This is a genomic window from Arthrobacter sp. Edens01 (genome assembly GCF_001307035.1).
GTDB lineage: Bacteria > Actinomycetota > Actinomycetes > Actinomycetales > Micrococcaceae > Arthrobacter_B.
The window spans coordinates 968,831-1,025,659 of sequence record NZ_LKIU01000005.1 but is presented as its reverse complement, the minus strand read 5'-3'; the positions used below and the strand labels follow the sequence as shown (position 1 = coordinate 1,025,659).

Genomic DNA, 56,829 nt, shown 5'->3' with positions numbered 1-56,829 from the left:
TCGACCATCTGCAGGTATGGATGGATCTCGTCCCAGATCCGGACGAAGGTCTCGTCCGCCACCGGTTCACCGTCGATGCTGATGCGCTCGGTGACCTTGGTCAGGTGCGGGCTGGTGTAGCGGCCGGTGCGCAGCCCGTAGGCGCGCAGGCCGCCCTCGATCAGCCGCGCCGTCGAGGTCTTGCCGTTGGTCCCCGTGATGTGGATGATCGGGAACGCCTTGTTCGGCGCGCCCAGGATTTCCATGGCCCGGAAAAGCGGAGCCATGCGCGGCTCCATCTTGTTTTCCGGGGCGCGGCTGAGCAGCTCAGCGTAGACGCTTTCCACGGAGAAACCGTCAATGGAGCCTGACGGGGTGTCTTCAGTGCTCATCAGATCTTCTCCACGGTCACGATGTACTTGTCGGTGTCCTTGTCGTTGTCCTTGACCGCCAGGTCGCCGACAACAATCAGCTCCGCCGTAAGCGTCTCGGCCTTGATGAGGCTGACGTTGGCTTCCAGCGCGGCCGCGTCGGCCTCCGTTGTGGAGATGGTAGTGCGGATCCGGTCGCTGATGTGCAGGTCTGCGTCGCGGCGGGCCTGCTGGATGGCGCGGATGGCATCGCGTGCGGTGCCCTCGGCGGCCAGCTCAGGGGTGACCTCCGTGTCCAGGACCAGGAAGCCCCCTCCGGGCAGCACTGCAACTGCCTTTGAGGATTCGCCCTCTCCGGACTCCACGACGGTTTCCAGTGTGTACTCGTGCTCCTGGAGTTCCAGGCCGCCGGCAGTCACCGTGCCGTCTTCCGCTACGGACCAGTCCCCTGACTTCGAGGCCTTGATGGCCGTCTGGACGTTCTTGCCCAGGCGCGGACCCGCTGCGCGGGCGTTGACGACGAGCTTCTGCGTGATGCCGAACTCCGCGGGATCCGCGGCACCTGCATCAACAAGACGGACGGACTTGAGGTTCAGTTCATCGGCGATGATTGCCGCGAAGTGGCCTTCGAGCGCCTCTGCGTCCGGTGCCACCACGGTCATGCCTGCGAGCGGCAGCCGCACGCGGAGGTTGGCGGCCTTGCGAAGCGAGGAACCGACGGAGGCGATCTTCCGGGTCAGGTCCATCCGGGCCACCAGGTCCGGATCCCGCGGGAAGGCACCGGCTTCGGGCCAGTCAGTCAGGTGCACGGAGCGCCCGCCGGTCAGGCCGCGCCAGATCTCCTCGGAGACCAGGGGAAGCAGCGGTGCTGCCACCCTGCAGAGCGCTTCGAGGCAGGTGTAGAGCACATCAAAGGCCTGGGTGTCTTCGTCGAAGAACCGGGTGCGGCTGCGGCGGACGTACCAGTTGGTGAGCGTGTCCATGTAGGCACGCAGCATTTCGCAGGCGACGGACACGTCATAGGTGTCCAGCGCCGTCGTCATGTCCCGGATGAGGTCCCCGGTGGCGGCCAGCATGTAGGTGTCCAGCGGCTCGGTGGACTCGTGGCGCAGTGTTGCCTCATAGCCGGCGCCGTTGTTGGCGGCGTTGGTGTAGAGGGTGAAGAAGTGCCACACGTTCCACAGCGGCAGGATGACCTGGCGGACGCCGTCGCGGATGCCCTGTTCGGTGACAACCAGGTTGCCGCCGCGCAGGATCGGGGAAGCCATCAGGAACCAGCGCATGGCGTCGGAACCGTCGCGGTCCAGGACCTCGGAAACGTCCGGGTAGTTCCGCAGGGACTTGGACATCTTCTGCCCGTCCGAGCCAAGCACGATGCCGTGGCTGATGACGTTGCGGAATGCCGGGCGGTCAAAGAGAGCCGTGGCCAGGATGTGCAGCGTGTAGAACCAGCCGCGGGTCTGGCCGATGTACTCCACAATGAAGTCGCCCGGGTTGTGGTGCTCGAACCAGTCGGCGTTCTCATGCGGGTAGTGCACCTGGGCGTACGGCATCGAACCGGAGTCGAACCATACGTCCAGCACGTCCTCGACCCGGCGCATGGTGGACTTGCCGGTGGGATCGTCCGGGTTGGGGCGCGTCAGTTCATCGATGAACGGACGGTGCAGGTCCGGCTGGCCTTCCTTGTTCAGCGGCAGGCGGCCGAAGTCGGCTTCCATCTCCGCGAGGGAACCGTAGACGTCGGTGCGCGGGTAGTTGGGGTCGTCCGAAACCCACACCGGGATGGGACTGCCCCAGTACCGGTTGCGGCTGATCGACCAGTCGCGGGCATTTTCGAGCCACTTGCCGAACTGCCCGTCCTTGACGTTCTCCGGGATCCAGTTGATCTCCTGGTTCAGCTCGATCATGCGGTCCTTGATCTTGGTGACCTCCACGAACCAGGAGGACACTGCCTTGTAGATCAGCGGGTTCCGGCAGCGCCAGCAGTGCGGGTAGGAGTGCTCGTAGCTGGCCTGGCGCAGCAGGCGGCCTTCGGACTTGAGCTCGCGGGTGATCGGCTTGTTCGCCTCGAAGACCTGCAGGCCGGCGATTTCGGACAGCGGCCCTTCGCCGAACATGGGCAGGAACTTGCCGCCTTCATCGACGGAGAGGATGACGGGGATGCCGTTGGCTTCGCAGACCTTCTGGTCATCTTCACCGTAGGCCGGAGCCTGGTGGACAATGCCGGTGCCGTCGGTCGTGGTGACGTAGTCGGCCACAACGAACTTCCAGGCGTTGGACGTGCCCCACTTTTCGGCGTCGGCGTAGTAGTCCCAGAGCGGCGTGTAGCGCAGGCCTTCGAGTTCCTTGCCCGTGTGCACGGAGGTGACGGCGGCACGGGCCGCATCGGCGTCGTCGTACCCCAAATCCTTGGCGTAGGAAGCGACGAGGTCTTCGGCCAGCAGGAAGCGGCCTTCACCGGCTGTTCCCTGATCCACCAGGGTGCCGTTGGGGCCGGCGGGCACGACGGCGTAACGAACGTCCGGCCCGACGGCGAGGGCCAGGTTGGTGGGCAGCGTCCACGGCGTGGTGGTCCAGGCGATGGCGTTGACGCCCTCGAGCTCGGCGGAGAGCACGTTGTCCCCGGCGATGATCGGGAACGTCACGGTGACGGTCTGGTCCTGGCGCATCTTGTAGACGTCGTCATCCATGCGCAGCTCATGGTTGGACAGCGGAGTCTCGTCCTTCCAGCAGTACGGGAGCACCCGGAAACCGCTGTAGGTCAGGCCCTTTTCATGCAGGGTCTTGAAGGCCCAGATGACCGACTCCATGTACTCGACGTTGAGCGTCTTGTAGTCGTTCTCGAAGTCCACCCAGCGAGCCTGGCGGGTGACGTAGTCCTGCCATTCACCGGCGTACTTCATGACCGAGGCGCGGCAGGCATCGTTGAACTTGTCGATGCCCATCTTCTCGATCTGGACCTTGTCACTCATGCCGAGCTGCTTCATGGCTTCCAGTTCAGCGGGCAGCCCGTGGGTGTCCCAGCCGAAGCGGCGCTCAACGCGGTGTCCGCGCTGGGTCTGGTAGCGGGCCACCAGATCCTTGACGTAGCCGGTGAGCAGGTGGCCGTAGTGCGGCAGGCCGTTGGCGAAGGGAGGGCCGTCGTAGAAGACAAACTCGTTGGAGCCATCTTCGCCGGCGGGCCGGGCGTCGATGGAGGCCTGGAAGGTGCCGTCCTCGTCCCAGTACTTCAGGACCCGTTCTTCGATCTCGGGGAACCTGGGAGAGGAGGCTGCTGCTTCGGCGGATTCGCCGGTGGAGGCCTTGGGGTAGATCTGTGGCATGTTCGTCATCCTGGTAGCGGCAAATGAATCTGGCTGTGAAACAGGATGCGAGGGCGAACTTGTCTTCCCGGCGCGAACGCCGGGGATAAGCCGCGGTACCACCTCGCTTGCCGCCGTCGTACGCCCAATCCTGATGGGTGCGCGCCGGCTGCCGCTCGTTGACTGCTGTGACGGGCTTACCCGTCCGGTTCTACTAGGCGCATTCAGTTCTGCTTGAGTTCTGCACTGTTCTTCCGGAAGCTCACCGGTGATGGCCGGGTCAAAGCTGCTTGGGCCAGTTTAGGCCACGGCCGGGGCTGATGTCGAAGCCCCGGCCTGCGGGAGGCTAGCGGCGGATCACCTTGTGCTGCGCAGCCTGGGCCACGGGACGGATGACCACCTGGTCGAGGTTGACGTGGTGCGGCGCGTTCAGGGCGTAGGCCATGACGTCTGCAACGTCCTCTGCCGTGAGGGGCTTTTCGACGCCGGCGTAGATTTTCTCCGCGGCTGCTGCGTCGCCGAGCCGGTTCAGGGAGAACTCCTCCGTCTTCACCATGCCCGGCAGGATCTCGATGACGCGCACGTTGTGTTCGGCTTCCTCCAGCCGCAGTGCCTGGGTCATCGCCTGTTCCCCGGCCTTGGCTGCACAGTATCCGGCTCCGCCTTCGTAGGCTGCGAGCGCGGCGGTTGAGGTGAGCATCAGGATGGAGCCGTGCCCGTTGTCCCGCAGTGCCGGAAGGAAGGCCTGGGTCACGTTGAGCGCGCCAAGCACGTTGACGTTGTACATGTTTACCCAGTCTTCGGGCTTGCCTGCCGCTACCGGGTCCATGCCGAAAGCGCCTCCGGCGTTGTTGACGATGGCGTCCACTCCCCCGTCTGCCAGCACCTCGCGGGCCATTGCATCCACGGACTGGCGGTCGGTGACGTCGCAGGCAACGATCCGGGCGCCGGTTTCCTCTGCCAGTTCCTGCAGGCGTTCCCGGCGGCGGGCGACGGCGATGACGTCCCAACCTGTCTTCCGCAGGGCACGGACTGCTGCCGCACCGATTCCCGAGCTTGCTCCGGTTACAACCACGCGCTTGTTCGTCATGGGAGCAACCCTAGCGAACTTGTGTTGCCTGCGGCCCGGTGCGGGTCGTGCTGTGTCGCGGCGGTGGGCTGTCTCGCTGCGTCGCGGCGGCCAGGCTACGCGGGTGACGGGGCTGCGTGCTCAGCAGGCTCGTGGCGCCCTGGGCGGCGCAGTTTCCCAGCCCTCGTTACCGGTGTTACCCGTGAGGTCCCACTGGCTGCCGTATACAACGACGGCTGGGAATCCGTGCGTCTCCGCCCGTAGTTTCCGGGGAACTGCTGGGGCCGAAACCCCACCTCATTTGCAGCACCAAGCCGGAGCCGATGACCGGACCGGAGCGTCCATTTCAGGCTCTAGCAGCCGCTGCTCGGACTAGCCGGACGAACTCCTCCGGGTTCCGAAGGATCATCTCGGCAGTGATGCGCAGGGTAATGAATCCCTGAGCCGTGGCACGGTTCCATCGATCCCGATCCTTACGGTACTCATTCCGGCCGCTGTGAAACTCATAGCCGTCTATTTCCACGATGAGCCGTTCGCCAACCAGAAAGTCCACGCGCCCCACACCCGCAACCATCACTTCCCGCTGAACCGGAAGCCCTGCTGCCCATAAGTGGTAGCGGGCGCAGACCTCCAGCGGTGAGGCCGTCTTCCGGCTCGTTCCTTCCAGAAGTGCACGGACGCGCCAGTCCTGCGGCCGATTGAAGGCACGGATAAGCGCCGACTTTGAGACGGCATTGCGGGCAACAGCTGATTCGGCAATCAGCAGCGCATCAAGTTGCGGAAGACACCGGAATGCGTCCAGGACTATGGCCGACGGCGAACACACCAGCCTCGCCGCTGACCTCCTGCCCCGGTGGAGATGGATTCCGGGGCCATGGACCGACTTGTCAGCACGCAAATGCAGCCCGTCGGGCCGATTCAGTACCCACCACCCCTGCACATCAGCCGCAGACACGCATGTCAGGGACATCCCCAGCGAAGCGGCGGCAACCAGCTCTGCGGGCGCACCCTCCAAGCGGTAGTAGCCCCGGCCCGCACGCTGCAGCAGTCCACTGCGTTCAGCGGCCGCTACCTTGGAGCGGCCAAACCCATTGGCGGCGAGCGCTCCGGTGCTGATCACTCCGTAATGGATTTGGCAGACTGCCTCGATAGCATGCACAGATCCAGACTGCCGCCCGCGCTGGGTCCGTATGCTGTCCACGGATGCATAGGTGGAAAGAGAATCGTTCGAGGAGCGGTTCGGCCGGCTGTGCAGGGACGGACGACGCCGGTGGACGGCTCCGTGCGCACGGATTCCCACCGCCCGTTACCCACAACCACCTGCGGGACCACACAAGCAACACCCGCAACGACGACTGGGAAACCATGCACGGCCAACCCCTCCGCCGACCGCCCCGGCAGTATCGGTCCGGGGCAGACGTTATGCGAAGCTGGAAGCATGCCGCGCACTGACAGAATCCCCGCCTGGGTCCGCCGCACGGGCATTGAAGTGGCCGGCTGGACCCTGATTGCGCTCGGAGCTGTCGCCCTGGTGCTTCCCGGTCCGGGCCTGCTCATGCTGGTCGCCGGCCTGGCAATCCTGTCCCTTCGCTACCACTGGGCCAGCCGCTGGCTGCATCCCGTGAAAGTCCAGGCCTTCCGCGCGGCCGAACAGGGGGTGCAGTCCTGGGGCCGGATTGCCGTTGCCCTGACCAGTGCCCTGACGCTAATCGCTGCCGGTATCACCTGGGGACTGTGGCGCAGGGTGCCCTCGTGGTGGCCGCTGGAGGACACGTGGTGGCTTCCGGGCGGCTGGACCACGGGAACGGCACTTATTCTCTCCGGCTGCATTGCCATCGCCCTGGTGGTGTACAGCTACGTGAAGTTCCGGCCCAGCAAGTAGTCCCGCAGCACCACCGCCTCGTTCTCCTGCTCGTTCCGCGTGCCGTACAGCAGCACCGTGTCCGGCCGGGAAGCGCAGGCGGCCGCGAAGTCAGCTACGGCGTCGTTATCCTCCAGCTCCTGCGTGTAGCGCTCCACGAAGCCCTGCCACCTCTCCGGCTGGTGCCCAAACCACTCCCGCAGCTCTGTACTGGGTGCTCCTTCCTTGAACCACTCGTCCAGGTCAGCCCGCGCCTTGGAGACCCCGCGCGGCCAGAGCCGGTCCACCAGCACCCGGAAACCGCCGTCGGGCTCTGCATAAATGCGCCGCACGCGCACCTGGGACGGATACATTTCAGCCATGTACCGGATGCTAGGCCGCTGCAGGTGCCCCCGGAAGGGGCCTGCGGCAACGGGAGTTCGCAGACCACGACACAGATGACGAGGGCACCGGCACCCGTGGGAGAATGGCACCATGGCTGACAATATCCCGGGCACAGACACGCCCGCTGCGACCGTTTCCGTTCCTGACAAACCCGCCCTGGAAGGGCTGGAAGAGACCCTTAGCCGCCGCTGGCGCGAGGAGGGCACGTACGCCTTTGATCCCGACACGGTCCGGGATGAGGTCTACTCGATTGACACTCCCCCGCCGACTGCTTCAGGTTCCCTGCACGTAGGACACATGTTCTCCTACACGCAGACTGATGTCCTGGCCCGCTACCAGCGGATGAAGGGCAAGAACGTCTTTTACCCGATGGGCTGGGACGACAACGGCCTTCCCACCGAACGCCGGGTGCAGAACTACTACGGCGTCCGCTGCGATCCGACCAGGCCGTACGATCCCGATTACCGTCCGCCGGCAACGGCCCCAAAGAACCAGCGCGACTTCGACGTCATCTCCCGCCGCAACTTCATCGAACTCTGCGAAGAGCTGGCTGTGGAGGACGAAAAGGTCTTCGAGAACCTCTTCAGCACCCTTGGCCTGTCCGTCGACTGGACCCGCACTTACCGGACCATTGACGACCACTCCCGCGCCGTCAGCCAGCGAGCCTTCCTGGAGAACCTGAAGGCCGGCGACGCCTACATGGCCGAAGCCCCCACCCTCTGGGATGTCACCTTCCGCACCGCTGTAGCCCAGGCCGAGCTTGAGGACCGCGAGCAGCCCGGCGCGTACCACAGGGTCAGCTTCCACGCCCCGGACGGCGAAAAGATCTACATCGAGACCACCCGCCCGGAACTGCTCCCCGCCTGCGTGGCGCTGGTGGCACACCCCGACGACGAGCGCTACCAGCGTCTGTTCGGCACCACGGTGAAGTCCCCGCTTTTCGACGTTGAGGTTGAAGTCAAGGCGCACCCGCTGGCCAAGCCGGACAAGGGCTCGGGCATTGCGATGATCTGTACCTTCGGCGACCTCACTGACGTCACCTGGTGGCGTGAACTGAACCTGCCCACCCGCGCCGTGATCGGCCGCGACGGCCGCATCCTTGCGGACACCCCGGAATGGATTCAGACTGACGCGGCCCGGGAAAACTACGCCGCCGTTGCCGGCAAGACAGTCTTCAGCGCCAAGGAAGCCGTCGTGGAGATGCTCCGCGAAAGCGGCGACCTGGACGGCGAACCGAAGAAGATCACCCACCCGGTGAACTTCTTCGAAAAGGGTGACAAGCCGCTTGAGGTTGTCACCAGCCGCCAGTGGTACATCCGCAACGGCGGACGCGACGCGGACCGCCGCGAGGCCCTGATCGCCCGCGGCAAGGAAATCGACTTCCACCCGGCGTTCATGCGCTCCCGCTACGAGAATTGGATCGAAGGCCTGAACGGTGACTGGCTGGTGTCCCGCCAGCGCTTCTTCGGTGTGCCGGTTCCGGTCTGGTACCCGCTGGATAACTCCGGCAACCCGGACTACGACAACCCAATCCTGCCTGCCTTCGAGGCACTCCCGGCTGATCCGGCTGCCGACCCGGCGCCGGGCTACGAGGAGTCGCAGCGCAACCAGCCCGGCGGCTTCATCGGCGACGCCGATGTGCTGGACACCTGGGCAACCTCGTCGCTCACCCCGCAGATCGTGGGCGGCTGGGGTGTGGACGAGGACCTGTTCTCCAAGGTCTTCCCGTTCGACCTGCGCCCGCAGGGCCACGACATCATCCGTACCTGGCTGTTCTCCTCCGTGGTCCGCGCCGACGCGCTGCAGCACGCTGCCCCGTGGAGGCACGCCGCCATCTCCGGCTGGATCCTGGACCCGGACCGCAAGAAGATGTCCAAGTCCAAGGGCAACGTGGTGGTCCCCACCGATGTGCTCAATGAATACGGGTCCGACGCCGTCCGCTACTGGGCTGCCTCGGCCCGCCTTGGCGCGGATACCGCTTACGAGATCGCACAGATGAAGATCGGCCGCCGGCTGGCCATCAAGCTTCTGAACGCCTCAAAGTTCGTGCTGAACCTCGGAGCCACAGAGGCGAATGTGGTCAAAGATGATGCCTCGGCTATCACCAACCCGCTGGACCAGTCCCTGCTGGTGCAGCTGGTGGACGTGGTGAACAACGCGACCAAGGCGTTCGACAGCTACGACTACGCCCGGGCGCTGCAGATCACCGAGTCCTTCTTCTGGTCCTTCACGGACGATTACGTGGAGCTGATCAAGGACCGCGCCTACGGTGCCGCAGGCGACGCGGAGCAGGCCTCCGTGCTGGCCACCCTGGCCACCACCCTGGATTCGCTGCTTCGCCTGTTCGCCCCGTTCCTGCCCTTCGCCACCGAAGAGGTCTGGAGCTGGTGGCGCGCCGGATCCGTCCACCGTGCTTCCTGGCCGGAGGTTCAGGGTCTGTCCGCCGGTGTCACCGGAGCCGACGCCGCAATCCTGGGAACCGTTGCCCAGGCACTGGGCGGCATCCGCAAGGCCAAGTCCGAAGCCAAGGTCAAGCAGCGCACCGAGGTCCTCAATGCCACGGTAACCGCCCCGGCTGCCCTGGTTGAGCGGCTGCGTGCCGGCCTGCCTGATCTGCTGGCAGCAGGCAACGTCCGGAACCTTGAGCTGAAAGCCGCCGACGCCGAGCTGACGGTAAGCGACGTCGAACTGGCGCCCGCAGAGTAGGCAGCAAAAACACAAAGTGCCCGGCCGGATCATTCCGGCCGGGCACTTTATGTTTAGCGGCTCTTAGCCGAACTGCGGGTTCTCGGTGCGGCTGCGCTTGATTTCGAAGAAGTGCGGGTTCGAGGCCAGCGCGAGTGCGCCGTCGAACATCTTTCCTGCCTCTTCCCCGCGCGGGATTCGGGTCAGGACGGGACCGAAGAAGGCGGTGCCGTTGAAAGCGACCACGGGGGTGCCGACGTCGTCGCCCACCTTGTCGATTGCTTCCTGGTGCGAGGCACGCAGCTGGGTGTCGAACTTGTCTGTAGCGGCGACGTCGGCCAGTTCAGCCGGCAGTCCAACTTCGGCCAGAGCCTCTGCGATTACTGCGTCGTAATCCTTCATGCCCTGCACGTGGATGCGGGTGCCCATGGCGTCGTAGAGCTTCTTGATGTTCTCCTGGCCGTGCAGTTCTGCTGCGGCGATGATGACGCGGACCGGACCCCAGGCCTTGTCGATGCGGGCGCGGTAGTCCTCGGGAAGGTCCCGTCCTTCGTTGAGGACGGAGAGGGACATGACGTGCCATTCGGTGCGGACGTCGCGTACCTGCTCGACTTCACCCATCCAGCGCGAGGTCACCCAGGCGAACGGGCAGGTGGGATCGAACCAGAAATCGGCAACAGCAGTATTCTCGGGCACAGGCTTACTCCTCGTTAAGAATTGGTGCGGACGGAATCATGTCCCACGTGCGCCAGCGCGCAATCAGGCTGACTTATTCCGCCGCTTCGCGATGACGTCGTGGGAAATGAGCGTTGGTTCAGCCTTCTCCGTCACGGCTTCCCGGGTGATAACCACGCGGGCAATGTCCTCGCGGCTGGGAAGATCGAACATGACCGGCAGCAGCACTTCCTCCAGGATGGCGCGCAGTCCGCGTGCACCGGTGCCCCGGCCCAGAGCCTGATCGGCGATGGCGTCCAGCGCCTCGGGTTCAAAGACCAGTTCGACGCCGTCGAGCTGGAACATCTTCTGGAACTGCTTGACCAGCGCGTTCTTCGGCTCGGTGAGGATCTGGATCAGCGCTGAGCGGTCAAGGTTGGAAACGGTGGTGATGACCGGCAGGCGCCCGATGAATTCGGGGATCAGACCGAACTTCAGCAGGTCCTCGGGCATAACGTCCGCGTAGGAGTCGGTGTCCTTGTTGGTTTCGTTCAGCGGCGCACCGAAACCGATGCCCTTGCGGCCTGAGCGGGAACCGATAATCTCCTCCAGGCCTGCGAACGCACCGGCCACGATGAAGAGGACATTCGTGGTGTCGATCTGGATGAATTCCTGGTGCGGGTGCTTCCTTCCGCCCTGGGGCGGAACGGAGGCCACGGTGCCTTCAAGGATCTTCAGCAGTGCCTGCTGGACGCCCTCACCCGAGACGTCGCGGGTGATGGAGGGGTTCTCGCTCTTCCGGGAGATCTTGTCGATCTCGTCGATGTAGATGATGCCCTGCTCGGCCTTCTTCACGTCGTAGTCAGCGGCCTGGATGAGCTTGAGGAGGATGTTCTCAACGTCCTCGCCCACGTAGCCGGCCTCGGTCAGCGCGGTGGCGTCAGCGACGGCGAAGGGCACGTTGAGCCGGCGGGCAAGGGTCTGCGCCAGATAGGTCTTGCCGCAGCCGGTGGGGCCGATCAGCAGGATGTTGGACTTGCCGATCTCGACGTCCTCGGTGCCTACGGCGTCCGCCAGGTTTCCGGTGCCGCGGGAGGCGTGGCCGGCCTGGATGCGCTTGTAGTGGTTGTAGACAGCCACTGCGAGGGAACGCTTTGCCGGTTCCTGGCCAATAACGTATTCCTGCAGGGAGTCGAAGATCTCGCGGGGCTTGGGGAGGACGAAGGAATCGCCTTCGCTGGTCTCCGAAAGTTCCTCTTCGATGATCTCGTTGCAGAGTTCGATGCACTCGTCGCAAATGTAGACGCCGGGGCCGGCGATAAGCTTGCGCACCTGCTTCTGGCTCTTTCCACAGAAAGAGCACTTAAGCAGATCTGTGCTCTCACCAATGCGAGCCATAATTCAGTCCCCTTTAGATGGTCCCCGACGGCGGTAGCCGTGCCGAGGAAAAAACGTGCCGGAAGGAAAACCATGCCAGTCAACCATGATCCACTCTAGGACACTTGGTTGGGGTAATCAGCAATTCCGAAGCCGTGGTGCGCCCTTTTTACGAGCCTCAGGCCATCCGGCGCGTTTGGTGAAACAGCAGCCGTCCCCGCCCAATGACGGGCAGGGACGGCGCAGTGTTGGTTCTAGCTCTTGTTGATGGCCGGGGTCTTGATCTTCCGGGAATCAAGAACCTGGTCAATCAGGCCGTATTCAAGTGCTCCAGCGGCGGTCAGGATCTTGTCCCGCTCGATGTCCCGGTTGACTTCCTCAGACGTCTTGTTCGAGTGCAGGGCCAGGGTGTCCTCCAGCCAGGTACGCATCCGCATAACCTCAGCTGCCTGGATTTCCAGGTCAGAGGCCTGTCCGCGCTCTCCGCCGCCAAGCGCAGGCTGGTGGATCAGCACGCGGGCGTTCGGCAGGGCCAGCCGCTTGCCGGGGGTACCGGCAGCGAGCAGCACGGCCGCAGCGCTGGCGGCCTGGCCAAGGCAGACGGTCTGGATCTCGGGGCGGATGTACTGCATGGTGTCGTAAATGGCCGTCATGGCCGTGAACGAGCCGCCGGGAGAGTTGATGTACAGCGTGATGTCACGGTCCGGGTCAGTGGATTCAAGGACCAGCAGCTGGGCCATGACGTCATCTGCCGAAGCGTCGTCCACCTGCACGCCGAGGAAGATGATGCGGTCCTCGAAGAGCTTGGTGTACGGGTCCTGGCGCTTGAAGCCGTAAGGCGTGCGCTCTTCGAACTGCGGCAGTACGTAACGGCTGGTCGGCATCTGCGGTGCCGCGCTGCCCGGTGTTCCAAAATTGTGGTTCATTGCTTTTACTCCTGAAGTCTGTGGTGCGCTGGCCGGTTGGCGGCTGGGTTAGCCCTGCTCGCCGTCCTGGTCCTGGTTGGTTCCGCCGCCGCCGGTGACGCCGCCGGCGTGGGCAGAGATCTTGTCGAAGAACCCGTAGGCCAGGCCTTCTTCTGCGGTGAACCACTTGTCGCGGTCGTTGTCCTTCAGGATCTGCTCAACAGTCTGTCCGGTCTGCTCAGCGGTGAGCTCGGCCATGACCTGCTTCATGTGCAGGATCAGTTCGGCCTGGATCCGGATGTCCGAAGCCGTGCCGCCGATGCCGCCGGAAGGCTGGTGCATCAGGATACGTGCGTGCGGGGTGGCGTAGCGCTTGCCCTTTGTTCCCGAGGACAGCAGGAACTGCCCCATGGAAGCTGCGAGGCCGGTGGCAACGGTGACGACGTCGTTCGGAATGAACTGCATGGTGTCGTAGATCGCCATGCCGGCCGTCACGGAACCGCCGGGAGAGTTGATGTAAAGGAAGATGTCCTTTTCCGGATCCTCAGCCGAGAGGAGCAGGAGCTGGGAGCAAATCGCGTTGGCGTTGTCGTCCCGGACTTCCGAGCCGAGCCAGATGATCCGTTCCTTCAGCAGCCGGTTGTAGATGTAGTCATCCCGGCTGGCCGGGTCCACAGTAGCCATAGTGGGTGTGCTGGGTGCATTTGCCATACTGAGTGACCTCTCGCTCTGGCGGAAATTCCGGGCCGGGTGCATTTTGATGCACCGCGTCTGGCTACCGCCGTTTATCTCTTCTTGGACACTAACCGTTCCCGCTGCCCTTTTGCTCCCGTTACGCGCACTGTTCGCTGACGGCGCACGGTGCGAGACGGCATGCCAGCACCTGCAACGCCCCTTGTCGCCTGCGGCTTAAACGCAGGAAGCACCGCAGCATAGTGCTGCGGTGCTTCCTGCATACGGACCGGAGGTGACCGGTCCGGTAAAGACTAAGCCTTCTCTTCGCCTGCTTCTTCGGCAGCCTCGGTCTCAGCGGCTGCTTCTTCACCCTCGGGGCGGACAAAAGCGGTCAGGTCGACCTCGGCACCGGCGGTATCGGTTACCTTGGCCAGTTCCAGGACCTTGGCGAGGGCCTTGCGGCGGCGGACTTCGCCAACCATCATCGGAACCTGGCCACCCTGGTCAATCAGCTGGGCGAACTGGTTCGGGTCCATGCCGTACTGGCCGGCCATGGAGACGATGTAGTCGATGAGTTCGTTCTGGTTGACGCCGACTTCTTCCTTGTCCGCGACAGCGTCCAGGATGATTTCGTTCTTGAACGCCTGTGCGGTGTTCTCACGGATTTCTGCACGGTGCTCTTCGGTGTCGTGGTCTTCACCGGCGGCGTGCGCAGAGTCGGAGTTGAAGTGCTGGTCCAGCTGCTCTTCAATGACGGACTCCGGAACCGGAACCTCGATCATTTCGAGGAGCTTCTCGAGCACCTTGTCGCGGGCCTCGACACCCTGCTCCATGACCTTGGCTTCGGCGGCGCGCTTGGCCAGGTCTTCGCGCAGTTCAGCGATGGTGTCGAATTCGCTCGCCAGCTGGGCGAAGTCATCGTTGGCCTCGGGCAGCTCGCGCTCCTTGACGGCCTTCACGGTAACGGTGACCTCGGCGTCGGCACCTGCGTGCTCACCGCCGGCCAGCTTCGTGGTGAAGGTGGCGGACTCGTCCACGGACAGACCGGTGACGGCCTCATCCATGCCTTCGAGCATGGTGCCTGCGCCGACCTGGTAGGAAAGGTCGGAAGCGGAGTCGACCTCTTCGCCGTCAACCTTGGCAACGAGGTCCATGGTCAGGAAGTCGTTTTCGGCGGCGGGGCGGTCAACGCTCTTCAGCGTGCCGAAGCGGCCGCGAAGTTCGTCCATTGCCTTCTCGATGTCGGCATCGCCTGCTTCTGCGGGCTCAACCGTGACCTCGATGCCGGCGTAGTCCGGGAGTTCGACCTCGGGACGGATGTCCAGTTCGACGTTGAAGACCAGCTGGCCTTCGTCGGACGTGGGATCGGGAACTTCGCTGATCTCGACCTCGGGACGGCTCAGCGGACGGATGCCGGTTTCCTGCACTGCAGCCTGGTAGAAGCCGTTCAGGCCTTCGTTGATGGCGGTTTCCAGGACGTAGCCGCGGCCAACGCGCTGATCGATGAGCTTGTTGGGGACCTTGCCCTTGCGGAAGCCCGGGACCTGCACCTGGGTGGCGATGGTCTTGTAGGCCTCGTCGATGCTCGGCTTCAATTCCTCAAGCGGAACTTCTACGTTGAGCTTTACCCGCGTGGGTGTGAGGTTTTCTACAGCGCTCTTCACAGCGTTAGTTCTCCTGAGGGTTCTTGGGTTGGTCTGCACCGTCGTTTATACAGAGTCGGGGTGACAGGATTTGAACCTGCGACTTCCTGCTCCCAAAGCAGGCGCTCTTCCAAGCTGAGCTACACCCCGTCAGTGCACCTGACAGCCTACCGGCATTGACTGGCACATGCACAATTCCGGGACGCACCGACCTTGCCTGAGGACGGGAAGCCGCCGATTGTTCATCCGCCGAATTACCGTGCTAAGGTAAATCCTGCCTTACGGCGCCGGGGATGTAGCTCAATGGTAGAGCCTCAGTCTTCCAAACTGATTACGCGGGTTCGATTCCCGTCATCCCCTCGGACAAACAAACTCAAAAGGCCCCTGGTTTCCAGGGGCCTTTTTTGTTGTCCGCTGCAGTTTGGCTCCTACTCAGCCTGGCAGGAAGGGCACCAGTAGAGTTTCCGTGCAGCAAGTTCCGTCAGAGCCACCGCCGTGCCGCAGATCCTGCAGGGCAGTCCCTGCCGCCGGTAGACGTAATGCGCCTCGGATACCGGCACCGGAAGGCGGGGGTCCTCCCGGTGTTCCGGCCTGGTGGTGATTATCCGTCCGTCTGCAACGCCGTCCGTCATGACGGACACGACATCGTCCCAGAGCCCCTGAGCCTGTTCCGGGCGGATCTGTGTACCCGTGTGCCACGGCGAAATCCGCTGGCGGAAAAGCACTTCGGCCCGGTAGACGTTTCCGACGCCGGCCAACACCTCCTGGTTCATCAGCAGCGCAGCCACCGGTGTCCGCCGGCGGAGCAGCCTGCTCTGGAACTCCAGTGCACTGTCCTCCCCTGCATTCAGGGGGTCCGGCCCAAGCCTGGCCAGCACGGCACGGCGTTCGGGATCGGTAATAACGTCACAGGCCGTGGGGCCGCGCAGGTCTGCCCAGCCATGGTCCGAGACCAGCCGCACCCTGACCGCACCCTTGGGCGGCGGCGGGCCCGCGTAGGGGGAGGCATCGCCGTCGTCCGCCGTCTCCTGCTCCCCCACCCGGCGGGGTGCGCCGATACTGGAGGCTCCACGGAAGGTGTCGTCCCCGCCGAAGTCGAAGGCACCGTAAAGGCCTAGGTGGATACGCAGGAACAAGTCATTCCCGAACTCCAGGAACAGTTGCTTCCCGTGCGCCTGGGCCCCGGTCAGGACCTGTCCGTCGAGCTTCGCCGCGCCGGCGGCAAACCTGCCCTGCGGGCTGGAGACCGCCAGCCGCTGGCCGGCAAACACCGAGGTGAACTGCCGGGCCAGCCGGTGGATTGAGTGACCTTCAGGCATTAGCGGGCCGTGATGGCGCCGTTTGCCTCGTACTCGGCAATCTGTGCAATGCGGCGCACGTGGCGCTCGGCTCCGCTGAAGGGTTCGGCGAGGAAGGCATCGATAATCTCGGTTGCCTCAGCCAGGGTGTGCTGGCGGCCGCCGACGGCGACGACGTTGGCGTTGTTGTGCTGGCGTGCCAGGCGGGCCGTGTCCAGGTTCCAAGCCAGGGCAGCCCGGATTCCACGGACCTTGTTCGCGGCGATCTGCTCTCCGTTCCCGGAACCGCCGAGAACTATACCGAGCGCATCCAGGCCGGCTTCCTGGTCTGCTGCTACTGCCTTGGCTGCGTCAATGCAGAACCCGGGGTAGTCGTCTTCGGCGTCATATTCCTGCGGCCCGTGGTCCACCACTTCGTATCCTGAAGCCGTGAGGTGTTCCTGCAGGTGGGAGCTGAGTTCCAGCCCGGCATGGTCTGTTGCAATGTGGACGCGCATGATTTCCGTTCATTGATGATGGGTGGCGGAACTGCCAGACACCAGCTTAACTTTTGCGGGATTCGGTCCCAAACAGGTAACACGGAGCTCATCTGTGCCGATAGCAGCACAGGCAAGTGGTTTCGCTGGGAACGTCTCGTCCGTCGGCAGGTCCGGCATTGGAGTGTTCCCGGCGGAACCACGTCCACACGCCAGTACCGCCGTAAACGCTATGCAAGGATTCACCATTGAAAATCGGAAAACTCGCTCTTCTTGCAACCTTGACGGCGGCGCTTGCCTTCGGAGGCCTTCCGGCTGCGAACGCCGTGGCGACGGCGCCTGCAATCCCGCCGGAAGTCCAGAATCCCCTGGTTCCTTCGGCAACTGGTGAGGCAACCCCGGAGGGGACGGAGCTACCTGACGAGGAGGCGTCTGAGGCGCCTGCTCCGGAGACTCTCGATCCCGCACCCGTCCCTGCGCCCAGCGAAGCGGTTGCCCCTGTCCCGGAGCCCCACCCGGCAACGGAATCGGAGACAGCCGGTGCGGAGGATGACGGATACGTTTATGTCCCCGTCGGCGAAGGGCATGTTGTTCCGGGACCTGACACCCCGCTGGTCACGGAGGAAGACGGCAGCATCCGCTCGGTAGTCGAGTCAGAGCACGAACACGTCGAACCCATGCTGGCTCGTGGCGGTGCCGCAAGCATGCTCGCGGCACCGTCAAGGGCCGGGAACATCAAGGTGACCCTGGTGCGGGCAACCGTGCGCGGCAACGGGAACCTGATCAGCCTGCCGTCCGCAAGAAATTCCATTACCAGCGCCAACAACTACTGGCGTTCCATGTCCAACGGGCGCCTGTCCATGTCCATCGCTTCCGAACGCGTCCACTACAGTTCCACCGCGAACGCCAATGACGACTACGCGGTGATGATGAACAAGATCGCCAAGGAACTGAAATGGGTCGACAACCCCTACACAGCCCTGGTGGTCTTTGTGCCGACGGCAGACCTGAAATCCGGCGGCTACGGCGGTATCCTGGGCGGCGGCTGGACCGTCGGCGGAACCGCCGGACGTATCTTGATGCCCGCCCCGTCGTCCTTCACCAACAACGTTGTCACCCACGAAGTCGGCCATGTTCTTGGTCTGCTGCACGCCAACAGCCTCCAATGCACAAACGGACACCAGGACGTGGGAAGCGGAAACGGCGGCCGCTGGACCGACGGCGCGTGCAGCAGCCGCGAGTACGGGGACACAACGGACCTGATGGGATCCGCCCAGTACAACCAGCCGGTAATCAACTCCTATTTCTGGGACGCCGGCAGCTTTGGCCGCGGAAACGAAATCGCTGACGCCGGGCGGGCGGGAACCCCGCGCACCTATACCCTGCGTCCCTGGGGCGGCACTGCCGCCAACCGGGCGGTGAAGTTCACCGATCCACAGTCCGGAGACACCTACTACATAGAACTTCGCCAGCCGGCCGGTTATGACCAGTACCTGCAGTCAGGGCCATCCGGGAACCGCGGCGTGAAGATCGTTAAGGCGGACAAGGCCAACTCCTGGGCGGTGAACTCGCTGATCATCCCGCCCTCCACCCGGCCATTCGCGGGTTACTACAACGGCAATCATGCCTGGCAAGCGGGTCAGACCTTCACAACGCATACCGGAACAACGGTAAAGATCAACTCCGTCTCGGCGTCGTCTGCGTCAATTACTGTCGCCGCCAAGTCAGCTGAATGGCACCTGCGCAACAGCGGCGCATCGGCCATCCCCTTCGGCAGCAGATCCGAAGAAGTACTGAGCTGTGACTGGAATGGTGACGGAGTTGCAAGTCCTGCATCGTTCCGCGCAGGTAAGTGGACTGTTAGGAGCAACAACTCTTCATCCGCAGGCACGTCCGTGTTCTATTTCGGTGACACCGGTGACCAGCCAATATGCGGTGACTGGGACGGGGATGGAAAGGACACGCCCGGCGTCTACCGGCAGGGCAAGGTATTTCTGAGGAATTCGAACAGCAGCGGCCCCGTAGATGGCACCTTCTACTTTGGACAGCGGGGGGACATCGCAATTACCGGTGACTGGGATGGGGATGGATGTGACACCTTGGGCGTAACCCGCCCCGAGGGCCGGAGCAACCGCTTCTATCTCACCAACAGCAATATACGGCCTGCCACGCACGGCACATTCATATACGGCAACGCCGGCGACGTTCCCGTCGCCGGCGACTGGAACGGAGATGGGTTCTCCTCCGTAGGGGTGCACCGGGGAAACAGATGGTACTTGAGTGACAGTAATCTGCGTCCCGTGGCGCATCATGAGTTCGCGTACGGCAATCCCGGCGATCGGCCCGTCACCGGTATCTGGAAACGCGGGCAGGGAACGGGAGTCGGGATAGTCCGCTAACGGCGTTCTTTCCCGCGCCACTTGGCAGAACCGCCCTCAGTAAGAGATTGTTGCAATTGTTACTTTTGACGCCGGGGCTGACTCACTGACAGCCCCGGCGATATCTCTCCACTTCGAAAGGCTCTTCCTTGCCAGGTATGAATCTCACCCGTGCTGAAGCGCGTGAACGGGCGGAACTGATTAATGTCGAGTCCTACGACATCAATCTGGATCTGACCCGCGGCGACGAGGTCTTTGGCAGCACCACGGTGGTGCGCTTCGGCGCACAGCCCGGAGCCTCCACCTTCATTGACGCCGTCACTTCCAAGGTCCACCGGATCACGCTCAACGGCGTGTCCCTGGATCCGCAGGAAGTCTCCGACGGCGTGCGTATCCAGCTTCCCAACCTTGCCGCGAGCAACGAACTGGTGGTTGAAGCGGACGCCTTCTACATGAACACCGGCGAAGGCCTGCACCGTTTCGTGGACCCGGTGGACAACGAGGTCTACCTCTACTCACAGTTCGAGGTACCGGACTCGCGCCGCATGTTCGCTGTGTTTGAGCAGCCGGACCTAAAGGCAACCTTCCGGTTCACGGTGAAGGCCCCGGAGCACTGGGACGTCATCTCCAACTCCCCCACCCCGGAACCGGTCCATGCCAGTGCCGAGGACTCCGGCAGCCCAAGTGCCACCTGGTCCTTCGAGCCGACGCCGCGGATCTCGTCCTACATCACAGCCCTGATCGCAGGCCCGTACCAGTCCGTCCGTTCCGAGCTGACCAGTTCCGACGGCCGCACCATTCCACTGGGCGTCTTCGCCCGCAAATCCTTGATGGAATACCTCGACGCCGAGAACATCTTCGAGCTCACCCGGCAGGGCTTCGAGTTCTACGAGTCCCAGTTCGGCACCCCGTACCCGTTCGAGAAGTACGACCAGCTCTTTGTGCCCGAGTTCAACGCCGGAGCCATGGAGAACGCCGGAGCCGTCACCTTCCTGGAAAGCTACGTCTTCCGCGGGCGTGTGCCCGATGCAACTGTTGAGCGCCGTGCCATCACCGTCCTCCACGAGCTGGCCCACATGTGGTTCGGCGACCTGGTCACCATGCGCTGGTGGAACGACCTGTGGCTGAACGAGTCCTTCGCGGAGTTCATGTCTGCCCTGGCCGCTGCAGAGGCCACCGAGTTCAAGCAGGCATGGACCACGTTCGCTTCGATGGAAAAGGCCTGGGCCTACCGCCAGGACCAGCTTCCGACGACACACCCCATCGTCGCCGAGATCCGTGACCTCGAAGACGTACAGGTCAACTTCGACGGCATCACCTACGCCAAGGGCGCCTCCGTCCTCAAGCAGCTGGTGGCGTGGGTTGGCCAGGACAAGTTCATGCAGGGCGTCCGCGAGTACTTCGGCAAGCACTCGTGGGGCAACACTGAGCTCTCCGATCTGCTTTCGGAACTTGAAACCGCCAGCGGCCGGGACCTCAGCGACTGGTCCGCCAAGTGGCTTGAAACAGCAGGCGTGAACACTCTGCGCCCGGTCATTGAGGCGGACGACGACGGCGTAATCACCTCCTTCGCTGTCGCGCAGACTGCGATCACTGAGTACCCGACGCTTCGCCCGCACCGGCTGGCCGTTGGTTTCTACAACACTGCCGAGGACGGCAAGCTGCGTCGCACCCACCGCGTTGAACTGGACGTCGACGGTGAACTCACCGAAGTTCCGGATCTGGCCGGCCTTAAGCGCCCGGACCTGATCCTGCTTAATGACGACGACCTTGCCTATGCCAAGATCCGCCTGGATGACGCTTCCTGGCACCTGGCCACCCGCCGTCTGAGGGACATCGCCGAATCGCTTCCGCGCACTCTCGTTTGGGCCTCGGCCTGGGATGCAACGCGTGACGGGGAAATCCCGGCCCGCAACTACGTTGAACTCGTCCTGCAGAACATCGCTTCGGAGTCCGACTCATCGGTCGTGCAGGTCCTGCTGCGCCAGCTGGCCACGACGCTGACGTTCTACGTGGCACCGCAGGACCGCGAACCCATGAGCGCGGCGGCAGCCGACAGCCTATGGGAACTGGCACGCGGTGCAGCACCCGGCTCTGACTCGCAGCTTCAGTTCGTCAAGGCCTTCGCTTCCCATGCCCAGACCCCGGAGCAGCTGGACGAGGTAGCAGCCCTGCTTTCCGGCGACCTGGTCCTGGACGGCCTGGAGGTTGGCTCGGACCTGCGCTGGGAACTGCTCACCGCACTCGTTGCCGGGGGCCGGATGGGCGAGGCGGAAATCGCCGCCGAGCTGGAACGGGATGCTACGGCAACCGGCCAGCTGGCCGCAGCCGGTGCCCGTGCAGCCCTGCCCTCAGCAGAAGCCAAGGCTGCCGCCTGGGATGCCATCGTGGTTCGCTCGGATCTGCCCAACGCCGCCCAGCGGGCAGCGATCGGCGGCTTCAGCCGGGTCCACGACACCGGTCTCCTGGAACCGTACGCCGAACGCTATTTCGACTCGCTGCGCGATGTGTGGGCCACCCGCACCCATGAGATCGCCCAGCAGATCGTTGTGGGCCTTTACCCGGCCCGCCTGACGACCCAGGAGACCGTGGACCGGACAGACGCCTTCCTGGACTCGCTAGGGGATGAAGCACCGGCCCTGCGCCGTCTGCTGCTCGAAAACCGCGACGGCGTGGTCCGTGCCCTCAAGGCACAGGCCGCCGACCACTAACGCAGCCAGCCGCCGTCGTGCGGGATCCCGTCCGATCCGCCGGACCGGGGTCCCGCACGGTAGCTTAAAGCTGTGAACCTCTCAGAACACCGCTACGGCGTCAGCCTTGAATGGACCGGGAACCGCGGCACCGGTACGCAGACGTACCGCGGCTACGGCCGTGACCATGTGCTCCGCTCCCCCGGCCTGCCGGATCTGCCCGGCACGGCTGATCCCACGTTCCATGGCGACCGGGACCGTTGGAATCCGGAACAGCTCCTGCTCTCCGCCCTCACCCAATGCCATATGCTGTCCTACCTTCATGTGGCGGTGAGGAACGGCATCAGCGTCACCTCCTATGAGGACAATGCCGAGGGCACGCTGAGGCTCAACCGCGACGGCAGCGGAGAGTTCACCTCCGTCCTGCTGCGTCCCAGGGTCCGCATTGGCACCGGCGACCCCGTTCTGGCTTCCTCACTGCATGATGAAGCACACCGGCTATGCTTCATCGCCCGCAGCGTGAACTTCCCGGTGGAACACGCGGCCCTCACGCTGGACTGAGGTCCCTTCCACAGATCCTGCTGCAGGTTCCTCCCGCAGTACCCTTGGAGTACCCTTCCCCCCAACTTCGAAGGACGGCCAGCACCTGTGCAGCTTCCGGCAACAACTGACACTCCCCCCATTAAGATGAGCTTCGACGTCAGCGGACTTCTCGAAGGCGGGATAATCATCCTGGCCGCCATGATTGTCTGGCTCATCGCGCGTTTCCTGATTTCCAAGGTGGTGGCGCGCGCCCAGAAGGGGTCTGCACTGCTGCGGACCCAGGGGCTGCGCTGGGCCCAACCGGTAATGCGGAATCTGGACAACAAGCGCCGTGCCCAGCGGGCGGACACCATCGGTGCCCTGCTGCGCAGCTCCGTCACCGTCGCCATCTGGACCGTCGCGGTCATCATGGTCCTGGATGCTGTGGGCATCAACATTGCTCCGCTGTTGGCCAGCGTGGGTATTGTCGGCATCGCCCTTGGTTTCGGTGCCCGGGAAGTCATCCGGGATGCCCTTGCCGGATTGTTCATCACCATGGAAGACCAGTACGGCATCGGGGACGTAATCGAGGTCGGTGACACCACCGGGACGGTTCAGTCGGTCGGCATCCGCATCACCCGTCTGGTGGATGAGCGCGGCGTTATCTGGTACATCCGCAACGGAGAGTTCGCCAAAGTGGGCAACCGTTCCCAGGGCCAATTTGTCCCGCCCGCCGATGAACCCGGGGCCGCAGCCGGTTCCGCAGCATTACAGGAAGAAGAGCGTAAATGACTGATCAGCCCCGTCCCGCTTCACTGCCGCTCACGGCGTCGAATCCCGGTACCGGTTTCACCGCGCCCGCCTACAACTTCTATGAGGCAGTCGGCGGCCACGAGACGTTCGTGAAGCTCGTTGACGTCTTTTACGACGGCGTCGCAGACGACCCGCTGATGCGGCCGATGTATCCCGAGGAGGACCTTGGGCCTGCGAAGGAACGGCTCCTGATGTTCCTCGAACAGTACTGGGGCGGGCCAAAGACCTATGGCGAGCTGCGCGGCCATCCGCGTCTGCGGATGCGCCACATGCCCTTCCAGGTTACCCCCGCAGCCCGCGACGCCTGGCTGCGCCACATGCGCACCGCCGTCGACTCCCTGGACCTGGCGCCCCTGCATGAAGCCACGCTCTGGGACTATCTGGAGCGCGCAGCCCATTCAATGGTCAACTCCGCCTAGAACAGGACGGAAGGCGGGCGCACCAGTACATGGCCCGTGCTGGTGCTAAGCCGCAGCCACCGTCCGTTACTGAACAGCGACGCCGTTCCGGACTTTGGCAGGAAACCCAGTGTGAGCGCCGCGAAGGCTGCCCCTGCCGGAAGCTCTGCTGCCAGTCCGGCGATCGGCTCGCTCCAGATCGGCACGCGCACATTGTTGACCATCGCCGCTCCCGGGTTTCCCGGGATCCGGGCAGCAACTTCCTTGATGCCCCGATGGGCCGCCTGCTCCAGCAGGGAAACTTCCACCTCTGCTTCATGCTGCCACCCCGCACGCGGAGCAGCGATTCCAGCCCAGCTCTCCGAAACCGTCATGGGCGGAACTGGAAGCTCTGTGTCTCCGGAGTCCAGCCGCGCCAGCCGGTCGGCCACGGCCGAGAGCTGGACCGTGGTGTCGAGCTCAGCAGGAACCCCCAGCGGCATTGCACGCATCCCGATCACCGTGGGCATGGCCTCACCCAGAACCCTCGGCCTCAGTACACACACATAGGCCGCCAGCACTTCCCCGACCGCCTGCAGGCGCACCGCTCCGTCGTCGGCGCTGCGGGCCCGGGACACGAAGTTCCTGAGGTCGGCTGTGACCTGCGGGTCTGCCAGCCGAAGACTCTGCGCCTGCGTCACTTTGCTGCTCCGGCAGCTTCCCGGCGGAAGGGAACCCGTCCGCCTGCCCAGCTGCCGAGGATGGCGCGCTGCCGATCGGTCAGCTGCTCCGGACGGCCGGATTCACGCCCCACCATCACCATCGCAGCTTCTGCCACGGCGTATACCGTTCCCGCATCCTCGTCCATGATGCGGAAACCGTATGAGAAGCTCGACCCGCCGAGTGCACTTACCCAGATTTCAATCCAGACCGGGTCCTGGCGGTAGGTAAGCGGCGTCAGATACTCGATCTCCTGCCGGGCGACCACGGTGCTTCCCGCCTGCCTCGTCACCGAGCGGAACGTCTCTGCCTCAGCGGCGGACTCCTGGCTGCCGGCCGGCTCCAGCGGCAGCAGTGAGAGCCTTACGCGGGCTTCCTCCAGGAACTGCACGTAGCGGACGTTGTTGACGTGGCCGTTTGAATCCTCGTCGCCGAAGCGCAGCTGGATGGGAAAGCGATGGATAGGCATGCTGTCCATCTTCTCAGGAGTCTGCCGCGGCGTCGAAAACGCGTCCGGCGGAGAACAGCCGGCGCAGCAGCCCCACTGCTTCCTGCCGGCGGCCGGTGGAGCCGGACGGTGTCCCGGCCAGCACAAATGTTGGGTGTTACCTGCGGATACGTCTAATCTCGAAACAGGCCCTCCGTGACGTATTCTGCGGCGGGCTTGATGAACACCGCCCGCTAGGAGACACACCCACATGGCACCAGCCGAAGACTTTGATCCGACCGCAGCACTGATCGACCTCCTGGATCTCAGCGATGCCGGCGGGGCGAAGACCGACGAGGATATTTTCGTCGGCGGGTCGCAGCACGAGCCGCGCAAGCGTGTCTTCGGCGGGCAGGTACTCGGCCAGTCGCTGGTGGCGGCGGCGCGCACAGTGCCCGGGGACCGGCATATGCACTCAATGCACGGGTACTTCCTGCGTCCCGGAGACACTGAAGTGCCGATTACTTTCGGTGTGGAGCGGCTGCGCGACGGCCGCTCGTTTTCCGCGCGCCGCACGCACGCCTATCAAAACGGTGTGCCGATCCTGTCCCTGATTGCGTCTTTCCAAATTCCCGATGAAGGTCTGGACCACCAGGAGCCAATGCCCGAAGGCATCCCGGATCCTGAGTCGCTTCCCACCACCGCCGATCTTTTGGCTCAGTTCAACCACCCCGTAGCCAAGGCCTGGTCTTATTACCGGCCCATGGATATCCGGCATGTGTCCCAGCCTGTTTACTTCGAAGCTGATCCGGAACGGACGGCACGCAATGCCGTTTGGATGAAGACATTCGGGCCCATGCCGGATGACCAGAACCTGCACCGGGCTGCTTTGGCCTATGCCACTGACTACACCATCCTGGAACCGGTGCTGCGGCGGCACGGCATCTCCTGGGCGTCCCGGGGAATGTCCGTGGCAAGCCTGGACCATGCCATGTGGTGGCACCGGCCGCTGCGCGTGGACGAATGGCTTCTCTACGTGCAGGAATCCCCGAGTGCCTCAGGAGCCCGGGGCCTCTCCACCGGACGGATCTTCAACCGCGATGGCCAGCTGGTGGCAACCATCGCGCAGGAAGGCATGCTGCGCCTGCCGGATTATCCTGCCTCGCAGTAGTTTCCCTGGCCGGACATACAAAAGCGCCCTGCCGGCTGGCAGGGCGCTTTTGTATTTGTTCGAATGGCGGTGACTAGTCGCGCGTCAGCCGGCGGTGCGTAACGCGGTGCGGCTTGGCAGCGTCCGGGCCGAGCCGTTCAATCTTGTTCTGCTCGTAGGACTCGAAGTTGCCCTCGAACCAGTACCAGTCAGCGGGGTTCTCGTCAGTGCCTTCCCACGCCAGGATGTGCGTGGCAACGCGGTCCAGGAACCAGCGGTCGTGGGAGACCACAACGGCACAGCCGGGGAACTCGAGCAGGGCGTTCTCCAGGCTGGAGAGCGTTTCGACGTCAAGGTCGTTAGTCGGCTCATCGAGCAGCAGCAGGTTTCCGCCCTGCTTAAGGGTCATCGCCAGGTTCAGCCGGTTGCGCTCACCGCCGGAAAGCACACCCGCCTTCTTCTGCTGGTCCGGTCCCTTGAATCCGAACGCGGACACGTAGGCGCGGGAAGGCATTTCAACCTGCCCCACCTGGATGAAGTCGTGTCCTTCGGATACAACCTCCCACAGCGTCTTGTTGGGATCGATGCCGCCACGGGACTGGTCAACGTAGGAGATCTTGACGGACTCGCCGATCTTCAGGTCGCCGCCGTCCAGCGGTTCAAGTCCAACGATGGTCTTGAACAGTGTGGACTTGCCGACGCCGTTCGGCCCGATGACGCCGACGATGCCGTTGCGGGGCAGCGAGAAGGACAGCCCGTCGATCAGCTTGCGGTCACCGAAGCCCTTCTGCAGGTCCTTGGCTTCCAAAACCAGGGAACCAAGGCGCGGTCCCGGCGGAATCTGGATTTCTTCGAAGTCAAGCTTCCGTGTGCGCTCGGCTTCGGCTGCCATTTCCTCGTAGCGGGCCAGACGTGCCTTCGACTTGGTCTGGCGGCCCTTGGCGTTGGAACGGACCCAGTCCAGTTCGTCTGCCAGGCGCTTGGCCAGCTTCTGGTCCTTTTTGCCCTGGACTTCAAGGCGGGCACGCTTCTTCTCGAGGTAGGTCGAGTAGTTGCCTTCGTACGGGTAGAGGTGTCCGCGGTCGACCTCTGCGATCCACTCGGCAACGTGGTCGAGGAAGTAGCGGTCGTGGGTCACGGCCAGGACAGCGCCATGGTACGAGGAGAGGTGCTGTTCCAGCCACAGGACGCTCTCGGCGTCGAGGTGGTTAGTGGGCTCATCGAGCAGCAGGAGATCCGGCTTCTGCAGCAGGAGCTTGCAGAGCGCGACACGGCGCCGCTCACCACCGGAGAGTACGGTGACATCCGAGTCCGGCGGCGGGCACCGCAGTGCGTCCATCGCCTGTTCGAGCTGGGAATCAATGTCCCATGCATCAGCGGCGTCGATGGCTTCCTGCAGCTTGCCCATCTCTTCGAGCAGCGAGTCGAAGTCAGCGTCCGGCTGGGCCATCTCTTCGGAGATCTCGTTAAAGCGCTGGATCTTCGAGTAGATTTCCCCGACGCCTTCCTGGACGTTGCCCAGGACAGTCTTCTCTTCGTTCAGGGGCGGTTCCTGCAGGAGGATACCCACGGTGTAGCCGGGGCTGAGCCTGGCTTCGCCGTTGGACGGGGTGTCCAGGCCCGCCATGATCTTCAGGATGGTGGACTTACCCGCACCGTTCGGCCCAACCACGCCGATCTTGGCGCCGGGATAGAAGGACATACTTACGTCGTCGAGGATAACCTTGTCGCCAACGGCCTTTCGGGCCTTGGTCATTGTGTAGATAAATTCCGCCATGCTCTCAGGCTAGTGGGTTGAAGCCACTAAGTGCCATTTGCGGCACTCGCGCCAGAGGCCATTCGCCCCGGGGAGGGAGCGTTCTAGCGGTCATCTCCCAGAAGGCAGTCACCGTTGGACAACACCGGAATGGTGGTGATGCTCAGGCTCCCGCCGCGGATCTCGCCGACGATGCAGTCGCTGCCTTCCGGCGCGGCAGAGACGATCGAGTCCACACCGAGGCCAGTCGGCGTGCCGTCCTGGGAAACCTCCACCGCATCCGGGCTGAAACCGGCACTGACATAGGCCTCCCGCACCGCTTCACGCGACGGGGAAGGACTGGCGGCCAGCAGCTCGGTCAGTGCGGCTTCAACCGCCTGGACTTGCGCCGACAGCTCAGGGGCGGCTTCGGCGGGAGCAGGACTGCCCTCCGTGGCTGCTGACGAGGATTCTGATGCGGACGGAACCGCCGGCTGCGGGGCAGGACTGCAGCCGGAGAGTGCCAGCGCCAGAACGGCCGGGACGGCAGCCGCGGCGCCAATCCGGAAACGGAACCTGTTGACCTGCTTGGCTGCCTTCACCCTGACATTCTGCCACGCAGCTGCCCAGTCAGTAGGCGGCGGGCTCGGGTTCGGCGTCGTGAGGCAGGCTCTGCGTCTCAAACCCCGCCAGGTTATCCAGGCCGCCCGTAGAGTCCGTTTCCCCGCCGGAGCCGAGCAGTTCCCCCGTTACCGGATCAACGTCCCCCTCAAATGCGTTGCCGCCCTGCGTCTCCCCGTCCTCCCCTGCAGCCGCAGTGCGCAGGGACGCCTTCTCGCCGATGTTCCGCCGGAAGTTGGCGGTGCCCCACATGAGGTCGTGCCCCACGGCGTCGGCATCGATATCCACCGAGGTCCCGCTGCGGCCGCCGTCGGTTGCCCACTGCCGCACGCGCAGCCTGCCGGTTACGATCACCCGGTCTCCCTTGTGGATGCTCACCCCGGCGTTTGTGGCGAGCTGGCGGAACATCGAGACCGAGTACCAGTTCGTATGGCCGTCCACCCACAACCCGGAATCACGGTCGAACCGCCGTTCGGTGGTGCACATCCTGAATCCGGCGATGGCCAGTCCGCTGTCCGCCGTTGTCGTCCGGACCTCCGTCGCAACGTAGCCCCGGAGGGTAATGGTGTCAGTCATCAATCTGCCCTTCTCCTGCGGTTCAGTGCCGGCGGTTGGCCGGTCCAGCCAGTCTGGCCGGTATCGCGTATGCGAAAACCGCGCCGGTCAGCCATGTGGATGATTCGAAGTCATCGGTTGGCATACGCGGGGGTGTGGAGGGGAAGTGCCTGCGGAAGGATCGGAAGCGGAAAAGGGTGAAACCTCCAGCGCACTGCAGGGCTCTGGAGGCTTCAGGGATGGTGCCCCCGGCGCGACTCGAACGCGCAACCTACGGATTAGAAGGCCGTTGCTCTATCCATTGAGCTACGGGGGCAGACCAAACGATGATACTACGCACCCGGACAGGTCCCCGGCAGCGAAACGGCTGGCAGCGTGCCATACGGAGGCACGCGCGGGCGTGGAAAAGTTTTCGAAAAACTTTTCATACTTCTGCATCCAAACCCGCCGCCCCACCGGTAAAGGAGGTGTAGGCCACAAAGGAGCCGGGCAACACGGCCGGCAAAACACATTAGGAGAAGCCATGCGCAGGACCACCACAATTTTTGCAGCAGCCGGCCTGGCAGCCGCAGCAGGCCTGGCAGCCGCACCCGCAGCCTCGGCAGCAGATGAGGCCCAGCTCTCAGTTTTCCACGCCGTCCCGGACACCACCGTGGATGTCTACGTCAATGGTGAGCTGACCCTTGATGACTTCACGCCCGGCAGTATGGCCGGGCCGCTGTCCCTGCCCGCAGGCAGCTACGAACTCGCCATTACCGCTCCGGATGCAGCTGACGCTTCCGCTCCGATCATCGGTCCGGTAACCGCAGACCTCACCGCCGGCGGCAACTTCACGGCGGTGGCAAACCTTGCCGAGGACGGCACCCCGACCGCCAACCTCTACACCAATGACATGTCCACCATCGAGGCCGGGAAGGCGCACCTCACGGTTCGCCACGTGGCCGCCGCTCCCGCTGTAGATGTGCTCGCCAACGGCACACCGGTGATCACGAACCTGGCGAATCCCGATGAGAAGACACTTCCCGTGGACGCCGGAACCATCTCGGCCTCCGTGGCGGCAGCAGGCACGACTGAGCCTGTCATTGGCCCGGCCGATCTGACCCTGCCTGAAGGTGTCCACACCATCGTCTACGCATGGGGCTCCCTGGAAGACGGCAACCTCGCCCTCGCAACCCAGACCGTCGAAGGCATGGAAAGCGCGCCCAACGCAGTGCCGGGTGCCCTGCCCGCAGCCCAGGACAACTCCGGCGTCATGCTTGCCGCCGCCGGTGGCCTGACGCTGATGGCACTGGCCGGCACCGCAGTGGTGGCCCGCCGCCGCAGCACCGTGGACGCAACCTCCGCGGAGTAGTCCGCGGGCGTGCAGCGCCCTCCAATCCGAAGGTGCAGTGCAGCCGGCGTGACGGCTGCACTGCACCTTCTCCCATATCACGAAGTTCCCCGATAACCACCCTGAAAGGCTCCTTACATGCACCACCCCGGAAGCTCCCGCCGATACCTCGCTGCAGCCTGGCTGACCGCCGGAGCTCTGGCGCTGGGAGCGTGCGCCGGCGGGCCTGCAGCACAGGAACCGGCAGCCAGCTCCGCTTCGCCGCAGACTCAGCAGTCCGCGCCATCATCCCCCACTGCGTCATCTCCCGCAGCAGGCATTCCAATCCGGCAGGCTTCCCCCGAAGCGGAGGAAGCCATCCCCGCCCCGGTCCGGGTCCAGGTGGAAGGTACGGGCATCGACCTGGAGGTAGTGCCGGTCGGAGTGGAGGACAACGGCGCAATGACCATTCCCGACAACCACGTCCAGGCCGGGTGGTACCGCTACGGACCGGCACCAGGTGCCGACGCCGGGTCTTCGGTCCTGGCCGCACATGTGGACTCACAAACGGAGGTGCTGCCCATCGCCGGCCTGAAGGACGTAGCACCAGGAACCAAAGTCACTGTGACAAGGGAAGACGGCTCCACCGTCGTGTACCGGACACAGCAGGTAGAGAACATCGCCAAGCGATCCCTTGACGGACACCGCCTCTTCGACCGGACGGGGGATCATCTGCTGAAGCTGGTCACCTGCGGCGGCCAGTGGCTCGACACGGAGAACGACTATGAAGATAACGTTGTGCTCACGGCAACACCGGTATCATAGGGAAAATCCGCACGCGGGCTACCCCCCGCGCCGCACGTCAGCAGGCCAACGGCAGGAGTACTCCCCCGATGTCATCCGGTGCCCCCGAGCGGGACGACGGCCTCGACCAGGCTTTCGCCGCAGGTGAGGAGGCAGCCCTTGCCGAGGCATACCGCCGCTTCGCTCCGCTGGTCCGGACGATGTCGCTGCGGCGCCTCATAGATCCCGGGGCTGCAGACGACGCCGTGCAGGAAGTTTTTATCCGTGCCTGGCGGTACCGCGAGACCTATTCGCCGGAGCGTTCAACCCTCGCAGCATGGCTGGTGGGCATCGCTCGGAACGTTGCTTCAACAATGACCTCGTCCCGGATCCGTGAGGAAGACGTCCTCGAAGGCGCCGCCGCACGAAGCGAGCGGGACGAAACACGGGGACCTGACCAGGAAGGCGTGGCAGACAAAGTGGTTCTGGATGCGGAGCTCACCCGCCTGGGCGAACCTCAGCATTCGATTCTCCGCCTGGCCTTCCATGAGGACATGACCCACCAGCAGATATCGGAACAGCTGAGCCTGCCGCTGGGAACGGTCAAGAGCCACATCCGCCGGGGACTTATTCAACTGAGGCAAAGATTGGAGGTAAGCGATGCAGCACCTGCACGATGATGCATTGGCTCTCCTGGCCCTCGGTGAGGAACCTGCCGCCGAAGAATCGGCGCACCTTGAGTCATGTGAACAGTGCCGCAGTGAAATCAGTGCCTATGGCCGGGTTGTACGGGCCGGCCGCAGCAGCGCTCCGGAGGGGTCAGTTCCTCCCCCCGCGGTCTGGGCCGGGATCCATCAAGCACTCAACCTTGACCCTGCGCTGCGACGCGATCCGCTGGAAAACGCACGGGGACAGGAACCGGCTGCGGGCGCGGGTCCGAGGGCCTCTTCCACTGATACGTCGCAGCCCGTTTCCCTCGCAGATGAACGGCGCCGCCGCCGCAGCGGAGCAAAATGGCTCGCCGCGGCAGCCGCAGCAGCCGTTGTCGCGGGAGCAGCGACCTGGGGTGTTGTGCGCAATTTGGAGCCCGCACCGGAGGTCATTGCTTCGGTTCCGCTGGCTCCCCTGCCCTCCTACAGCGACGAGGGTACCGCCACCGTGGACCTCCTGCCCGACGGCGAACGCGAACTCGTCATCACCTCCAGCAGTGCCGATGCAGAGGGCTACCGGGAAGTCTGGCTGATCTCACCGGATATCACGTCCATGGTGAGCCTCGGCGAGATGGACGGCACCGAGGCGCGCCTGAGAATCCCGGACGGGTTAGACCTCAGCGCTTACCCAATCGTGGATATTTCCGACGAACCACACGACGGCAACCCCGAGCACTCAGGAAATTCGATCCTGAGGGGTCAGCTGGACCTTTGACCTGGGCTGTCAGCTTCTGGGACAGGATCACGTCCGGATTCAGCCGCACCGGTGGCCTGGAGGCAGACCCCTGGCTGCTGGTGGCTGTTACGGCTGCCGCGGTGCTGCTGGCGGTGCCCCGGCAAACATGGCGGTGGTTTGGACTTTTCGTCACGTTTGTCCACGAACTCGGACATGCCTTCGCCGCACTGCTGGTCGGCCATCGAATTTCAGGCATTGAACTGCGGTTCGACCACTCGGGGCAGATGAAAAGCCTCGGGCGTGGCGGGTTCGGCGCCCTCTGGGCCGGGTTCTGGGGCTATCCCGTTCCGGCCCTGACTGGCTTGGTGCTTATTTGGGCAGCCCAGACCGGCTGGGCGTCTGCCGCCCTCTCAGGGGGTGTACTTGTCCTGGCGGCAGCGCTGGTGTTCATCCGGAATCTACAGGGGGCGGCGATAGCAGGCGGCTGCGCAGTAACAGCGGTGCTGCTGCTCTGGTTTGTTCCGGCCACCTTTGCGGCCTCCGTCGTTGCTTCCCTTGGAATCGCCCTGCTGGTCGGTGCTGTCCGGGACTGGCTCAACGTGGTCACCGTCCACACCCGGCGCCGCAGATCGCTGCAGTCTTCGGATGCCTGGATCCTGGCCCAGCGCTCGGGCGTGCCGTCTGTCGTGTGGCTCGGGCTGTTCGCCGGGGTGATAGGTGCATGCACTGCCACTGCGTTCCGGTTGCTCGCTCCGGCATTTTCCCTGCCGGGCTGGCTGGCAGGCTAGCGGGAGCCGGCTTCCTGTCCGCCGACAGGCTGCTCCGTCCCGGAACCATCCTGTTCCGCCGTATTCTGTGGGAAGGACACCCGCAGCTCAACGCGGTGCTGCCCGTCTTCGGTCTGGGAGAAGATCGCCGCGCCGGAGATTCCCGTGAGTCCTCCGGTTCCCGAGCCCGGAATGATGTGGCCGGACGACGCCGTAGCCTCCCCTTCCGCGAGGCCCCAGTGCTGTATCACCATGGTCCCCTCACGTCCTTCAACGCTGCCTGCGAAGACCTCGCTGCCGACGTAGCCGGCCCCTGTTGCGTTGCCGGCCAGGAGGAGGTCGGAAATGCTCGTGCCCGTGACGGGACCTTCGAAGATCTTGACCGCACGAACGGTGGAGAGCTCGCTGTTGGTCCCCTCCACTACATAAGGGGTCGGCTCCCAGGAGGAAACTTCAAAATCGGCAGTGATCGAGTGCTCTGTTCCGTCGGCCATGCCACCAGTATTCCGTGTTCGGCCTCCGATTGCATGCCGGAGTTGCGCCACAGGTACCCTTATCGCTGGGGTGCGGCGGCCTGCGCATCCAGAATCCGCTGTTAAGGAGTACTACCTCGCATGTCGTCCTCACCGGTTGCTGCCGAGCCCCGCTACATGCAAACAAAGGCTCTGTGGCTGGCCTTCGCCGGCGTTCACCTGCTTTTTTTCGGACTCCTCTCACCCCTGATTTTCACCGGCGAGGTTCTCAGCGATATCCAGTTCTACCGTCAGTGGGCCTTCGAAGGAATCCGGGACGGAGCGTGGCAGGGCATCAGCAGTGACTGGGTCTACCCGATCGGCGCGCTGGTGCCCATGCTGCTGGCATCCGCATTCGGCTACGGCGCCTACCAGTTCGCCTGGTTCCTGATCTTCACGGCTTTGAATGCTGCAGGCTTTGCCGTCCTGACGGCCCCGCGAACCCGCCAGCGCTGCGTCGCCGCCTACTGGTGGCTCGGCATCACCGCCCTGCTCGGGCCGGTCGCCGTCGGCCGCATTGACGGACTCACCGTCCCGCTGGTGATCATGGGTCTGCTCCTGCTTGCATCCCGCCCGGTGGTTGCTTCCCTGCTGCTCTCCGCTGCCACGTGGATGAAGGTTTGGCCGGCGGCAGTAATCCTTGCGGTCCTCGCAGTTTCAAAGCGCCGCCTGACCATGCTCATCACCGGTGCGGCACTTTCCGCAGTTATTGCCGCAGTCGTGACCGCCGCCGGAGGCCTTCGGCACCTGCTGAGCTTCGTCGGAGCGCAGGGAGACCGAGGCATGCAGCTGGAAGCCCCGTTCACCACTCCCGGCCTGTGGCAGGCAATCCTGGGACGTTCAGATGCGCACATCTTTGAAGACACCGTGATTAATACGCGCGAGGTCCGCGGTGCCCTGGGCGAGCCGGTGGCGGCCCTCATGACGCCGCTCCTTGCACTGGCCGCCGTCGCCGTCGTGGCCCTGCTGATTTGGGCCTTGCGCCGGGGCGCGGACACCGGTGCCCTGCTGGCCACCGGCTCCCTGGCCCTCGTTGCAGCCTTCATCGTGTTCAACAAGGTCGGCTCGCCGCAGTTTATGCTCTGGCTTGGCGCTGTGGTTGCCGTTGGCATTGCCTGGGAAGGGCGCGCCTGGCGGCTGCCCGCGGCCATGATGATAGCCGTGGCGGCCCTCACGACCCTGGTCTACCCAATGTTCTACGAGGCCCTTTATGACGACCTGAACATCGGGGTCGCACTGCTGCTGACCGTGCGCAACCTGCTGCTCATGGCCCTCTTCGTCTGGGCGGTCGGCAAGATCGTGGGTCTGGCCCGGGCAGGTGCCCTCAGCGAATCCGCAGTTCGCCCGGGACAGGTTCCGTAAGCTTCTTGCGGAAGAGCACCTTGGTCTTGGGGTCAAGGAAAATCAGGTAGAGGGCGAACGCGACGGCGGTAACCGCGGCAATCTGCCGCGCTGCACTGAGGCTGAACTCGAAGTACGGCCAGATGTCCAGCTGGTCGCTGATCGCGTAAACCATAAAGAAGGACACGAACAGGTACAGCGTCTTGACCTGCCAGTCGTTGCGGATGCCGGTGACTGCGAAGAGCGGGATCAGCCACACCACGTACCAGGACTGGATCATGGGCGCCAGCATGACGATCGCGGCGAAGGCCAGTGCCAGCCGGCGAACAAGCCGGGAGTAGTCCCCCACGAACATCAGCCAGGCAACGACTGCGAGGGACGCCAGCCGCCCAATAGTGTGCACGAAGTCCGCGAAGGACCAGCCGGGCAACCCCAGCGAATTTCCCAGGGTCGCCACGATAAGTCCAAGGAAGCCAACAGGGGCGTACCAGATCCACACGCTTCCCGGAGTGCTCAGAGCGCCGACCCAGCCAAATCCGAGTCCGTTGACGACGCCGAGAATGGCGAGGAACCCGAGGGATATCCCTGCCGTGAGGAACCAGAACAGGAACTTGCGCGGCCAGGAAGCACCCTTGCCTGCCCACATAAGACCGATGAACGGCAGGAAGATCAGCGTGATGGGCTTGATCCCCACGGACAGCGTGACCAGCAGGATTCCCAGTACACCGCGCTTGGTTGCAGCATAGTAGAGTCCCGCGAGGGCCAGCCCGATCATCAGCGCGTCGTTGTGGATGCTGGCAATGAAGTTGGTCAGGAAGAGCGGGTTGGCTGCAGTGAGCCAGAGCGCCCGGTTGGGATTGATCCCGTGAAGTTCGGCCAGCTTGGGCACGTAGTAAACGCACATTGCCACGCCGATCAGCGCGATCAGCCGGAACAGCAGGATTGAAAACTCGGTCTGGCCGCCCGTAATCCGAACCACGATCTCTTCGAGCCAGAGGAAGATCGGGCCGTAGGGCGTGGGGCTTTGTGCCCAAAGATCATCAGCACCCAGCTGCAGGTAGTTTGAAATCTGGGAATAGCCGTCCTTGTACGGGTTCAGCCCGCTCACCATGACCAGGCCCTGCGCAATGTAAGCGAAGACATCTCGGCTGAAGAGCGGAAGGGTCAGGCACATAGGTCCGCCCCAGGCCAGGATCGCCTTGAGCACATACGGCCTGGAATGCGGCCCCCAGTCCCCGATCCGCTGACCGAAGCGCAGCCAGGAGCGCACAAGGAGCATCCCGCCCAGGGCGAGCAGCAGAACTGAAATGACCGCACCCGCGGGTTCAAAACGCAGCCACATGATGAATTCGACACGGCGGAGTTCGAAAGAGGAAAGAGAGAGCCATCCCACGCCGAGCGAACCGGCCAGCATCATCACCGAACCGATGAAACCCTGGATGATCGCGACGTTCGGATGGTCGGTTTTCGTGCTCTCCGATTCGGGAGACGAAGGCTCGGTCGCAGGGACCTGGGCGGTCATCGTGGGTCGTTCCAATCTTTGGTTCGTGCGGCGGTCCCAACGAACCGGCGCCGGGCACATAGGCATGCGCCCGGATGAGCGCGCGCAATGCCTGCACCCGCAATCGAAATCCGCGCGCAGCTCTCCGGCGGCGGATCCACAACGGCGGCTTCGTCAGTAGGCCAAATATTAGCATCGAGACATGGACACGCTCCGGGACGCCGCGGCGTGCTGCACCGGCACTGCGTTGCGGCTCACATAGACTGGTCCGGTTGGGTCGGACAAGGCAAGGCGGTATGGGCTGTGGGGCGCCACCGGGCAGAACCAGAAGTCAGGCGGCGCGAAGAACGCGCCGCGAAGCAGGCAGGACGTGCGCAGCGCAATCCGGAGCTGCTGGGCTGGGGTGTTTTCCTGACCGGCATCACCGCGCTTTGCCTCCTCTGGGCCGGGATACCCGTTTCATTTACAGCCGGTACCTCCGGACTCCTCCTGACGGCCTTTGTCAGCGCCTGGTATGCCTCCCGCAGTGCAGCGCCGGAAGCAGCGGTCGCCTCCCCGGCTCCGTCCTCGGAGCCCGCGGCAGAAGCTGGCGGCACACACCGCCTCCTTCCGGATCCTCAGCCGGACACGAACGCGAAACAACATGCCGAAGTCCCGCCCATTCCGCTGGCACCAGACGCCGCACAGGAATTCCTTACCGGACGCCGGACTGAGTCCGCTGTCCCCGGAAGCCGCTGGACCCGCACTTTTGGCCCGCCTGAAACCGGTTCGCTCCCGGTGCAGCCATACGTTCCTGCCCTCCGTGCATCGGTTCAGACTGCGGATCCGGATCGCCAGGACCGCCGCCAGCGCAGCCACTCCAAGCTCTGAACCGGCGGCGCCCGACCGGTGAGGGGTACATTTGTCTCGTGCCAATAACTAACGAACGCATTGTCTGGATCGACTGCGAAATGACCGGACTGGATATCAGCGCTGATGCCCTCATTGAGGTCGCAGTGCTGGTGACAGACTCCGAATTGAACATCCTCGGTGACGGCGTCGACGTCGTCATCAAGCCCGAAGACGCCGCACTGGAACAGATGGGCGACTTCGTCCGCCAGATGCACACCACTTCCAAGCTCCTTGATGAACTGCCCGGCGGCATGACGCTGGCAGAAGCCGAAGCAGAGGTGATCGAGTACATCACCAAGTGGGTTCCCGAACCGAAGAAGGCCCAGCTGGCCGGCAATTCAGTGGGGACAGACCGGATGTTCCTGGCTCGCGACATGCCTGAAGTCATTGACTACCTGCACTACCGGATCATCGACGTTTCAACCATCAAGGAACTCGCACGGCGCTGGTACCCCCGTGCGTACTTCCAGGCACCGGCCAAGAACGGCGGCCACCGTGCGCTGGGTGATATCCAGGACTCAATCAACGAGCTGCGCTACTACCGTGCCGCCATCTTTGTACCCGCCCCCGGACCCGATTCCGCCGAGGCAAAAAAGATCGCAGCCCGGATCAGCAGCCCAGCCTCGGACAGTTAGCTGCATCACATTTGGGGGCCTAAGGCACCAGAGTGTCAGAAGCACTCCAAAAACCGTGTAAGCTTGTATCCGCTGCCTCAGATAAATGAGTTCGCGAAGACCACTCGCCTGGACTTCGCAAACAAATAATCTGAGTGCACATGGTGGGTATAGCTCAGTTGGCAGAGCGCCTGGTTGTGGTCCAGGAGGTCGCGGGTTCAACCCCCGTTACTCACCCGGAAGAGGCTGGTTAACAGCTTCAAGGAAGGCCGCCTCGGATTTGTCCGGGGCGGCCTTTTACGTGTCCCCGCGAAACGCCGGCAGGAAAGAACCTAGGCAAGAACAAGGAGGCGGCGCGTTGGAACGCACGCTTTTCGAAGAAGACCACGAACTGTTCCGCGACCTGGCACGCGAGTTCAACAGCCGTGAAGTTGCTCCGGGGTACCCCACCTGGGAAACCGAGCACATGATGCCGCGCCGTCTCTGGAAGGCCGCCGGAGAACAAGGGCTGCTGGGCCTGGCCGTCCCCGAAGAGTTCGGTGGTGCAGGCATGCCCGACTACCGGTACCGCGTTGTCCTGGACGAGGAGTTCGCCCGCGCAAACCACCTTGCAGTGGGGCTCGCGTTCCATCTCCATGACGATATGGTCCTCCCCCACCTGCTCGCCTACGGGTCAGCTGAGCTAAAGGAACGCTGGCTGCCGCAGATGGTCAGCGGGGACAAAGTAACCTCCGTGGCCTGGACTGAGCCCGGGGCCGGCAGCGACCTGCGCGGCATCCGTACCAGGGCGGTCCGCAGCGCTGACGGGAACTGGATCCTTAACGGCCAGAAGACATTCATCGGCAACGGCATCAGCGGCGACGCAGCACTGGTACTTGCACGGACCGACGGCGGCACCGGACGAGGCGGACCAAAGTCCTTCAGCATGTTCATGGTGGAGAAAACCGCGGGCTACACCACCGGCCGCCAGCTGGACAAAATGGGACTCAAGGCCTCGGACACCGCCGAACTGTACTTCGACGATGTGCTGGTGCCGGAGGTGAATCTCGTGGGCGAGGAGGGCCGTGGGCTCGAATATGCCGCCGGACAACTGCCACAGGGCCGCCTGGCTATTGCCGTTGCGTCCTCTGCTGTGGCACGGACCGTCTATGAGGCCACCGCAGCCTATACAGCAGAGCGCGGCGCATTCGGAGCGAGGATCAGCGACTTCCAGAACACGCGTTTCGCACTGGCGGACATCCTCACGGAAGTTGAAGTCACCGAATCCTACGTTGATTCTGCGGTGCAGGCCTTCAACTCCGGGGCACTGGACGCGGTCTCCGCCGCCAAGGTGAAACTTTGGGCGAGCGAACGGGCCAAGTCAGTAACCGACCGGTGCCTGCAGCTGCACGGCGGCTACGGTTACATCATGGAGTACCCCGTGGCACAGGCTTTCCTGGCTGCCCGTCTGCTGACCATCTTTGGCGGGACCTCTGAAATCATGCGTGAAGTAATAGGCCGCAGCATTACCCGGCCCGCCACCCAGGAAGGAAAGCAGAACCCATGACCGTCCGCCCAATCGTTATATACGGTGAGCCCGTACTGCACCGCCGTGCCGCTGAGGTAACCGCATTCGACGGTTCGCTGCGCACCCTGGTGGCAGATATGTACGAAACGATGGACGTCGCCAACGGAGTGGGGCTTGCCGCTCCCCAGGTTGGTGTGAGCCTGCGCATCTTTACCTTCGACTTTGCCAACGACGACGACGCGCCGGACCGCGGCGTCGTCGTCAATCCTGTGCTGCTGACCACCAAGGTTCCCGGGTCTGCGCCGGATCCGGATGAAGACACCGAGGGCTGCCTTTCAGTTCCCGGCGAGAACTTCCCGCTGACCCGCGCGGACTGGGCACGGGTATCCGGTTTCGACGAGAACGGTGTTCCGGTGCAGTTCGAGGCAACCGGCTGGTTTGCCCGCGTGCTCCAGCACGAATACGACCATTTGGACGGGAAACTCTACGTGGACCGGCTGAACGACCGGTGGGGCCGCAAGGCACGCAAAACACTCAAGTCCAACGGCTGGAACGTTCCGGGACTGAGCTGGATGCCGGGTGTGGACCCGGATCCGTTCGGCCACTAGGAACGCCGGTCCAAAAAAAAGTGCCCCGCCCGGGTTTCCGGGGCGGGGCACTTTTTCGCTGCTGCCGGCTGGCTAGAGGCTGGCGACCAGTTCTTCAGCGCGCGGGAAGGCGGGCGGATTCACGTGCGCCATTTCTTCCAGCACCCGGATGACCTGGCAGCTGTAGCCGTACTCGTTGTCGTACCAGACATAGAGAATGGCGTTCCTGCCGTTGGAAATCGTTGCCAGGCCGTCAACAATACCGGCGCGCTTGGAGCCGACGAAGTCCGTGGAAACAACTTCCGGAGAATCGATGTAGTCGATCTGCTTGTGCAGCTCGGAGTTCAGCGAGGTCTCGCGGAGGAAGGTGTTCAGCTCTTCCTTGGTGGTCTCAGTTTCAAGGTTCACGTTCAGGATGGCCATTGAAACATCGGGGGTGGGAACACGGATCGCGTTGCCGCTGAGCTTTCCGGCCAGTTCGGGAAGTGCCTTGGCAACGGCCTTTGCAGCACCGGTCTCGGTGATGACCATGTTCAGCGCAGCGGAGCGCCCGCGGCGGTCGCCCTTGTGGAAGTTGTCGATCAGGTTCTGGTCGTTGGTGAAGGAGTGGACGGTCTCCACGTGTCCGTTCACAATGCCGAACTTGTCATTGAGGACCTTCAGCACCGGCGTGATGGCATTCGTGGTGCAGGACGCTGCCGAGAGGATCTTGTCCTCATCCGTGATGGCCTGGTGGTTGATGCCGTGCACGATGTTCTTCAGGTCGCCCTTGCCCGGAGCAGTCAGCAGGACGCGCGAAGCGCCCTTCGCCTGCAGATGCTGGGCCAGCCCGTCCTTATCGCGCCAGCGGCCGGTGTTATCCACGACGATCGCGTCATGGATGCCGTAAGCCGTGTAGTCGACGGTGCTCGGATCGTTGGAGTAGATCACCTGGATCAGCGTGCCGTTGGCGAGGATGGTGTTGTTCTCCTCATCCACGGTGATGGTGCCGGGGAACGCACCGTGGACGGAGTCGCGCCGCAGCAGGCTCGCCCGCTTCACGAGGTCGTTTTCTGCACCCTTGCGGACCACGATGGCCCGAAGCCGCAGTCCGTGGCCGCCGCCTTCGTGGTCAATGAGGATACGCGCCAGGAGGCGGCCGATCCGGCCGAAACCGTACAGGACCACATCCGTGCTGGTGCGCTCGTCTGCACCGTGCTTGCCGGCGACGTCGGCCAGTTCGGCACGCAGGAAGTCCACCAGGGGTGCGCCGTTGCCTTCACGCTGGTACTTGGCGTTCATGCGGGCCACGTCTACGGACGCTGCACCAAGTTCGAGTTCGGTAAGGGCCTGGAGAATCGGCAGGGTCTCGGCGACCGGGAGCTCAACGTCGTCAATCTGCCGGGCGAAACGGTGCGCCTTCAAGATGTCGATGACGGAGCGGTTGACCAGCGGACGGCCGTGAACCGAGGTGACCACACTGTTCTCCCGGTAGAGCCGGCCAATGAGCGGGATCATGGCTTCTGCCATCGCTTCCCTGTCCATCCACGCATCCAGGCAGGTATCGGACTTCTGGCTCACAGATCTTCACATCCTTTGTCTCAGCCGGCACTGCTTTGTGACCGGTTGGTAAGTCCCCCGGCGCCAGCCGGAGCAAGCCCGCAGAGGGGCTGGGTCTTGTGATCCGCGCAGACGGTACGCCGACGGACCACTTACAAGTGTATTAGGCCACAAAGACAGCTTCGCACGGGGCTGGGAGATGTTCGTCACAGCCCGCCGGCGGGTTTCGGCCGTGCCGGCTAAGCCGCGCGCTCAGGCTCGGGTGCGGCAGGTTCGAGGTCTTCCAGGTGCTGTACGCCTTTGAGCGGACCCATCGACGCCACCACCGGCGCCAGGACTGCGATGGCAATCCCGAGGATTATCCCGCCTCGAACGCCAACCGTGGTGGCCAGTACACCGGCTACCAGGGACGCAACAGCCAGCATTCCCCAGCTGACCATGCGGGTCGCAGAGCCCAGGCGCCCCATCATCTCCGGCGGACAGACCCGCTGGCGGAAACTGGTGGAGACGACGATGTTCATGGAAATGGCCAGTCCCGTCAGGAACATACCGAAGAAACCGGGCAGCATCCCCCACCCGGGAGTCATCAGCAGAAGTGTGCAGTACCCCAGTGCAGCCGGGAACATTGAATACCGCCACACGACTCCGGACCCGAACCGGTCGGCGAGGCGCTTGACGGTGAGCCCGCCCACGGTGCCCCCTACTGCGGTGGCCGCCATCAGGAAACCCAGCCAGGTGCCGTTTTCGCCAAGCGTCCGTACCACCAGGAGAACAATCAGGGACACAACGATGTTGCCGCCGAGATTCCAGAGCGCAGCCACCAGGAGCAGGACACGCAGCGGCGTGGTGCTTAGTGTGTAGCGGAGCCCTGAATTCATTTCCCGCCAGATGTGGGGCTTTTCGCTGCTCACCGGGAGTGTCTCCTGGACCTTCAAACCCAGGATGGCAACAAATGAGGCGATTGAGGCGACAACCTGCACGAGCAGCGAGTTGGAAGCACCAACTGCCTGCGTCATCCAGCCGCCCAGTCCCCGGCCAACTGCGTCTGCCGATGCGCCGGATCCGGTCATCAGACCATTGCCTTCGACCAGTTCATCCTTGGAGACGGCCCGTGGAATCAGTGCTGCTTCCGCGAGCGTGAAGTAGACCGCAGCGAGTCCTGCGAGGAATGAGACCACAAAAAGCTGCGCCGTGGTCAGGACACCGAGCCAATACGCCACTGGAAGGGTTGCCAGCAGCACGACCCGGGCCACCAGCGAAACCAGAATGACGGGTCGGCGCCTGCGGCGGTCCACTACGACGCCGACCGGCAGCCCGAACAGAAGCCAGGGGAGAAAAACCATTCCAGAGAGGGCAGCAACGGCGAAGTCGCTCGCACCGAGCTCAACAGCTGCAATGACCGGCAGCACCACTGCCGTCACCGAGCCACCCAGGATGCCCATGGTCGACGATACCCAAAGCGCCCGGAAGTTGGCGTTGCGCAGCACGAGGTGCCTGCGGGGTGCGGAGAGCGTGACCATCGACACAGAATAGCCGAGGTTCATGCAGACACATGACGCACCGTACCGGTAAAACTAAGTCACCCTAAATTCCCTCAGAACGTTTAGGTGTGCTTGTATCTGCCGACTCGGGTGTACATAATGCACGGTCGGTTTCCGGCATGGTGACCATACGGGTGAAGTGGGACGGGCTGGCCGATAAGCCGGGTTTTGTACCTGCGCTCCGTTGCCGGAACAGCAGGTGGCAATCATCCATCTGGGGGAACCGTTGCCGGGTCCCTCTAGCGGCCTACCCGGATGCTCGGGCGGGCAGCCCTCAAACGCATCCTGTATGGCCTTGCTCCGGGTGGGGTTTACCTAGCTGCCCCGGTCACCCGGGGCACTGGTGGTCTCTTACACCACCGTTTCACCCTTACCCACACGAGTGCGGGCGGTCTTTTCTCTGTGGCACTGGCCTGCGGGTTTCCCCGAGTGGGCGTTACCCACCACCCTGCCCTTCGGAGCCCGGACTTTCCTCGGCAGGTCCGGTCCGAAAACCGTCCTGACGCGATTGCCTGGCCAACCCGTCCCGCGGTCAATCCTACCTGCCGCCGGACCTTAGGATTAATTGGTGCTGATCCTCCTGCCGCCCTCCGAGGGCAAAACACGCCCCCAGTCCGGTCCCGCCCTGAATCCGGACCTGCTGCGTTTTCCCGAACTGGCCGCTGCCCGCAAGGAAGTGCTCTCGGCCCTGATGGACGCGAGTGCCGCACAGGACGCACACACGGTGCTGGGCGTGGGCGCGTCCCTGGCTTCCGAAGTCCAGCGGAACACTGTCCTGGAAGGCGAGCCCTGCGCTCCGGCCCATCAGGTCTACTCCGGCGTCCTGTATGACGCGCTTGGCTACGATTCGCTGACGCCCGGCCAGCAGGCCGCCGCGGATGAAGCAGTCGTTGTCATTTCGGCCCTCTGGGGGGCAATCGGCTTCGGAGATGCCATCCCGGCCTACCGGTTGTCGATGGGTACCAAGCTCCCGGGCATAGGCCGCCTGGCTGCGTTCTGGAAAGCAGCGCTCACGGAACCGTTGAACAGGCACGCCGAAGAACAGCTTGTTGTTGACTGCCGCTCCAGCACCTATGCCGCAGCGTGGCAGCCGGCGCCGGAGCGGACCGCTGCAGTGAACGTCTTCCAGGTACGGAACGGCCAGCGCAAGGTGGTCTCCCACTTTGCCAAGCACACGCGCGGGGAACTTGCCCGGCACCTGCTTGCCCGGGATTCAAAGGCGCCGGCAACCGCGGAGGAACTGCTGGCCGCCGCGGCGGAAAAGTGGGAAGCTGAGCTCCTCGCGCCCGCGGGGCGCAAGCCGTACCAGCTGAACCTGATCCTGCCCGGGGAGCATTAGGCAGGAGAGCAGTTCCTAGCTGCGGTCGGCCACCAGCTCCACTTCGAAACCGTCCGCGTTCTCAAGGTACGCCGCGTAGTGCCCGGCTCCCCCTGCGTGCGGGTGCTTGTCCGCGAACAGCAGGGACCATCCGTGGCTCGCTGCGCGGCGTGCCAGCAGGTCGACGTCGGCAGGAGAACCGGCGCCGAAAGCCAGATGGTTCATGCCCGGCCGGGTCCGTTCGTGGCGCTCCCCTGCGACGTCGGTGCCGGCTTCGATGACAATGTAGCCTGCGGCGCCCATCCAGCTGGCTCCGGAGGACCAGGAGTCCCTGCGGACATACCCCAGCCGTTCAAGGAGCCAGCCAAGGCTCGCTTCGGCCCGGGGGAAGTCCGGCACCCAAATCTCCAGGTGGTGCAGCCGACCGGTGGGAACAGGATCAGCGGGTGCAGCCGCGGCGGCCTTTCCGTTTTCCTCTGTATCAGTGCCGGAAGCACCAGGCAGGACCCGGCCCTTCCACGGCACGCCGGCAATTCCGGCATCCATGGCTTCATTGGAGAGACGGTCTGCATCCTTGTTGATTTCCCGCGGAATCCACTGGTACTTCACGCGCCGCGGGTTGACCACTGACCGGGCCTTCGCCGCGAGCCGCTGCATGTCCTCGTGCTTGATCTTCCAGCGGCCGCTCATCTGCTCAACAACGAGCTTGGAGTCCATCTTCGCCAGGATCCACGCGTCAGGGTCAATCTCATGTGCCAGTTCCAGCGCAGCAATAAGCCCGGAGTACTCGGCCACGTTGTTGGAGACGATGCCCAGGTACTCCGCCTTTTCCATCAGGATGGCATTGGTCTCCGGATCCCGGACCAACGCGCCGTAGCCGGCGTGGCCGGGATTACCGCGGGACCCGCCGTCGGCTTCAACTATCAGGACGCGCCGGGAAGGCGCGGGTGAGGCATGGACTTCAGAGTCCGAGGGGTCGAACAGGGTCACCGCTTAGCTGCCCCATTCCGAGGAACGGACCAGGATGCACCCGGAGTCCGGGCAGAACACAATGTCGTCGTCCGCGGCCTTCCGGATATCCGCAAGGTCACCGGGGCTCAGCTGCATGCCTGAACCCTCGGATGTTCCGTGGAAGAGACGGGCAGCACCAATACCGTGGCGGGCCAGGGTCCGTTCGTAGACAGCCAGCAGGTCTGGAGCGAAACGGCCTGCGAGTTCGGTGCGCTGCCGCATGGTTTCGGCGCGTTCGGCTTCGATTTCGGCCAGCTCGGCGTCACGCTTGGCTTCCAGCTCAGCCATTTCGGTCTCAGCGGATGCTGCTTCTGCCCGGCGCTCGGCTTCGACTCCGCGAACAGATTCAAGCCGCTCCATGACTTCGAGCTCGGTGTCTTCAAGGTCGGACCGTCGGCGGGTAAGTGACTCAATTTCGCTCTGCAGGGCCGTCAGTTCCTTGGACCCGCCGGCTCCGCTGTCCAAATGCTTCCGGTCCCGCTCCAGGCGGGACGTGACGGATGCGACGTCGGCCTCGGCGCGGGCAAGTTCGCGCTCGATGTCGGCACTTTGGGTGGCTGCTGCGCCCAGCGCGGAGCGTGCCGCCGCTGCCTTGGCTGCCAGGGCCTTGAGATCGGGATTCTCCCGAACGCTGCGTGCCCGGGAATCCAGCTGCCTCATCTTGGAATCCAACGCCTGCAGGTCGAGCAGCCGGAGCTGCTCTGCCGATGATGCTTTTGCCACCAAATACCTCCACATAATCCGCTTGCCTGACTGGTGCGGCCCTCCTAGCCTATGCCACCGGCGGGCAGGCGTGGCTAGCCCGGCGTCAGCACAAAGTCCCACGGATCGGTGTTGCGGGAACTGACCCTTATCTCGACGTCGAATCCCTGGTCCGCCAGCACGTTCCCAAGGGCACCGGCAGCGGGGGTCAGCCACAGCCACTCACTCCCGAAATGGGAAACATCAATGAGGTACGGGCGGCCGTTCACCGCCGCTTCCCTGGCCTCGGAAGCAGGATGGTGCCGAAGGTCCGCAGTGACATATACATCGGCCTGCTGTGCCCGGACGGCGTCGAACAGGCTGTCCCCTGCCCCGCCGCAGACGGCGACCCGCCGAATGAGCCCCTGCGGGTCCCCTGCCGCGCGCACCCCGCCCGCGACGGCAGGCATGATGCTGAACACAAGTTCCGCAAATTCCCCCAGCGTGGTGACGTCGGGCAGGTTGCCCACCCTGCCGATGCCTTCCTCCGGCAGCCCGTTGGCGGCAGGTACCAAGGGAACGGTCTCCTGCAGGCCGAAAGCATCGGCCAGTACGTCGGAGACTCCCCCAACCGCGCTGTCGCCGTTGGTATGCGCCGTGACCAGTGCACAGCCGCCCTCGATGAGGCGGTGCACGGCGTCGCCCTTGAAACCTGTTCCGGCCACGGAATGGACGGCCTTGAGCAGCAGCGGGTGATGCGTGATGAGCAGGTCTGCGCCCCATTCAAGGGCTTCGTCGATGACCTCGTGGGTGGGGTCGACCGCGAACAGGATCCGCTCCACCGTCCGCTCGGGCCTGCCAACCACCAGCCCAACTGCGTCCCAGTCCTCGGCAAGGGATTCAGGCCAAAGTTCCTCTACCGCCAGGAGCACGTCACCGAGACTTGGCTGTGTGCGTGAGTCCGGTGACGGCCCGCCCTCTTCAGGTAGCTCGTCGCTGCTTCCCTCGGGTTCGCCGTTGCGTGGGGTTTCCATAGGTATAAGTTCTACCGCACACGCCGCGCCGCCGGGGCGGAGAACACGGCAGCGGTCTTTCCCCGGGCACAACCAATGGCGGAATGACGGGTGTGGAAGGGAATCTTTGGCCCCCTGGGACGCTTATACGTAAGCATGAAGACCTATGTCCTTGGCGGAGGCTGCTTTTGGTGCCTTGACGCCATTTACCAGAAAACCCGCGGCGTGCAGAGCGTCGTCTCCGGATACACCGGCGGTTTTACTGCCCATCCGGACTACGAGAGCGTGTGCTCCGGCACCACCGGACACGCGGAAGTCGTTGAGGTGACCTTCGATGAGAAGGTTATTCCGGCGGAAGTCATCCTGGACATGTTCTTCATCTCCCACGATCCGACTACCCTGAACCGCCAGGGCTACGACGTGGGCACCCAGTACCGCTCCTCGATGTTCTACCGCACCGAGGAAGAGCGGGAAGAGATGGAGAAGGCGCGCCAGCGTGCCCAGGCCCTGTGGAGCGACCCGATCGTGACGGAAATTACCCGGCTGCCCGTTTTCCACCGGGCTGAGGAGTACCACCAGGACTTTTACGCCAAGCATCCGGAGCAGGGCTACTGCCAGGTAATCATCAATCCGAAGCTGGCGAAGGCCAGGAAATATTACGCCGAATGGCTTGACAACTGAGCCTTTGAATGGGCAGGGATACGCTTGAAGCAACAAGCGTTCCGCTTCCCGGTTCACCGGCTTTCGAACAGAGGACAAAAAACATGGCACGAATTTACGACGACGTCACTCAGCTGGTAGGCGGTACCCCGCTGGTCCGCTTGAACCGCCTCACCGAAGGCCTGCCCGGGGATGTCGCGGTCAAGCTTGAGTTCTACAACCCCGCCAACTCGGTCAAGGACCGCATCGGCGTGGCCATCGTCGACGCCGCTGAGAAGGCCGGTGCGCTGCGTCCGGGCGGGACCATCGTCGAAGGCACCTCCGGCAACACAGGCATCGCCTTGGCCATGGTGGGCGCTGCCCGCGGCTACAAGGTCATTCTGACCATGCCGGAAACCATGTCCACCGAGCGCCGCGTCATGCTGCGCGCCTTCGGGGCAGAGATTGTCCTGACTCCGGGAGCTGACGGCATGCGCGGAGCCGTCGAGAAGGCCAAGGAGATCGTCGCCACCACCGACAATGCAATCTGGGCCCAGCAGTTCGCCAACGCGGCCAACGCCGAGATCCACCGCACCACAACTGCCGAGGAGATCTGGGCCGACACCGACGGCCAGGTAGACATCTTCGTAGCCGGCGTAGGCACCGGCGGCACCGTGACCGGTGTGGGCCAGGTCCTGAAGGAGCGCAAGCCCGGCGTGCAGATTGTTGCCGTGGAACCCAAGGACTCGGCAATCCTCAACGGCGGTTCCCCGGGCCCGCACAAGATCCAGGGCATTGGCGCCAACTTCATCCCCGAGATCCTCGACACTGAAATCTACGATGAGGTCTTCGACGCCTCCATCGAGGACTCCGTGTCCACCGCGCGTGCCCTGGGAACCCAGGAAGGTATCCTGGGCGGCATTTCCTCCGGCGCAATCGTCTGGGCAGCCCTCGAGCTCGCGAAGCGCCCGGAAAACGCCGGTAAGCTGATCGTGGCCGTTGTCTGCGACTTCGGAGAACGCTACATCTCCACCGTCCTCTACGACGACATCCGCGGCTAGCCAGCCGAGCCCGCATAGGCGGGTACCCCGAAGCAGAAAGTCACCCGTGAGTTTCCTGTCCCGCCTGCGCGAAGACCTCACCGCTGCCGCATCCCATGATCCGGCGGCGCGTGGATCCTTCGAGAACCTCGTTGTCTACTCAGGGCTTCATGCCATTTGGATCCACCGCCTGACCCACAGGATGTGGGCGAACCCGGCACTGCGTTTCCCCGCACGGGCCCTCTCGCAGTTCGCGCGTTTTGCCACCGGAATCGAAATCCATCCGGGTGCCACAATCGGCCGGCGGTTTTTCATTGACCACGGCATGGGCGTGGTCATCGGGGAAACAGCGGAGATCGGTGACGACGTTATGCTCTACCACGGCGTGACGCTGGGCGGACGGTCCCTGGCCAAGGTCAAGCGGCATCCCACCCTGTGCAACGGCGTCGTCGTAGGCGCCGGCGCGAAGATCCTGGGCCCGGTCACTATCGGTGCAAACAGCGCCGTGGGGGCCAACGCCGTCGTGGTTAAGGACGCGCCGGCGGACTCGATCATCACCGGTATCCCGGCGACGTGGCGCCACCGGGATCCGAAGATGAACCAGCCCGCCGTTGATCCGGCGGAGTACGTGGATCCGGCGATCTACATCTAGGTACATTTCGAACAGAACAAGCAAAAGGCCGGTTCCATCCCTGCGGGGATGGAACCGGCCTTTTGCTGTTCGGGTGCTAGTGGGTATCCACTGCCTCAACCTCGGAGTGGTCTCCGCCCCACAGGGTGTGGAAGGTGCCTTCGGCGTCCACCCGGTTGTAGGTGTGCGCACCGAAGAGGTCACGCAGGCCCTGGGTCAGTGCTGCAGGCAGCCGCTTGCGCCGCAGGCCGTCGTAATAGGCCAGTGAGGATGAGAACACCGGTACGGGGATTCCCAGCTGCACGGCTACGGAGACAACACGGCGCCAGGCCGGGACAGCGGCCGCAATGGACTCGGCGAACGCAGGAGCCAGCAGCAGGTTTGCCGGAGCCTTGCCGTCAGCGTAGGCCTTCATGATGTCGTCCAGCAGCTCGGCGCGGATGATGCAGCCGGCACGCCAGAGCGAGGCAATCTCATCCAGCTTCAGGTCCCAGCCGTAGGTCTTCGCTGCCCCGGTGAGCATGTCCATGCCCTGGGCGTAGCTGACCAGCTTGGAGGCGTACAGTGCCTGCCGCACATCCTCGACGAACGTCTCGGGGAGCTCGACGGCGGTTTCCTCGCCGGCGAGGATGCCCTGGGCTTCCTCGCGCTGGCCGCGCTGGGAGGAAAGGGCGCGGGCAAAGACGGACTCGGCGATAGCGGACACCGGTGAACCGAGGTCCAGGCCGGACACGACGGTCCAGCGGCCGGTGCCCTTTTGGCCGGCGGAATCCACCACGACGTCGACGAACGGCTTGCCGGTCCGTGCGTCTTTATGCGCCAGGACTTCTGCCGTGATTTCAATCAGGAAGGAGCTCAGCTGGCCCTTGTTCCACTCGGTGAAAATCTCGGCCTGCTCGGCCGGCTCAATTCCCGCCGCGGAACGGAGCAGGTCGTAGGCCTCACCGATAACCTGCATGTCTGCGTACTCGATGCCGTTGTGGACCATCTTCACGAAGTGTCCGGCGCCGTCAGTGCCAATCCAGGTGCAGCAGGGCTCACCGTTGTACTTGGCTGAGATCTTCTCCAGCATCGGGCCGAGCGAATCGTAGGACTCGCGGGAGCCTCCGGGCATGATGGACGGGCCCAGGAGGGCGCCTTCTTCGCCGCCGGAAACCCCTACGCCAACAAAGTGGAGATCCTTTTCGGCAAGCGCTGCTTCCCGGCGGCGGGTGTCCTCGTAATGCGAGTTGCCGGCGTCGATCACAATGTCGCCCGGTTCCAGCAGCGGGACCAGCTGGTCGATGACGGAGTCCACGGGACCTCCGGCCTTGACCATGATCAGTACGCGGCGCGGCTTCTCCAGCGAGTCAACCAGCTCCTGGAGGGACTCGGTGCGGATGAAGTCACCTTCGTCTCCGTGCGCCTCCAGCAGGGCGTCAGTCTTTTCGATCGAGCGGTTGTGCAGGGCCACTGTGTAGCCGTTCCGGGCCAGGTTGCGGGCGAGGTTGGCCCCCATCACGGCCAGGCCGGTCACACCGATTTGTGCGCTCAAGTTCACTCCAAGGATTCTTCAGGTGCCGCTGACGGCAGCACGGACTCGGCGTGTGTATACGCCGTCTTCAGCCTCCAGCCTATTCTCCCGGCGGAGCTGCCGCCACACGGCGCGGCGCGGAGGCCCGGCCCCGGAGCCCGCAGCGCATCCCGCACCGGCCTGTTCCGGCCGCTACACGCCTTCCACCGCGCTCAGCCGACCGGACCGCACAGCTTCGGCAAAGGCCTGGTAATCACGTTCATTCTGGTCCGCGTAACGTTCGCAGAATGCAGCAGCCGCCTCATCAAATTTCGTGCCCCGGCCAAGATAGGCTGCCATTGCCACCGGATCCCCCGTTCTTGCGTGGGCCCGCGCCAGCGTCCAGCCGCACAACTGTGCATAGAACTCCATGCCAAGGGGCCGCATCGCTTCCACCGCCGCGGCACCTTTCATGTCCCGCAGCTGCCGCCAGTACATGAACCGGTTGGCCTGCACTCCTTTGGTCCAGCCCAGGAACGGGTCGCTCGCAGCCTGCATGCTGCGCTGGCCCTGGACAATGCGTTCGCCCGGCTGCCGGTACTGGCTGCCGGGAAGGTGGTCTTCCAGCACGGACGGGGTCGCCTCCTTGACCTGCAGGAAGAGCGGGTCACGCGAATCGCGGCCCTGCAGCAGGACAATGAAGGAGCGGGTGCCGACGCTGCCTACCCCCACCACCTTGCGTGCTGCATCGACGAATTCGAAACGTTCCAGGAGCTGTCTTCGGTCGTCCTGGAGCGTGTCCCGATATGACCTGAGCTGCTCGTGGACGGCCCGCCGAAGCTCGCCGGCCGACATCCCGAAGGAAGCATGAGCGTCCCGCGCCGGAATGACGATGGGTGGCTGGCTGACTATGCGGTACTTCCCGTCCACCAGTTCCGCCAGTTTGGACAGAGCCTGCAGGCTGTCCCTGGAGCGCGCCTTGAGAACAGTCTTTTCTGCCATGAGACCGGCCTGTTTGGCAGCTTTCTTCCGGCCGCTTCCCTTGCTGCTGCCCACTGCCAGCTGGATGGCTTTGAGTACATCCTGTTCCTCCAGCCGGGCATACCAGATTTCCAGGATGCCCATCGTCGCAAAGCGGAGCATCGCTTCGCGGTAGGACCGAAGGGCCGCCGTGGTTATCAGGTGTGCCTGTCCGGGGCTGAAAAGATTGTTCCTGGCTGCGATCGTGAAGCTCGCTCCCATCCGCAGTACGTCGTATTCGAAAGGCCCCGGAAGGGTCTCGTCGAAATCGTTGAGGTCAAACAGCATGCGCCGTTCAGGCGAGGCGAACACCCCAAAGTTGGACAGGTGCGCGTCCCCGCAGAGCTGGACGCTCAGCCCGCTCCTGGGAATGTCTTTGAGGTCGGAGGCCATGATCTTGGCCGCTCCGCGGTAGAAGGTCAGGGCTGAGGCGATCATGCGGCCGTGCCGGACCGGCACCAGGTCCGGTTCCCGGGTAAGGTTTTGTTCCTCCAAAAGCGCCACCGGGTCCCGCCTTCGGGGAGCAGGGACCCAGTTTCCATGAACTGACCGCGGCGTTTTTTCCCGCCGTGTCCGGCCATTGTCCGTACGCGCTCCGACGCTCAGATGACTGGTTCTGGTCCTGACCATGATCGGCGACCTCTCGCAGGCTTGTGGTGCTGTCCGGGCCGAAGGCCGGCGGCGCTGCCGCACCGCAAACAGCCCCCACAGAATACCGCCCTGATCCAGTCTGCGGGAGACCCTGCGGAACCAGCGGCATCCGGCAGGAAGGCAACCTCTCCCCCGCCTGTGCACGGCGGAACCCTATACGGGCCGGGCACGGTCTCGTAGCTTGGGTGCCAGAACAGTTTCCGCGGGGCCGCACGACCGCGAGGAACTGCAGGCACGGGAGGAACAGCATGATTGCGTTACTGCTCGGTTCCGCAGCCCTGATCCTGCTCAGTGCCTTTTCCGGCCCGCTGGGCCGCCGGGGCGTGACATCAGCCATTGCATTCGTTGTATCCGGGCTCATCCTTGGGCTGGCGCTTGGCGATCAGCTGGGGATATCGCTGGAAACCCACTCTGTTCTGCGGGTAGCAGAGCTGGCGCTGGTATTCCTGCTGTTCAACGACGCCGCACGCCTGGATCTGGGGGCGCTTCGCCGCAGCCCGGGCTGGCCCGCCCGCCTGCTGGGGCTGGGGCTCCCGCTGACGCTGCTGCTCGGCTTCGCCGCCGGGGCGGTCCTGCTCCCCTCCCTTTCCCTCTCGAGCGTCTTTCTTCTCTCGGCCATGCTGTGCGCCACCGACGCCGCCCTGGGCCACCGGGTAGTGGAAGATCCCTCAGTCCCGGTTCCGGTGCGGCGGGCACTGAACGTGGAAAGCGGATTGAACGACGGCATCGCGGTACCGTTTTTCCTGGTCTCCCTGGACATCACAATGTCCGTGCTGGATGACAGCGTGCCCTCCGCAATTGCTGCCGCGCTGGCCCAGCAAATCGGCTGGGGACTGGCCGCAGGGGTGCTTATCGGCTGCACCGGCGGGTACCTGCAGCGTGCGGCTGCCAGGCGCGGATGGTTCGAAACCCGCTGGCGCCAGCCATGCACGCTGGCCGTGGCCCTGGCCGCCTACGCTGCGGCAGTAACCCTGGGCGGGAGTGCTTTCCTGGCGGCCTTTGTGGCGGGGCTGGCCTTCCGGCTGGCGCACGGCACCGGTGACGGCGAAGCCACCAGGTTCACGGAAGAAACGGGTGGCATTCTTGCGGCGGCGACGTGGATGATCTTCGGTGCCGCTGCCATTCCCGCTGCCCTGCCCCACATCACCTGGCAGATTGTCGTCTACGCAGTGCTCAGCCTGACGGCAGTGCGGATGCTGTCGGTCGGAACGGCTATGGCCGGAACCGGGGCGCCGTGGCAAACGCTGGCGTTCCTGGGCTGGTTCGGTCCCCGCGGACTTGCCTCTGTGGTGTTCGCAATCCTCGCCTTTGAACGCGGCACCCCCGCTGCCGAGACGCTGCTGACCGCAGTGGTTGTCACTGTGGGGCTTAGTGTGTTCGCCCACGGGTTCTCAGCCAGGCCGCTGGTTGCGGCATACCACCGGTGGACTGAATCCGGTCCCGCCGACCGGAGGCCGTCTGCGCGGAGCGAGTGAGCTAGCCTCCTGCTCCCAGTTCCCAGCGGTTCACAATCGCCGCAGCCCCCTCCAGCACGGTGATGCCCTGATCCAGTGTCTCTGTGCCCGCTGTAAGCACAACGATGCTGTACTCCGAGCCTGCCCCGACCACAAAGCCCGAGCTGGAAACGTTCCAGGCCAGGAAATCGTCCTGCAGCCAGCCGTTCTTCAGCCCAACTTGGGCCAGCGGGTCCAGGATGCCGGCGCTGATCCCCCATGCCTGCTCCGGAACGACGCTTTCCAGCAGCTGGACGGCGTAATCCTGCAGCCCTGCGCTGATCCAGTCCACCCCGCGGGCCACCGCCGTAGTGATCCTCAGCTGGTCCTCCACGGTGGTTTCATTGGCTCCCCAGACCTCGCTGGCCTCTGTGCCGCTCACACCCAGCAGACCGTAGGTCCGCTGCAGTTCCCCGGCCCCGCCCGTCCGCGCATACAGCTCATCGGTAGCCGCGTTGTCACTCTGGCAGATCATCAGTTCAGCCAGCTCCATCTCCTCGGCCGTCAGTTCGCGGTCCTCTTCCGTGGCCTGGCGAAGCAGGGTGAGGAGAATCGGGACCTTAACCAGGCTCGCTTCGAGGTATCTGCCGTCCGGCTGGTAGGACCAGGCGCGGTTAGACCCGTACTCGTAAATGGCGACGGAAAAATCGGCGCCGGTCTCCGCCGCATAGCGGTCCAGTTCCATGCGCAGCGCCAGTTCCGGTTCAGAGCTGGCCGACGGCGTTGCCGGGCTGCCCGGCACCGTAACGGACTGCGGTGCGGGCTGGCCCGTGCATCCGGTGATGGCAGTGGAGAGCAGCCCTGCACTGAGCAGGAGAGCTGCCGCAGGTTTGAGGAGGTCAGTGCGCAAAGTGCCTTAATCTTTCAGCTGCTGTTGGTCAGCGGTGTGAAAGCCACACCCTTTTCCTTGATAGCACCGGAATCTTTGAGTTCGGTGTGCGGCCGCTTGGCACACCTGGGAGTCTGTCCAAACGCGTGCCGGGCACGAAAAAACCCGCCTGCGGATTTCTCCGGAGGCGGGTTTTGCCGGTGGGTCCTACCGGGATCGAACCGATGACATCCACGGTGTAAACGTGGCGCTCTACCAGCTGAGCTAAAGACCCAAAGTGACCCGTTATGCCAGCGGGGACAAACCCGGCCAGCGCCGCATCACGAGGAATTACATTACCGGATCATTCCCCCGTTCGCCTAATCAGTGTCTCTGGCGTGGTTTTCGGACCGCGGGCCGGGATCGGGCAGGTTCCGTGCAAGGTACTGCAGGGCCGTGCCTACGCCCATGTCGATCTTCAGATCGGCCAGGTCGTCCCCGCGCGTCTGCCCGCGGTTAATAATGACCACCGGCTTGCCTTCCTTCGATGCATGGCGGACAAACCGGAGCCCGCTCATCACCGTCAGCGAGGATCCGGCCACCAGGAGGGCACCGGCGTCGTCCACGGCGGCATAGGCCAGCCGGACGCGTTCCTTGGGGACGTTCTCACCGAAGTACACGAAGTCCGGCTTCAGCATGCCTTCGCACACGGGACAGTCCGCGACGGTGAAACCTTCGGTGTCCGTGATCTCCGCATCGGCGTCAGGTGCTATGTCGCCCTCCGCCGCAACTCTTTCCAAATACCCGGGGTTTAGCCGTTCCAGCAGCCTGGCCAGGCCCTCCCGGGTGTAGACCGATCCGCAGGAAAGACAGACCACACGGTCGAACCGTCCGTGCAGGTCAATGACCCTGATGCTGCCCGCGTCGCTGTGCAGGCGGTCCACGTTCTGCGTAATGACGCCGGTCAGCAGTCCGCGTTCTTCCAGATGGACCACCGCTTCATGCCCTGCGTTGGGCACGGCATGCCGGAGATGGTGCCAGCCCACGTGGTTCCGGGCCCAGTACCGCTGGCGCATCACCGGATCCCCGACGAACTGCTGATAGGTCATGGGGTTGCGCGGCGGGGCGTCCGGTCCGCGGTAGTCGGGAATCCCTGAGTCGGTGCTCAGGCCGGCACCGGTCAGCAGTGCGATCCGGCGGCCGGAGAGGAGGCCGACGGCGGCATCGAGCTGGCGGCGCTCGGCTGCGCTGGGTTCCGCGGAGGCCTCGGACGCTTCACGCGTGACGAATCCGGTCAGCCCCGTTCCACGGGATACAGGCTCAGCCATCTCAGCTCCGTTCCACGGAGGACAGATCCGCGAGTGCCCGGACATAGTCGCCGGGGCTGCGCGGCATGTCCAGGTCCGAACGCAGGATCTCCTTCACCGTGTTGTCTACTCCGATGATGAAGCTGGCCCGCGCCGCCATCCCCCGGTCTTCCTGGAATACGCCGTAGCTGCGTGCAGCCGCGCCGTGCGGCCAGAAATCCGAGAGCAGGTCAAAGTCCCAGCCCTGCTCGGCGGCCCATGCCCGCAGGGAGTACTTGGGGTCACAGGAGACTGCAAGGAGCCGTGCTCCTGCGGTCCGGAACTGCGGCTGCAGGGCGGCAAGCTCATCCAGCTCGCCCAGGCAGACGCGGGAAAAGGCAAACGGATAGAAGACCAGCACCGCCGGGGCGCCGGCCAGGTCCCCGGACCTTACCGTTTCCCCGTACTGGTTGGGGAGCTCGAAAGCCGGAGCCGGGTCCCCAATGCGCGGAACCCCTGCTGCAGCAGATACCAAGCCGGCTACTTCTTCCTGCGGCTGACCAGTCGGGTGGCTGCCCAGTCCTGGCTGACGCCGGGAGAGGTGGTCACGTGCAGCCCGGCCGTCGGTGCCGCTTCTTCGATGTCTGCCGGCGGAACATATCCGTCCCGGCCGGACTTGGGGGTCAGTACCCACACAACGCCGCCGTCGTCGAGCGTGGTCAGGGAATCTACCAGCGCATCCACGAGGTCGCCGTCATCGGACCGCCACCACAGGATCACTCCGTCAACAACCTCATGGTC

The 56,829-nt window shown here is 64.0% G+C and carries 53 protein-coding genes, 5 tRNA genes and 1 other RNA gene (2 of these 59 only partly in view); 25 read left to right on the top strand and 34 right to left on the bottom strand.

Going from position 1 to position 56,829, the window contains the following annotated elements:
* The 4 genes from AO716_RS10925 to AO716_RS10910 form a co-directional block, all read right to left on the bottom strand.
* Positions 1–371, bottom strand: partial view of a bifunctional folylpolyglutamate synthase/dihydrofolate synthase gene (locus AO716_RS10925; RefSeq protein WP_055240878.1) — the 5' end (the start) only. 1,009 nt of this gene lie to the left of the window's left edge; the window shows 371 of its 1,380 coding nt (coding positions 1–371); it begins with the start codon at positions 369–371; the stop codon falls past the left edge of the window.
* The gene (gene ileS, locus AO716_RS10920) at positions 371–3,673 is read right to left on the bottom strand and encodes an isoleucine--tRNA ligase (RefSeq protein ID WP_235472064.1); all 3,303 of its coding nucleotides are present in this window, start codon (positions 3,671–3,673) and stop codon (positions 371–373) included. The genes AO716_RS10925 and ileS overlap by 1 nt, the downstream gene beginning before the upstream one ends.
* Positions 3,674–3,998: 325 nt before the next feature.
* Positions 3,999–4,742, bottom strand: a complete 744-nt coding sequence (locus tag AO716_RS10915) for an SDR family oxidoreductase (RefSeq protein ID WP_055240876.1) — start codon at positions 4,740–4,742, stop codon at positions 3,999–4,001.
* Positions 4,743–5,067: 325 nt separating this feature from the next.
* Positions 5,068–5,880 carry a DUF559 domain-containing protein gene (locus tag AO716_RS10910; protein ID WP_055240875.1) on the bottom strand — a complete coding sequence of 271 codons (813 nt, stop codon included), beginning with the start codon at positions 5,878–5,880 and terminating at the stop codon, positions 5,068–5,070.
* Between the two features lie 279 nt (positions 5,881–6,159).
* On the opposite strand from AO716_RS10910, the gene AO716_RS10905 reads away from it, so the two are divergent.
* A complete protein-coding gene (locus AO716_RS10905; RefSeq protein ID WP_055240874.1) occupies positions 6,160–6,603 on the top strand; it encodes a PGPGW domain-containing protein in 444 nt (147 codons plus the stop codon).
* Here AO716_RS10905 and AO716_RS10900 read toward each other — a convergent pair.
* Complete coding sequence (locus AO716_RS10900) at positions 6,576–6,944, bottom strand: DUF488 domain-containing protein (protein WP_235472063.1); 369 nt, start codon at positions 6,942–6,944, stop codon at positions 6,576–6,578. The genes AO716_RS10905 and AO716_RS10900 overlap by 28 nt on opposite strands.
* Before the next feature lie 112 nt (positions 6,945–7,056).
* On the opposite strand from AO716_RS10900, the gene valS reads away from it, so the two are divergent.
* On the top strand, positions 7,057–9,672 hold the full coding sequence (valS, locus tag AO716_RS10895) for a valine--tRNA ligase (RefSeq protein WP_055240873.1): 2,616 nt from the start codon (positions 7,057–7,059) through the stop codon (positions 9,670–9,672).
* A 63-nt stretch (positions 9,673–9,735) separates the two neighbouring features.
* Here valS and AO716_RS10890 read toward each other — a convergent pair whose 3' ends face one another.
* The 6 genes from AO716_RS10890 to AO716_RS10865 form a co-directional block, all read right to left on the bottom strand.
* A complete protein-coding gene (locus AO716_RS10890) occupies positions 9,736–10,347 on the bottom strand; it encodes a hypothetical protein (protein WP_055240872.1) in 612 nt (203 codons plus the stop codon).
* 63 nt (positions 10,348–10,410) lie between these two features.
* Positions 10,411–11,703, bottom strand: coding sequence for an ATP-dependent Clp protease ATP-binding subunit ClpX (gene clpX, locus AO716_RS10885; RefSeq protein ID WP_055240871.1), 1,293 nt, complete (start codon positions 11,701–11,703; stop codon positions 10,411–10,413).
* Positions 11,704–11,936: 233 nt separating this feature from the next.
* The gene (locus AO716_RS10880; protein ID WP_055240870.1) at positions 11,937–12,608 is read right to left on the bottom strand and encodes an ATP-dependent Clp protease proteolytic subunit; all 672 of its coding nucleotides are present in this window, start codon (positions 12,606–12,608) and stop codon (positions 11,937–11,939) included.
* 48 nt (positions 12,609–12,656) lie between these two features.
* Positions 12,657–13,271, bottom strand: a complete 615-nt coding sequence (locus AO716_RS10875; protein WP_055240869.1) for an ATP-dependent Clp protease proteolytic subunit — start codon at positions 13,269–13,271, stop codon at positions 12,657–12,659.
* 302 nt (positions 13,272–13,573) lie between these two features.
* On the bottom strand, positions 13,574–14,926 hold the full coding sequence (tig, locus tag AO716_RS10870) for a trigger factor (RefSeq protein ID WP_055240868.1): 1,353 nt from the start codon (positions 14,924–14,926) through the stop codon (positions 13,574–13,576).
* A gap of 55 nt (positions 14,927–14,981) precedes the next feature.
* Positions 14,982–15,055 (bottom strand) — tRNA-Pro (locus tag AO716_RS10865).
* A gap of 139 nt (positions 15,056–15,194) precedes the next feature.
* Between AO716_RS10865 and AO716_RS10860 the strand changes: the two genes are divergently transcribed.
* A tRNA-Gly gene (locus AO716_RS10860) sits at positions 15,195–15,265 on the top strand.
* A gap of 68 nt (positions 15,266–15,333) precedes the next feature.
* On the opposite strand, the gene AO716_RS10855 is transcribed toward AO716_RS10860, so the two are convergent.
* Positions 15,334–16,224, bottom strand: a complete 891-nt coding sequence (locus AO716_RS10855; RefSeq protein WP_055240867.1) for an Fpg/Nei family DNA glycosylase — start codon at positions 16,222–16,224, stop codon at positions 15,334–15,336.
* Positions 16,224–16,700, bottom strand: coding sequence for a ribose-5-phosphate isomerase (locus AO716_RS10850; RefSeq protein WP_055240866.1), 477 nt, complete (start codon positions 16,698–16,700; stop codon positions 16,224–16,226). Before AO716_RS10850 ends, AO716_RS10855 begins: the two co-directional genes overlap by 1 nt.
* A gap of 227 nt (positions 16,701–16,927) precedes the next feature.
* Here AO716_RS10850 and AO716_RS10845 point away from each other — a divergent pair, with 227 nt between their 5' ends.
* From AO716_RS10845 to AO716_RS10825, 5 genes are all read left to right on the top strand, one after another.
* Positions 16,928–19,078 (top strand): zinc-dependent metalloprotease family protein, encoded by a 2,151-nt coding sequence (locus tag AO716_RS10845; RefSeq protein WP_055240865.1) that lies wholly within the window; start codon positions 16,928–16,930, stop codon positions 19,076–19,078.
* 137 nt (positions 19,079–19,215) lie between these two features.
* Positions 19,216–21,768, top strand: a complete 2,553-nt coding sequence (gene pepN, locus AO716_RS10840) for an aminopeptidase N (RefSeq protein ID WP_055240864.1) — start codon at positions 19,216–19,218, stop codon at positions 21,766–21,768.
* A gap of 72 nt (positions 21,769–21,840) precedes the next feature.
* Complete coding sequence (locus AO716_RS10835) at positions 21,841–22,308, top strand: OsmC family protein (protein ID WP_055240863.1); 468 nt, start codon at positions 21,841–21,843, stop codon at positions 22,306–22,308.
* A gap of 126 nt (positions 22,309–22,434) precedes the next feature.
* Positions 22,435–23,061 (top strand): mechanosensitive ion channel family protein, encoded by a 627-nt coding sequence (locus tag AO716_RS10830; RefSeq protein ID WP_055242161.1) that lies wholly within the window; start codon positions 22,435–22,437, stop codon positions 23,059–23,061.
* Complete coding sequence (locus AO716_RS10825) at positions 23,058–23,501, top strand: globin (protein WP_055240862.1); 444 nt, start codon at positions 23,058–23,060, stop codon at positions 23,499–23,501. The genes AO716_RS10830 and AO716_RS10825 overlap by 4 nt, the downstream gene beginning before the upstream one ends.
* On the opposite strand, the gene AO716_RS10820 is transcribed toward AO716_RS10825, so the two are convergent.
* A complete protein-coding gene (locus AO716_RS10820) occupies positions 23,498–24,160 on the bottom strand; it encodes a hypothetical protein (RefSeq protein ID WP_055240861.1) in 663 nt (220 codons plus the stop codon). The two genes, AO716_RS10825 and AO716_RS10820, sit on opposite strands and share 4 nt — an antisense overlap.
* Positions 24,157–24,648, bottom strand: a complete 492-nt coding sequence (locus AO716_RS10815) for an acyl-CoA thioesterase (protein ID WP_055242159.1) — start codon at positions 24,646–24,648, stop codon at positions 24,157–24,159. The genes AO716_RS10820 and AO716_RS10815 overlap by 4 nt, the downstream gene beginning before the upstream one ends.
* A gap of 229 nt (positions 24,649–24,877) precedes the next feature.
* Between AO716_RS10815 and AO716_RS10810 the strand changes: the two genes are divergently transcribed.
* The gene (locus AO716_RS10810) at positions 24,878–25,777 is read left to right on the top strand and encodes an acyl-CoA thioesterase (RefSeq protein ID WP_055240860.1); all 900 of its coding nucleotides are present in this window, start codon (positions 24,878–24,880) and stop codon (positions 25,775–25,777) included.
* Between the two features lie 73 nt (positions 25,778–25,850).
* On the opposite strand, the gene ettA is transcribed toward AO716_RS10810, so the two are convergent.
* The 4 genes from ettA to AO716_RS10790 all read right to left on the bottom strand — a co-directional run bounded on the left by ettA (position 25,851) and on the right by AO716_RS10790 (position 28,983).
* Positions 25,851–27,533, bottom strand: a complete 1,683-nt coding sequence (gene ettA / locus AO716_RS10805; RefSeq protein WP_055240859.1) for an energy-dependent translational throttle protein EttA — start codon at positions 27,531–27,533, stop codon at positions 25,851–25,853.
* 83 nt (positions 27,534–27,616) lie between these two features.
* Positions 27,617–28,093 (bottom strand): DUF6993 domain-containing protein, encoded by a 477-nt coding sequence (locus AO716_RS10800; protein WP_055240858.1) that lies wholly within the window; start codon positions 28,091–28,093, stop codon positions 27,617–27,619.
* A 28-nt stretch (positions 28,094–28,121) separates the two neighbouring features.
* On the bottom strand, positions 28,122–28,688 hold the full coding sequence (locus AO716_RS10795) for a single-stranded DNA-binding protein (RefSeq protein ID WP_055240857.1): 567 nt from the start codon (positions 28,686–28,688) through the stop codon (positions 28,122–28,124).
* Positions 28,689–28,907: 219 nt separating this feature from the next.
* Positions 28,908–28,983, bottom strand: a tRNA-Arg gene (locus AO716_RS10790).
* 207 nt (positions 28,984–29,190) lie between these two features.
* Between AO716_RS10790 and AO716_RS10785 the strand changes: the two genes are divergently transcribed.
* From AO716_RS10785 to AO716_RS10765, 5 genes are all read left to right on the top strand, one after another.
* Complete coding sequence (locus AO716_RS10785) at positions 29,191–30,018, top strand: DUF4397 domain-containing protein (protein WP_055240856.1); 828 nt, start codon at positions 29,191–29,193, stop codon at positions 30,016–30,018.
* A 117-nt stretch (positions 30,019–30,135) separates the two neighbouring features.
* On the top strand, positions 30,136–30,801 hold the full coding sequence (locus tag AO716_RS10780; RefSeq protein ID WP_154579574.1) for a class F sortase: 666 nt from the start codon (positions 30,136–30,138) through the stop codon (positions 30,799–30,801).
* 68 nt (positions 30,802–30,869) lie between these two features.
* Positions 30,870–31,439 (top strand): RNA polymerase sigma factor, encoded by a 570-nt coding sequence (locus tag AO716_RS10775; protein ID WP_055240855.1) that lies wholly within the window; start codon positions 30,870–30,872, stop codon positions 31,437–31,439.
* Entirely contained in the window at positions 31,420–32,184 is a 765-nt protein-coding gene (locus tag AO716_RS10770) for an anti-sigma factor (RefSeq protein WP_055240854.1), read from the top strand. The genes AO716_RS10775 and AO716_RS10770 overlap by 20 nt, the downstream gene beginning before the upstream one ends.
* On the top strand, positions 32,181–32,933 hold the full coding sequence (locus tag AO716_RS10765) for a M50 family metallopeptidase (protein WP_055240853.1): 753 nt from the start codon (positions 32,181–32,183) through the stop codon (positions 32,931–32,933). The genes AO716_RS10770 and AO716_RS10765 overlap by 4 nt, the downstream gene beginning before the upstream one ends.
* Here AO716_RS10765 and AO716_RS10760 read toward each other — a convergent pair.
* The gene (locus AO716_RS10760) at positions 32,930–33,406 is read right to left on the bottom strand and encodes a DUF3224 domain-containing protein (RefSeq protein ID WP_082413497.1); all 477 of its coding nucleotides are present in this window, start codon (positions 33,404–33,406) and stop codon (positions 32,930–32,932) included. The genes AO716_RS10765 and AO716_RS10760 overlap by 4 nt on opposite strands.
* Before the next feature lie 120 nt (positions 33,407–33,526).
* On the opposite strand from AO716_RS10760, the gene AO716_RS10755 reads away from it, so the two are divergent.
* Entirely contained in the window at positions 33,527–34,786 is a 1,260-nt protein-coding gene (locus AO716_RS10755) for a glycosyltransferase 87 family protein (protein WP_055240852.1), read from the top strand.
* On the opposite strand, the gene mptB is transcribed toward AO716_RS10755, so the two are convergent.
* Positions 34,749–36,287 (bottom strand): polyprenol phosphomannose-dependent alpha 1,6 mannosyltransferase MptB, encoded by a 1,539-nt coding sequence (gene mptB / locus AO716_RS10750; protein ID WP_154579578.1) that lies wholly within the window; start codon positions 36,285–36,287, stop codon positions 34,749–34,751. The genes AO716_RS10755 and mptB overlap by 38 nt on opposite strands.
* Positions 36,288–36,569: 282 nt before the next feature.
* Here mptB and AO716_RS10745 point away from each other — a divergent pair, with 282 nt between their 5' ends.
* From AO716_RS10745 to AO716_RS10725, 5 genes are all read left to right on the top strand, one after another.
* Positions 36,570–37,136: a hypothetical protein gene (locus AO716_RS10745; protein ID WP_055240851.1), complete on the top strand. Its 567-nt coding sequence runs from the start codon at positions 36,570–36,572 to the stop codon at positions 37,134–37,136.
* A 38-nt stretch (positions 37,137–37,174) separates the two neighbouring features.
* Positions 37,175–37,792 carry an oligoribonuclease gene (gene orn / locus AO716_RS10740; RefSeq protein ID WP_082413496.1) on the top strand — a complete coding sequence of 206 codons (618 nt, stop codon included), beginning with the start codon at positions 37,175–37,177 and terminating at the stop codon, positions 37,790–37,792.
* 143 nt (positions 37,793–37,935) lie between these two features.
* Positions 37,936–38,008: transfer RNA gene (locus AO716_RS10735), tRNA-His, on the top strand.
* A gap of 121 nt (positions 38,009–38,129) precedes the next feature.
* Positions 38,130–39,317, top strand: a complete 1,188-nt coding sequence (locus AO716_RS10730) for an acyl-CoA dehydrogenase family protein (protein WP_055240849.1) — start codon at positions 38,130–38,132, stop codon at positions 39,315–39,317.
* Complete coding sequence (locus AO716_RS10725) at positions 39,314–39,886, top strand: peptide deformylase (protein ID WP_055240848.1); 573 nt, start codon at positions 39,314–39,316, stop codon at positions 39,884–39,886. The genes AO716_RS10730 and AO716_RS10725 overlap by 4 nt, the downstream gene beginning before the upstream one ends.
* A 72-nt stretch (positions 39,887–39,958) precedes the next feature.
* Here the strand turns inward: AO716_RS10725 and AO716_RS10720 are convergent, their stop codons facing one another.
* The 3 genes from AO716_RS10720 to rnpB form a co-directional block, all read right to left on the bottom strand.
* Positions 39,959–41,425: a glyceraldehyde-3-phosphate dehydrogenase gene (locus AO716_RS10720; protein WP_055240847.1), complete on the bottom strand. Its 1,467-nt coding sequence runs from the start codon at positions 41,423–41,425 to the stop codon at positions 39,959–39,961.
* Positions 41,426–41,643: 218 nt separating this feature from the next.
* On the bottom strand, positions 41,644–42,924 hold the full coding sequence (locus AO716_RS10715; protein ID WP_055240846.1) for an MFS transporter: 1,281 nt from the start codon (positions 42,922–42,924) through the stop codon (positions 41,644–41,646).
* 162 nt (positions 42,925–43,086) lie between these two features.
* Positions 43,087–43,469, bottom strand: an RNA gene (gene rnpB / locus AO716_RS14530) — RNase P RNA component class A.
* Positions 43,470–43,513: 44 nt separating this feature from the next.
* Between rnpB and AO716_RS10710 the strand changes: the two genes are divergently transcribed.
* Positions 43,514–44,284, top strand: coding sequence for a YaaA family protein (locus AO716_RS10710; protein WP_055240845.1), 771 nt, complete (start codon positions 43,514–43,516; stop codon positions 44,282–44,284).
* 15 nt (positions 44,285–44,299) lie between these two features.
* Here AO716_RS10710 and AO716_RS10705 read toward each other — a convergent pair whose 3' ends face one another.
* The 3 genes from AO716_RS10705 to AO716_RS10695 all read right to left on the bottom strand — a co-directional run bounded on the left by AO716_RS10705 (position 44,300) and on the right by AO716_RS10695 (position 46,989).
* Positions 44,300–45,253, bottom strand: a complete 954-nt coding sequence (locus tag AO716_RS10705) for a reverse transcriptase-like protein (RefSeq protein ID WP_235472062.1) — start codon at positions 45,251–45,253, stop codon at positions 44,300–44,302.
* A gap of 3 nt (positions 45,254–45,256) precedes the next feature.
* A complete protein-coding gene (locus AO716_RS10700; RefSeq protein WP_055240844.1) occupies positions 45,257–45,997 on the bottom strand; it encodes a zinc ribbon domain-containing protein in 741 nt (246 codons plus the stop codon).
* Positions 45,998–46,071: 74 nt separating this feature from the next.
* Positions 46,072–46,989, bottom strand: coding sequence for a Nif3-like dinuclear metal center hexameric protein (locus AO716_RS10695; RefSeq protein WP_055240843.1), 918 nt, complete (start codon positions 46,987–46,989; stop codon positions 46,072–46,074).
* Between the two features lie 135 nt (positions 46,990–47,124).
* Here AO716_RS10695 and msrA point away from each other — a divergent pair, with 135 nt between their 5' ends.
* The 3 genes from msrA to epsC all read left to right on the top strand — a co-directional run bounded on the left by msrA (position 47,125) and on the right by epsC (position 49,299).
* Entirely contained in the window at positions 47,125–47,649 is a 525-nt protein-coding gene (gene msrA / locus AO716_RS10690) for a peptide-methionine (S)-S-oxide reductase MsrA (RefSeq protein ID WP_055240842.1), read from the top strand.
* A gap of 83 nt (positions 47,650–47,732) precedes the next feature.
* The gene (gene cysK, locus AO716_RS10685) at positions 47,733–48,668 is read left to right on the top strand and encodes a cysteine synthase A (RefSeq protein ID WP_055242150.1); all 936 of its coding nucleotides are present in this window, start codon (positions 47,733–47,735) and stop codon (positions 48,666–48,668) included.
* A 46-nt stretch (positions 48,669–48,714) separates the two neighbouring features.
* Positions 48,715–49,299 carry a serine O-acetyltransferase EpsC gene (gene epsC, locus AO716_RS10680; RefSeq protein WP_055240841.1) on the top strand — a complete coding sequence of 195 codons (585 nt, stop codon included), beginning with the start codon at positions 48,715–48,717 and terminating at the stop codon, positions 49,297–49,299.
* Between the two features lie 76 nt (positions 49,300–49,375).
* Here epsC and gndA read toward each other — a convergent pair whose 3' ends face one another.
* Together gndA and AO716_RS10670 are read right to left on the bottom strand one after the other, a co-directional pair.
* A complete protein-coding gene (gndA, locus tag AO716_RS10675) occupies positions 49,376–50,812 on the bottom strand; it encodes an NADP-dependent phosphogluconate dehydrogenase (RefSeq protein ID WP_055242148.1) in 1,437 nt (478 codons plus the stop codon).
* Between the two features lie 171 nt (positions 50,813–50,983).
* Positions 50,984–52,294, bottom strand: a complete 1,311-nt coding sequence (locus AO716_RS10670) for a DUF2252 domain-containing protein (protein WP_235472061.1) — start codon at positions 52,292–52,294, stop codon at positions 50,984–50,986.
* Positions 52,295–52,689: 395 nt separating this feature from the next.
* On the opposite strand from AO716_RS10670, the gene AO716_RS10665 reads away from it, so the two are divergent.
* Positions 52,690–53,916: a cation:proton antiporter gene (locus AO716_RS10665; RefSeq protein ID WP_055240839.1), complete on the top strand. Its 1,227-nt coding sequence runs from the start codon at positions 52,690–52,692 to the stop codon at positions 53,914–53,916.
* 1 nt (position 53,917) lies between these two features.
* Here AO716_RS10665 and AO716_RS10660 read toward each other — a convergent pair whose 3' ends face one another.
* From AO716_RS10660 to AO716_RS10640, 5 genes are all read right to left on the bottom strand, one after another.
* A complete protein-coding gene (locus AO716_RS10660; protein ID WP_055240838.1) occupies positions 53,918–54,784 on the bottom strand; it encodes a serine hydrolase in 867 nt (288 codons plus the stop codon).
* Between the two features lie 180 nt (positions 54,785–54,964).
* Positions 54,965–55,037 (bottom strand) — tRNA-Val (locus tag AO716_RS10655).
* Between the two features lie 85 nt (positions 55,038–55,122).
* Complete coding sequence (locus AO716_RS10650; RefSeq protein ID WP_055240837.1) at positions 55,123–56,070, bottom strand: NAD-dependent protein deacetylase; 948 nt, start codon at positions 56,068–56,070, stop codon at positions 55,123–55,125.
* A gap of 1 nt (position 56,071) precedes the next feature.
* Positions 56,072–56,563: a peroxiredoxin gene (locus AO716_RS10645; RefSeq protein WP_152969945.1), complete on the bottom strand. Its 492-nt coding sequence runs from the start codon at positions 56,561–56,563 to the stop codon at positions 56,072–56,074.
* A gap of 5 nt (positions 56,564–56,568) precedes the next feature.
* Positions 56,569–56,829 carry the 3' portion of a DUF3052 domain-containing protein gene (locus AO716_RS10640; protein WP_055240836.1) on the bottom strand. Its footprint extends 159 nt past the window's final position, so 261 of the gene's 420 nt are visible here — the last part of the coding sequence; its start codon lies off the right edge, out of view — the gene reads right to left on this strand; it ends in the stop codon at positions 56,569–56,571.

What these genes read in the sequence shown, in the direction of transcription:
- ileS (WP_235472064.1), bottom strand. Translation starts at nt 3,673, where the DNA reads ATGCCACAGATCTACCCCAAGGCCTCCACCGGCGAATCCGCCGAAGCA.
- AO716_RS10915 (WP_055240876.1), bottom strand. Translation starts at nt 4,742, where the DNA reads ATGACGAACAAGCGCGTGGTTGTAACCGGAGCAAGCTCGGGAATCGGT.
- AO716_RS10905 (WP_055240874.1), top strand. Translation starts at nt 6,160, where the DNA reads ATGCCGCGCACTGACAGAATCCCCGCCTGGGTCCGCCGCACGGGCATT.
- AO716_RS10900 (WP_235472063.1), bottom strand. Translation starts at nt 6,944, where the DNA reads ATGGCTGAAATGTATCCGTCCCAGGTGCGCGTGCGGCGCATTTATGCA.
- valS (WP_055240873.1), top strand. Translation starts at nt 7,057, where the DNA reads ATGGCTGACAATATCCCGGGCACAGACACGCCCGCTGCGACCGTTTCC.
- clpX (WP_055240871.1), bottom strand. Translation starts at nt 11,703, where the DNA reads ATGGCTCGCATTGGTGAGAGCACAGATCTGCTTAAGTGCTCTTTCTGT.
- AO716_RS10880 (WP_055240870.1), bottom strand. Translation starts at nt 12,608, where the DNA reads ATGAACCACAATTTTGGAACACCGGGCAGCGCGGCACCGCAGATGCCG.
- AO716_RS10875 (WP_055240869.1), bottom strand. Translation starts at nt 13,271, where the DNA reads ATGGCTACTGTGGACCCGGCCAGCCGGGATGACTACATCTACAACCGG.
- AO716_RS10855 (WP_055240867.1), bottom strand. Translation starts at nt 16,224, where the DNA reads ATGCCTGAAGGTCACTCAATCCACCGGCTGGCCCGGCAGTTCACCTCG.
- AO716_RS10850 (WP_055240866.1), bottom strand. Translation starts at nt 16,700, where the DNA reads ATGCGCGTCCACATTGCAACAGACCATGCCGGGCTGGAACTCAGCTCC.
- pepN (WP_055240864.1), top strand. Translation starts at nt 19,216, where the DNA reads ATGAATCTCACCCGTGCTGAAGCGCGTGAACGGGCGGAACTGATTAAT.
- AO716_RS10830 (WP_055242161.1), top strand. Translation starts at nt 22,435, where the DNA reads ATGAGCTTCGACGTCAGCGGACTTCTCGAAGGCGGGATAATCATCCTG.
- AO716_RS10825 (WP_055240862.1), top strand. Translation starts at nt 23,058, where the DNA reads ATGACTGATCAGCCCCGTCCCGCTTCACTGCCGCTCACGGCGTCGAAT.
- AO716_RS10815 (WP_055242159.1), bottom strand. Translation starts at nt 24,648, where the DNA reads ATGCCTATCCATCGCTTTCCCATCCAGCTGCGCTTCGGCGACGAGGAT.
- AO716_RS10810 (WP_055240860.1), top strand. Translation starts at nt 24,878, where the DNA reads ATGGCACCAGCCGAAGACTTTGATCCGACCGCAGCACTGATCGACCTC.
- ettA (WP_055240859.1), bottom strand. Translation starts at nt 27,533, where the DNA reads ATGGCGGAATTTATCTACACAATGACCAAGGCCCGAAAGGCCGTTGGC.
- AO716_RS10795 (WP_055240857.1), bottom strand. Translation starts at nt 28,688, where the DNA reads ATGACTGACACCATTACCCTCCGGGGCTACGTTGCGACGGAGGTCCGG.
- AO716_RS10785 (WP_055240856.1), top strand. Translation starts at nt 29,191, where the DNA reads ATGCGCAGGACCACCACAATTTTTGCAGCAGCCGGCCTGGCAGCCGCA.
- AO716_RS10780 (WP_154579574.1), top strand. Translation starts at nt 30,136, where the DNA reads ATGCACCACCCCGGAAGCTCCCGCCGATACCTCGCTGCAGCCTGGCTG.
- AO716_RS10775 (WP_055240855.1), top strand. Translation starts at nt 30,870, where the DNA reads ATGTCATCCGGTGCCCCCGAGCGGGACGACGGCCTCGACCAGGCTTTC.
- AO716_RS10770 (WP_055240854.1), top strand. Translation starts at nt 31,420, where the DNA reads ATGCAGCACCTGCACGATGATGCATTGGCTCTCCTGGCCCTCGGTGAG.
- AO716_RS10760 (WP_082413497.1), bottom strand. Translation starts at nt 33,406, where the DNA reads ATGGCCGACGGAACAGAGCACTCGATCACTGCCGATTTTGAAGTTTCC.
- AO716_RS10755 (WP_055240852.1), top strand. Translation starts at nt 33,527, where the DNA reads ATGTCGTCCTCACCGGTTGCTGCCGAGCCCCGCTACATGCAAACAAAG.
- mptB (WP_154579578.1), bottom strand. Translation starts at nt 36,287, where the DNA reads ATGACCGCCCAGGTCCCTGCGACCGAGCCTTCGTCTCCCGAATCGGAG.
- AO716_RS10725 (WP_055240848.1), top strand. Translation starts at nt 39,314, where the DNA reads ATGACCGTCCGCCCAATCGTTATATACGGTGAGCCCGTACTGCACCGC.
- AO716_RS10715 (WP_055240846.1), bottom strand. Translation starts at nt 42,924, where the DNA reads ATGGTCACGCTCTCCGCACCCCGCAGGCACCTCGTGCTGCGCAACGCC.
- AO716_RS10695 (WP_055240843.1), bottom strand. Translation starts at nt 46,989, where the DNA reads ATGGAAACCCCACGCAACGGCGAACCCGAGGGAAGCAGCGACGAGCTA.
- msrA (WP_055240842.1), top strand. Translation starts at nt 47,125, where the DNA reads ATGAAGACCTATGTCCTTGGCGGAGGCTGCTTTTGGTGCCTTGACGCC.
- cysK (WP_055242150.1), top strand. Translation starts at nt 47,733, where the DNA reads ATGGCACGAATTTACGACGACGTCACTCAGCTGGTAGGCGGTACCCCG.
- AO716_RS10665 (WP_055240839.1), top strand. Translation starts at nt 52,690, where the DNA reads ATGATTGCGTTACTGCTCGGTTCCGCAGCCCTGATCCTGCTCAGTGCC.
- AO716_RS10650 (WP_055240837.1), bottom strand. Translation starts at nt 56,070, where the DNA reads ATGGCTGAGCCTGTATCCCGTGGAACGGGGCTGACCGGATTCGTCACG.